The sequence below is a fragment of the Enterobacter sp. 296B2 genome (genome assembly GCF_034106185.1).
Lineage (GTDB): Bacteria > Pseudomonadota > Gammaproteobacteria > Enterobacterales > Enterobacteriaceae > Enterobacter > Enterobacter cloacae_N.
Window position 1 is genome coordinate 1 of the sequence record NZ_JAWNCA010000007.1, and the last position, 57,671, is coordinate 57,671.

Here is a 57,671-nt window from a genome sequence, read left to right on the forward strand (position 1 = left end):
CTATTTCTTTCGGACAGTATCTCTCATTTGCTGGAATAGTGGTGTTTATTGGACAGCAGTTTGCTTTCATATTTTAAATATACAGGTCAAGTTTTTTTATAAATTTTTTTGATGGTGGAAGATAAGGACGTCTCTTTGCGCTCAGTGTATCGTAAGGGATATAAGCTACACGGAATATGGGCTTGTATCTTTTTATGGAGGAATACAACGCAGCAAAACGTTTTTTGTCACGGTTTTCAGGTTGGTTAAATACGCATTACGCGAAACGCATCCATGTTCTCAAGGAAGGCATGGGTTATTAACGTTACGAATAAATTTATCAGGAAATAAAAATGAAATTTATGAAGCCTAAATATCTGGCGCTTTTTGTTGCAGCCGCAACAAGCTCAGTATTTGCAGCGGCACCCGGTACGCCTACTATTAGCAGCGGTAATGACAAATTTGCGCTGGTAGAAGTAGACCAGGCTGCACAGGACTATAACAGCCTTGTCAAAGTTCACCCTGACGGCGTGGACGTGAAGGTTGAGTGGAATGTCTGGAGTGGCGACGCGCCAACCTCAGCGAAAGTGCTGCTGGACGGCACCACGGTCTGGTCTGGCGCGGGCAGCGCGTCCGGCTCTGCCACCTTCAAGGTGAAAAAAGGTGGACGCTACCAGGAACAGGTTGAACTTTGTAATGCCAGCGGCTGCACCAAAAGCGCCAGCAAGCTGATTATCGTTGCGGACACCGACGGTAGCCACCTGCTGCCGCTGAACGCGCCGATGCTGGAGAACAACAAAACCTTCGCACAGCATACCGATAAAGTGGTCGGTGCCTACTTCCCCGAGTGGGGCGTGTATGGCCGTAACTTCCCGGTTGATAAAATCCCTGCGGCTAACCTGAACCACATTCTGTACGGCTTCATTCCAATCTGCGGCGGTGACGGCATCAACGACAGCCTGAAATCTATCGAAGGCGGTAATAGCTTTGAAGCCCTGAAGCGCGCCTGTAACGGCCGTCAGGACTACACCGTGGCGATCCACGATCCGTGGGCAGCCCTGCAAAAGCCACAGTCCGGCGTCTCTAACTGGGACGACCCGTACAAAGGCAACTTTGGTCAGCTGATGGCGCTGAAAAAAGCGCATCCAGGCCTGAAAGTTCTGCCATCTATCGGCGGCTGGACCCTGTCTGACCCGTTCTATCAGATGAACGATCCGACCATTCGCGCCCGCTTTGTCTCCTCAGTGAAAGAGTTCCTGCAGACCTGGAAATTCTTTGACGGTGTAGATATCGACTGGGAATTCCCGGGCGGCGGCGGTGAGAACGCGGCGCTGGGCAACCCGCAGCAGGATAAGGCAACCTACACCGCCCTGATGCACGACCTGCGCGCGATGATGGATGAACTGTCTGCGAAGACGGGCCGTACCTACGAACTGACCACCGCGATTGGTTCCGGTAAAGACAAGATTGAAGATGTGGATTACACCACCGCGCAGCAGTATCTCGATCATATCTTCCTGATGAGCTACGACTTCTACGGCGCGTGGAGCAACACGGTGCTGGGTCACCAGGCGGCGCTGCGTGCACCAGCATGGCGTCCAGATACCGACTACACCACCGAAAACGGCGTGAATGCGCTGCTCCAGCAGGGCGTACAGCCTGGCAAAATTGTGGTGGGTGCGGGCATGTACGGTCGCGGCTGGACCGGCGTTCACGGCCAGACAGGCGACAATCCGTTCACCGGTACCGCAACAGGACCTGTTAAAGGCACCTGGGAACCGGGCGTGGTGGATTATCGTCAGATTGTGAACGAGTACAAAGGTAAGCCAGGCTGGGAATACGGTTACGATGCTGACGCGGAAGCGCCTTATGTCTTCAACAAGTCAACCGGCGATCTGATCTCCTATGAAGATGCGCGCTCTGCCGCTGCGAAAGGTAAATACGTTCTGGCCAACAAACTGGGCGGTCTGTTCTCCTGGTCTATTGACTCTGACAACGGCGACATTCTGAACGCCATGAACGAAAGCCTGCTGGGCAGCTCTACGCCGGTTGAGCCTGTGGTGACCAACCACGCGCCAATCGCGTCATCGACAGACCAGACCATCTCCGGTCCGGCCACTGTTACGCTGGATGGCTCCGCCTCAACCGACCCGGATGGCGATGCCATTACCTACAAATGGACCCAGATTTCTGGCCCATCTGTGACCCTCACCAACAGCACCAAAGCGAAAGCGACCTTCAACGTTGCGGCTGCTACCAGCGATCAGACTCTGGCGTTCCGCCTGACGGTGACCGACGCGAAAGGCCTGAGCAACGCGATTGATGTGCAGGTTGTGAACAAAGCGCCAAAAGCGAACCAGGCACCCGTTGTCAATGCAATGGAAGCGGTAACGCTGCAGGCGGGTGAAACCTACGCTCTGCATGCGCAGGCTGCGGATCCAGACGGTGATGCACTGACCTACGCCTGGAGCGTTCCAGCGGATATGCACGCGACCGGTACCGACACGGCGAATGTGAACATCACCGCACCGGAAGTGAGCTCCGCCTCTTCCTACACCCTGAGTGTTGTGGTGAGCGACGGTAAAACCAGCGTGCAGTCTAACGTCCAGGTGACCGTGAATCCGAAACCGGCTGACGTTACGCCACCTGCTGATGATGTGACGCCTCCAGCGGACGACGTTACTCCTCCGGCTGATGACGTTACACCACCTTCTGACGAAGGATCTGCAACCGGCAGCTGCGACGCGCCTGTTGATGCTAACGCCAGCAAGTATGCCGCGTGGGATGCCAGCAAAATCTACAACAATGGCGATACCGTCAGCTTCGACCATCTGGTGTGGAAAGCGAAGTACTGGACGCAGGGCAACCAGCCTGGCTTCGGTGTGGACGCATGGGAACTGGTCAGCGACGTGAAGATGAACTGGCGTTCTGACCTGGTCTACAACGGCGGTGATACCACCACCTACGAGGGCAACGTTTACCGTGCCAAATGGTGGACTCGCGGTGATAACCCGGCTAACAGCGATGTATGGGTGAAAGAAGGTCCTTCAACAGACTGCAAATAATATAGCCCGATAAACACTCACCATCCCCGTGAGGGATGGTGAGTGATTCAAAATTCATTTTACAGGATGTTGCTAAGGAGAAATCACTGACGCTTACAGCAGGTAAAAATGAAAAAGGTAATATTGTTGTTATTAATAATAAGCCAAAGCGCACTGGCAAATTGTTGGGACAGAGCAGCGCACTATTATCATGTCGATCCGTATTTATTGTATGCCATAGCCAATGTTGAATCCGGTATGAATCCGTATGCGGTTGGGCAAAATCATGACGGCACGCGAGATGTCGGGCTGATGCAGATTAACAGTACACATTTTACGGAGCTGGAAAGCAGAGGCATTGACGAATATCGGCTGATGACCGAACCCTGTACCTCCATCATGGTCGGCGCCTCCATCCTTTCAGGGATGATCAAGGTGTACGGCTATAACTGGGAAGCGGTAGGTGCCTATAACGCCGGTTTAAAAAAAGAGAATTATCCGCAGCGAATGAAGTATGCGCACAAGGTCTGGAAAAAATATCAACAGTTGAAATTAGCGGCGCAATATTAAGGTTTTTTATTTTTGAAGAATTCCCGAGGGTGTTCTTCGAAAAGTGAAAACAGCTGTCTGTGGTTTATTTATTAACGGATTAATACATAAGCCGGGATTTAACTTTAACTTCAATTAACAGGAATACTGAAATGAATAAAAGGACGTTACTGAGTGTACTCGTTGCCGGCGCATGCGTAGCACCGTTTATGGCGCAGGCTGCCTCGCTGCAGGCGACCACCAGTGAACCATACACCATGAAAGCCAGCGATCTGGCGAAGAAAGAGAAGGAATTGACGGATTTCCCGCTGATGGCCTCCGTTAAAGAGACCATCAAGACTCTGGACAACGCTCAGGTTGAACTGATTGAACCAGGCCGCGCGGCGAACCCGGAAAACGTGAAGCGCGTAGAAGGGATTGTGAAAGCCAGCGACTGGGAATACCTGTTCCCGCTGCGTGCTCAGGCATACACCTACAGCAACTTCCTGAAAGCGGTAGGTAAATTCCCGGCGCTGTGTAAGACCTACAACGACGGCCGTGACAGCGACGCGATCTGCCGCAAAGAGCTGGCAACCATGTTTGCTCACTTTGCCCAGGAGACCGGCGGTCACGAAAGCTGGCGTCCTGAAGCCGAATGGCGTCAGGCGCTGGTGCACGTGCGTGAAATGGGCTGGAGCGAAGGCCAGAAGGGCGGCTATAACGGCGAATGTAACCCGGACGTCTGGCAGGGCCAGACCTGGCCGTGCGGTAAAGACAAAGACGGCGACTTCCTGAGCTACTTCGGCCGCGGTGCGAAGCAGCTGTCCTACAACTACAACTACGGTCCATTCTCTGAAGCGATGTACGGCGACGTGCGTACGCTGCTCGACAAACCTGAGCTGGTGGCGGACACCTGGCTGAACCTGGCGAGTGCGATCTTCTTCTTCGCCTACCCGCAGCCGCCTAAACCAAGCATGCTGCAGGTTATCGACGGCACGTGGCAGCCGAACGATCACGATAAAGCCAACGGTCTGGTCCCTGGCTTCGGCGTGACCACCCAGATCATCAACGGCGGCGTAGAGTGCGGCGGCCCGACTGAAATTGCCCAGTCGCAGAACCGTATCAAGTACTACAAAGAGTTCGCGAACTATCTGAAAGTGCCCGTTCCGGCCAATGAAGTGCTGGGCTGTGCCAACATGAAGCAGTTCGACGAATACGGTGCCGGTGCCCTGAAGATTTACTGGGAACAGGACTGGGGATGGAGCGCTGATACGCCGGACGGTAAGACCTACTCTTGCCAGCTGGTGGGCTACCAGACGCCGTTCAGCGCCTTTAAAGACGGTGACTACACCAAGTGCGTGCAGAAGTTCTATAACGTCAATATCGTAAACGATGACGGCTCTGCCGTAACGCCGGACGAAACCCCGGTAACGCCAACGCCTTCCGAAGATGAAACGCCGGCACCGGCACCAGCGCCGACGCCGGATGAAACCCCGGCAGAGCCTGTAGTGGCAAACCATGCACCGGTTGCGCATATTGCGGGTCCAATCGGGGCTGTTGACGCGGGCGCACAGGTCTCTCTGAGCGCCGAAGGTTCTACCGATGTCGACGGCAATAAGCTGACCTATACCTGGCGCTCTCAGGACGGCCAGACCGTGACCGGCGAAGACAAAGCGGTAGTGACCTTCACTGCACCTGAGTCCGCAACGGCGCAGCAGATTGAAGTGAGCCTGACCGTCAGCGATGGCGAGCTGAGCAGCACCACCTCATATCTGCTGAACGTGAAGGCGAAAGCGACCCCGTCTCAGGACGAAGGCACTTCCGGCTCTTACCCGGCGTGGAGCGCGAACAGCAAGTACAACGCAGGTGATATCGTGAACAACCACGGTAAACTGTTCCAGTGCAAACCGTTCCCGTACAGCGGCTGGTGTAACAACGCCCCGGCATACTATGAACCAGGCGCAGGTCTGGCATGGTCTGATGCCTGGACGGCTCTGTAAAAGCAAACGGCAACCGAAAGGTTGCCGTTTTTGTATTTGCACTTTCCCCTCACCCTAACCCTCTCCCCGGAGGGGCGAGGGGACGGTACGGTGCTGTTGCAGGCGGGCAAAACGCTAGCGATGAAGCTTCCCGTGATCCCGTAACCATGCCGCCGTGCGCATAATGCCTTCATCCAGCGTCACAATCGGTTTATACCCCAGCTCGTTCTCCGCCCGCGAAATATCCAGCGTAAAATCAAAGTTGAGCTTCGATACCCCATAGTGCGTCAGCGCAGGCTCTTTGGCGGATTTACTGCCAAAACGCTCCATGCTGCGGGCGATCATGTCCAGCATCGGGTAGGGCACGGAACGGATACGGCAGTCGATCTGCAGTTCATCAATCAGCCGCTGCACAATACTGCGCAGCGTACAGGGTTCGCCGTTGGTGATGTTATACGCGCGCCCGGAAATCAGCTTGTCGCAGTCCGGCTGGCTTGCCAGCCACATGGCGTGGACAGCATTTTCGTAATAGGTCATATCCACCAGCGCATCGCCGCCGCGCGGCAGCAGCACGCTGCCGTAGTGGTGCATCATCTGCGCCAGACGCGGAATAAACACCTTGTCATGCGGCCCGAACAGGCTCTGCGGACGCAGGACCGTAAAACGGGTGTGCGGGTTTGACTGGGCCAGCAGGTCGATCACCTCTTCGCTGGCCGCTTTACTGCGGGCAAACTCACAGGCAAAGCGAGCAGGACGGAAATCCTCCTGCACGTCGCGATGGTGGTGATAGTCGAAATAGAGCGACGGAGAGGAGATATGGATAAAGTTACGCACGCCCCAGGCGACGGCCCATTCGCCCAGACGACGCGTGGCGCGCACGTTGGCGAGATCGAAGGCTTCCTGGGTTCCCCACGGGGAGGTAAAACTGGAGCAGTGCCACAGCGTGTCGATACCGGCGAGCATCACCTTCGCCTGCGAGGAGACCAGCTCCGTCAGGTCGGCATGGACAAACTCCGCGCCCATTTTTTGCAGCAGTTTACCCATCGCTTCGTTGCGACCGGTGGCCCTGACGCTGATGCCCTTGTTGCGCAGAAATTCGACCGCATTTCGGCCTAAGCCGCTGGTCGCCCCGGTAACCAGTACCTTCATATCAATCCACTGTGTTGAAAAGAATTTCGTGCGCATTCTTTCGTGAATTACGATGTGTTGCAATGGGAAAGGTGAAAGAAAGAGGGTTTTATTGAGTTATTTTCGTCTTTTGTTCTGCCAGTTGCGCAATGCGTTTCGCCATCCCTCTGAAGATAAACAGGTGCGCGGGGATCATCAGTAGCCAATAGAACAGACCCGGCATCCCGTGCGGGTGCCACCAGGCGCGAACGTCCAGTTCCCGGTAGTCGCCTTTGTCCCTGAGCGTAAAGCAGAGCCGCCCCAGGCCCGGAGCCTTCATGCCGAACAGCAGCGCCAGCTGTTTTTCCGGTTCGACGATGATCACCTTCCAGCTGTCGACCGTATCGCCCACGTTGAGATATGGGGCGGCAGGACGACCTTTCGCCAGACGATGGCCTACCAGCAGATCCAGCGCGCCGCGCGTTTGCCAGAGGATATTGCCGAAGAAATAGCGCTCTTTGCCGCCGATCTGGTTCACTACCTCCCACAGCGCGTGGAGACTGGCAGAGGTTTTTACCGTGCAGCCCGCCTGCTTCGGGTAATAGCCGTATTCGGGCCGCCAGCGGGCAAAGGCCTGGGCGTCGTAACCCCAGTCGCTGGAGTTCACCAGCTTCTCTTCTTCCTTCAGCGTATGGCGCACCGCGTCGTCAAAGCGGATCAATTCCTGGGGGATCAACGCGCGCAGCGCGCGATCGTCCGCCAGCAGATCGTGCTTCAGCCCCTGGATCAGCGCCTTCGCGGTCGTCGGGGGAACCGAGGTGATCACATTCAAAAACCACACCGATATCCAGCGGGTCGGGAAGGGGATGGGGATAAGCCAGCGGCGGCGTCCGCTGACGCGCATAAAGTGTTCGAACTGTTCCTGATAGCTCAGCACCTCCGGGCCAGCGGCTTCCAGCACGCGGTGTTGCTCTGTCGGGTGATCCAGCAGGGCCACCAGATAATGCAGCAGGTTCTCCAGCGCAATCGGCGTGGTGCGCGAACGCACCCAGCGCGGCGGCGTGAGCACCGGCAGGTTGTAGACCATGTCGCGCATCACCTCGAAGGCGGCGGAACCCGCGCCGACGATGATCCCGGCGCGCAGCTCGGTTACGGGAATATTCGCCCCGCGAAGCGTGTCGGCCGTCAGCTGGCGGGCGCGCAGGTGATCGGACTGCTCGTGTTCGGGCGCCTGAAGCGAGCTTAAAAAAATCACCTGCTTCACCGGCGTTTGCAGCAGGGCATCGCGGACGTTCATCGCCACCTGCCGCTCGTGGGCGATGAAATCGCCGCCTTCGCCCATGCTGTGAACCAGGTAGTAAAGCGTGTCGACCCCTTCCAGCAGCGCGGGAAGCTCCTTCGGCCAGTTGAGATCGACGTTGTGACAGGTCACGCCTGGCAAAGTGAGTTTTTGCAGACGCTCGGTGTTGCGTGCCGCTGCCCGCACCTGATGCCCCTGCTGGCTTAACGCAGAGGTGAGATGCTGACCAATATATCCGCTGGCGCCAAGCACCAGAATGCGTTGCGGCACGTGATGCTCCTTAGCGCTGTAAAAACGCCTGCCAGTGTTTCACCACGTCCGCCAGCTGTTCGCGGCTCGCGTCGAGATGCATCACCAGACGCACGATCGGGGAGGCGTTGATCAGCACGCCACGCGCTTTCATAAATTCGCCCAGCGCAGCGGCGTGCTCTTCTCCCACGCGAACGAACAGCATGTTGGTGTCATGACGCATCACGTCTGCGCCGATCTCGCGCAACTGCGTCGCCATCCACGCGGCGTTGTCGTGATCGTCCTTAAGGCGCGCCACGTTATTTTTTAACGCGTACAGCCCCGCGGCCGCCAGAATGCCGGCCTGACGCATGCCGCCGCCGGTCATTTTACGCCAGCGGTTGGCGCGCTTGATGTAGTCCGCATTGCCGACCAGCAGGGAGCCCACCGGTGTACCCAGACCTTTTGAGAGGCAAATGGTGAACGAGTCGCAATACTGCGTTATCTCTTTCAGTTCGCAGCCGTACTCCACCACGGCGTTGAAGATACGCGCGCCGTCAACGTGCAGGCCGAGCCCTCGCTCGCGGGTAAATTCCCACGCCGCTTTCAGGTACTCGCGCGGCAGAACTTTGCCGTTGTGGGTGTTTTCGAGGCTGAGCAGCCTGGTGCGGGCGAAGTGAATATCGTCGGCTTTGATTTTCGCCGCCACTTTGTCGAGCGGCAGGGAGCCGTCCGGTGCGGCGTCAATCGGCTGCGGTTGAATGCTGCCGAGCACGGCAGCACCGCCAGCTTCGTAGAGATAGTTATGCGCGCCCTGGCCGACGATATACTCTTCACCGCGCTCGCAGTGGCTGAGCAGTGCCACCAGGTTCGCCTGCGTGCCGGTTGGCAGGAACAGTGCGGCTTCCTTGCCGCTCAGCTCTGCCGCATAGCGTTGCAGTTCGTTGACCGTCGGGTCATCGCCGTAGACGTCATCCCCGACCGAGGCGGCCATCATCTCTTCTAGCATGGCACGGCTCGGGCGGGTAACGGTATCACTACGCAAATCAATCATTTCACATCCCTTTAGTTTAAGAGGTCATGCGAAATGTTTTACCTGAGCCAGTTGGTTTTTGCCAGTTCGATCACTTCGTCACCGCGCCCGCTGATGATGGCGCGCAGCATGTAGAGGCTAAAACCTTTGGCCTGTTCCAGCTTGATCTGCGGCGGGATGGCCAGCTCTTCTTTGGCGACGACGACATCTACCAGTACCGGGCCGTCGATAGAGAAAGCGCGTTGCAGGGCTTCATCCACCTCGGAGGCTTTCTCTACCCGAATACCGGTGATGCCGCAGGCTTCGGCGATGCGCGCGAAGTTGGTGTCGTGCAGCTCGGTGCCGTCCGTGAGATAGCCTCCGGCCTTCATCTCCATCGCCACGAAGCCCAGCACGCTGTTGTTAAAGACCACGATTTTCAGCGGGAGCTTCATCTGCACCACCGACAGGAAATCCCCCATCAGCATGCTGAACCCGCCGTCACCGCACATCGCCACCACCTGGCGCTCCGGTGCCGTCGCTTTTGCGCCCAGCGCCTGCGGCATGGCGTTGGCCATCGAGCCGTGGTTGAACGAGCCGAGCAGTCGGCGCCTGCCGTTCATCTTCAGATAGCGCGCCGCCCAGACGGTTGGCGTGCCGACGTCGCAGGTAAAAATGGCGTCGTCGTCCGCAAAATGGCTGATCTGCTGCGCCAGATACTGCGGGTGAATGGCTTTGTCGCTCGGTTTGGCGAGGTCGTCCAGCCCCTTGCGCGCGTCGCGATAATCGCTCAGGGCTTTATCGAGGAACTTGCGATCGGTTTTCTCTTCGAGAAGCGGCAGCAGGGCGGCAAGGGTGGATTTGATATCGCCCACCAGCGCCATATCGACCTTACTGTGTGCGCCGATGCTGGCCGGGTTGATATCAATCTGAATAATTTTGGCATCCGTCGGGTAGAAGGCACGGTACGGGAACTGGGTGCCGAGCAAAATGAGCGTGTCGGCATTCATCATGGTATGGAAGCCGCTGGAGAAACCGATAAGCCCGGTCATGCCCACATCAAAGGGGTTGTCGTATTCCACGTGCTCTTTGCCGCGCAGGGCGTGGACGATAGGCGCTTTGAGCTTACCGGCGAACTCAAGTAATTCTTTATGCGCGCCCGCGCAGCCGCTGCCGCACATCAGGGCGATATTGCTGGAGTAACGGAGCAGCTGCGCCAGCTTTTTCAACTCTTCTTCCGCAGGCGTCACCACCGGCTGCGGGGCGTGGTACCAGTGGGTGCTGGCCCCTTCCGGCGCGGCCTTGAGCGCCACGTCGCCGGGGATGACGACAACTGACACACCACGGTTCAGCACGGCCTTGCGCATGGCGATCGCCAGCACCTGCGGGATCTGCTCCGGGGATGAAACCAGCTCGCAATAGTGGCTGCATTCACGGAACAGCTCCTGCGGATGCGTCTCCTGAAAATAGCCGCTGCCGATTTCGGAAGAGGGGATATGGGCGGCAATCGCCAGCACCGGCACGTGGTTACGGTGGCAGTCGAACAGGCCGTTGATCAGATGCAGGTTGCCCGGCCCGCACGAGCCCGCACACACGGCAAGCTCTCCGGTGAGCTGCGCTTCGGCACCCGCGGCGAAGGCGGCGACCTCTTCATGGCGGGTGGGCATCCACTCGATGGTCTTCATCTTGTTGAGGCTGTCGCTAAGCCCGTTCAGGGAATCGCCGGTTACGCCCCAGATACGTTTTACACCTGCCTGTTCAAGGGTCTTCGCTATGTATGCAGCCACGGTTTGTTTCATGGTTGTCCGTCTCCTTTTTGTGATATCGCTTACAAGCTTAGAAGAAAGTCACTGTATTGCCTGCTCTTTACCCCTCAATTAAAGGTGGTTTTCCTGTGCGATTATTCAGCATAATCTGGTCATCACTTGGATGGAAACAGGAATCATTTCAAATGGTTAAATCAATGTTAATTGCTGTTAATGAAAAGCTGTCTCACGACGATTTTGGCAAACTCTTGTTACGACTTACCGTCGGCGGGCTGATGCTGTTTCACGGTTTGCACAAGCTATTGGGCGGTGTGGGGTTCATCAGCGGCATGCTGGTGGAAAAAGGGTTGCCGGGGTTTATCGCTTACGGCGTGTTGGTTGGTGAAGTGGTGGCACCGATACTGATTATTGTCGGCCTCTTCACGCGCCCGGCCGCGCTGGTGCTGGCGTTTACCATGATCGTGGCGTGGCTGATGGTGGGAATGGATGAGACATTCGCGCTCGATAAGGTCGGTGCATGGGCGATTGAAAGCCTGGTGTACTTCTTTATTGGCTCGCTGACGGTGGCGTTTTTAGGGGCAGGGCGGTTTGCGCTGGGGAAAGGTCCGGCGTGGCGGTGAAAGTTGGGTGCTGGAATGAAGGAAGGGGTCTACGGACCATTTTTTATTGGTGGGTTTTAAGTGATTGATTTTATTAGGTTGAATTGTAAGTGGTAAAAAAAGGGTTTAAGGGGAATTTTTAGGGGAATTCTTTATCTTACAAGGTTATAGGTGTAGATTGTTCCAGTTCACTGCCGTACAGGCAGCTTAGAAAAGCCAGCCACTGAGTCCGTCCCACTCGCAGCACTTCACTGCCGTACAGGCAGCTTAGAAAGAGCGCCAGAGTAGGACAACCAGCACGCCGCCGTTCACTGCCGTACAGGCAGCTTAGAAAAAAAACAATCGTCGTAAACCCGCCCCAGCCAGGTTCACTGCCGTACAGGCAGCTTAGAAAATACAGATCAATGTTTGAGCCGTCATTAGCTTGTTCACTGCCGTACAGGCAGCTTAGAAAATCGTTACCGCTGCGGCGATTTTGCCATTCTCGTTCACTGCCGTACAAGCAGCCTGCACAATCCAGGTCGGGTATACGCAGTGTCATCCGACAAAAAGCCCGGTGGCGCTGACGCTTACCGGGCCTTCGACCGAACGTTTACCGTTTATGCGAGGATCAGGTCCCCCTGCGGGTGGCACGAGCACGCCAGCACGTAACCCTCGGCAATCTCCGCGTCGGACAGCGTCATGGTGCTGGTGACGGTGTACTCCCCGGAAACGACCTTCGTCTTACAGCAGCCGCACACGCCCGCACGGCAGGCCGCTACTACCGGTACCTTGTTGCTTTCCAGCGCTTCCAGCAGCGTGGTGCCCACGCGGCCAAAGAAGGTCTGCGCGGGCTGCAGCTTGGTGAACAGAATCCCGCTGCTTGCCGCTTCCGCCACCGGCGTGAAGAACTGCTCTTTAAAGAAGCGGGTTACGCCGAGCGCTTTCACCTCTTTCTCCACGATATCCATGTACGGCGCCGGGCCGCAGGTCATTACGGTACGGTTCGCAATGTCCGGCACGCTTTGCAGCAGCTCACGGCTCAGGCGGCCGGGCACAAAGCCGTGTGTCGCGTTGTGTTCCGCCACCAGCGTCACCGGATAATCACGCCACTCCTCGGCGAAAATAACGTCTTCCGGAGAGCGCACGCTGAAGATCGCCTGCACGTCGGCCTGCGGGCGGTTCTTCGCCAGCCAGCGGCGCATCGACATAATCGGCGTTACGCCGCAGCCCGCCGCCAGCAGCAGGAATTTATCGTCTGCCTTGTCGTCACAGGTGAAATCTCCCTGCGCGTCGGACAGCCAGATGTAATCTCCGCGCTTCACGTCACGGGTCAGCCACTGAGAGCCGGCACCGTCATCAATGCGGCGGACGGTGAGCGTGATGTACTCGCTCACGCCCGGTGTGGAGGAGATCGTGTAGGCGCGCAGGGTGTCCGCCGAATGGCGGACGCTGACCAGCGCATACTGGCCTGCACGGTACGGATAGTAGTCGTGACAGAGCAGCGAAAGCGTCCACACATCCGGCGTCTCCTGATGGATGTGATGAACCTGCATCCGCCACGGACATTGTGAGGTTGGCATGGTCATGAATAGCTCCTTACGCGCTCAGCAGTTGCTTCATATCATCTTCAACGTTGGTGACTGAACGCAGACCGAATTTCTCGTTCAGAACGGCCAGCAGGTCCGGCGTCAGGAAACCTGGCGCAGTCGGGCCGGTCACGATGTTGGTCACGCCCAGAGAGAGCAGGGTGAGCAGGATGACAATCGCTTTCTGCTCAAACCAGGAGAGCACCAGGGAGAGCGGCAGATCGTTGACGCCGCAGCCCAGTTTTTCCGCCAGCGTGACCGCCAGAATAATGGCCGAGTAGGCATCGTTACACTGGCCCGCATCAATCAGGCGCGGCAGACCTTCGATGTCGCCGAAGTCCAGCTTGTTGAAACGGTATTTACCGCACGCCAGGGTCAGGATCAGGCAGTCTTCCGGCACGCGGGTGGCGAAATCGGTGAAGTAGTTACGTTCGCCGCGCGCGCCGTCGCATCCGCCGACGAGGAAGATGTGGCGCAGCTTTTCACGGCTGACGAGATCGATCAGCGAGTCAGCGGCGCCGAGAAGCGTCTCGCGACCGAAGCCGACGGTGATCAGGTGCGGAATTTCGCTGTACGGGAAGCCCGCCATCTGCTGCGCCTGGGCGATAACCGGGCCAAAATCGTCGCCTTCGAGGTGGCTCACGCCCGGCCAGCCGACGATGCTGCGGGTCCAGATGCGGTCGTCATACGCGCCCACGGTCGGGTCGATGATGCAGTTAGAGGTCATCACGATAGGGCCCGGGAAACGGGCAAACTCCACCTGCTGGTTCTGCCAGCCGCTGCCGTAGTTACCGATCAGATGCCTGAATTTACGCAGCTCCGGGTAGCCGTGCGCCGGCAGCATTTCGCCGTGGGTATAGACGTTAACACCGGTGCCTTCGGTCTGCTTCAGCAGGTTGTAGAGATCTTTCAGATCATGACCCGAAATCAGGATGCACTTGCCTTCGGTCGCTTTCACGTTGACCTGTGTCGGCGTCGGGTGGCCGTAGGTGCTGGTTTCACCAGCATCCAGAATGCTCATCACGCGGAAGTTCATCTGGCCGATTTCCATTGAGCACTCAAGCAGGGCGTTCATATCGGCAGGCCAGGTACCCAGCCACGCCATGATCTTGTGGTACTGAGCGTAGATGTCATTGTCGTACTGACCGAGCACGTGCGCGTGCTCCATATAGGCCGCAGCGCCTTTCAGGCCGTACAGGCACAGCAGGCGCAGGCCGAGAATATTCTCGCCAATCGCCGCTTTGTCTTTATTCGGGGTAAAGTCTGCCGCCTGGCGCTGGAGGTCGCCCAGATCGTCGCTCACCAGCTGAAGCTCTGACATAGGATTGTCCACATGAGCGTTAGCATCCACCTTCAGGCACTGCGCCTTCAGCGCTTCGCGCAGGGCAATCGCTTCACGGGCATAGCCGACGATGCGCGGAGAGTCGAAGTTAACGTTGGTCAGCGTGGAGAAAAACGCGCGCGGGGCGAAGCTGTCGACGTAGTGGTCGACGATGCCGTATTCGCGGGCTTTGAACGCCCATGCGGAAAGGCCTTGCAGGGCAGCAATCAGCAGGTCCTGCAGGTCAGATGTTTCTGCGGTTTTGCCGCACATACCCTGTGCGTAAGAGCAGCCATTGCCTGCCGGGGTACGGATGGTTTGTTCACATTGCACACAAAACATAATCACACCTGTTAAAGTTATATTTGATATACATGTTTAAGATTATGCCTGTGCCTGAACGGTGAAAAGGGCTTTCTGCGACAAAATAGGGGGAGATTGATTTAGCGCAATTTTGGCGGCAGGAAACCTACCGCCAAAGAAGTATCAGGCGGAGAAGAAGGCCATCATAACCGGAACCAGCAGACTTAAAATAAAGCCGTGTACGATGGCGGCGGGCACCATCTCCAGCCCGCCTGAACGCTGAAGGACCGGCAGGGTAAAGTCCATCGACGTCGCGCCGCACAAGCCCAGCGCCGTTGAGCGGCTGCGGCGAACCAGACCCGGGATCAGCATGATGGCAATCAGCTCTCGCGCCAGATCGTTAAAGAAGGCGGCGCTGCCGATGACCGGGCCGAAGGATTCGGTCAGCAGAATACCGGAGAGGGAGTACCAGCCGAACCCGGAGGCCATCGCCAGGCCGGTCTTCAGAGGCAGATCGAGAATAAAGGCATTAATGACGCCCGCCACCATTGAGCTGGCGACAACCATAACGGCAACGATCATTCCCCGACGGTTCAGGACGATCTGTTTCAGCGTCATGCCGTTATTTCGCAGCTGAATGCCAATCAGGAACAGCAGGAAGATCAGGGTATATTCGCTGGCCTCTGTCGCGTGCTGTAAAAATGTCCATCCGGTAAGGCCCAGAAGAAATCCGAGCACCACGACGCCGCAGAGCTTTAATGATTCCAGCGCCATTGCAATTCGGGAGGGCAGCTTTTCCTGGTGGTGATTATTTTTCCACGGAATAGTGCGTTCCAGCCACAGCAGGGCGGCAATATTGCACAGCAAAATAACCACCACGGTGACCGCAGAATAATGCAGGATGGAAAGTAAATTCGTCGCCAGATTATCCAGGAAGGCCAGGCTGATCCCCATAAAGAACAGAATGACGTAAACAATCCAGCTGAGAAAACGGTTGATAAGCTTTAAGGCCGATTCATGACGCAGCGGAATAAGATAGCCCGCAATCAGGGGCAGCAGAATAATGAGGAGTCCTGAAAACATGAACAGCCGGTCCTTTTGAGTATTCGTTAAGCGCCAGAGACACTACCCAATAAAGGCTATTCAGTAAAGCGGCAAAAGAAAGCCGGGTGGCGGCTGCGCCTTACCCGGCTTGTATGTGCGGCCTGTTGCCCACACCCCGGCCCTCTCCCACGGGGAGAGGGAGGGATAGATTAATCGCGTTTTTCCAGCAGGGTGCGGTAAAGCACGCCGCCCAGAATACCGCCGACGATCGGCATCACCCAGAACAGCCACAGCTGCTCAAGCGCCCAGCCGCCCTGGAAAATGGCCACCGCGGTGCTGCGCGCCGGGTTCACGGAGGTGTTGGTGACCGGAATAGAAATCAGGTGGATAAGCGTCAACGCCAGACCGATGGCAATAGGCGCAAAACCTGCTGGCGCGTATTTGTCGGTTGCGCCGTGGATCACCAGCAGGAAGCCTGCGGTCAGCACAATTTCAATGACGATGGCAGACAGCATGGAATAACCGCCCGGAGAGTGTTCGCCGAAGCCGTTAGAGGCGAAGCCGCTGGCCGCTGCGTCAAAGCCCGCTTTACCGCTGGCAATGACGTACAGAACGCCCGCCGCAATAATACCGCCAACCACCTGCGCCACGATGTAGCCAATAACCTCTTTTGCCGGGAAACGGCCGCCCGCCCATAAACCTAATGTCACCGCCGGGTTAAAATGACCGCCGGAAATATGCCCTACGGCAAACGCCATGGTTAATACGGTTAAACCAAACGCCAGCGCGACGCCGACAAAACCAATGCCTAATTCAGGGAATGCTGCTGCCAGAACGGCGCTACCGCAACCACCAAATACCAGCCAGAATGTACCAAAGCACTCTGCTGCCAATTTTCTAAACATAACCACCTCAAAATTATTTTCCACGCGTTTTCCCGCGCGCGGGATATATCGCCATAAAGGGATGACGACTCAAAGAGCCCGTATTTTAAAAACCAACAACACCCCTTCGCCACTTAAATAAATTCGATTAATTTGATTTAAGGCAATGTGATGTCAATCCTTGTTCAAGTCAGCGGTAAATAGAGCATAGTTCAAATCTCGCAAGGATGAATGTTCTGCTGTCGTGCCAGGATTCCTGCCGCTATACTGCTGATAACTTAAAGGAAAAAGTGATCATTTCGCGGGGGATTTATGCTTCTCGAACGTGTGGAAATTGTCGGGTTTCGCGGTATTAACCGCCTGTCGCTTCAGCTGGAGCAGAACAACGTCCTGATCGGCGAGAACGCGTGGGGTAAGTCCAGCCTGCTGGATGCGCTGACGCTGCTGCTTTCACCCGAAGATGATTTGTACCACTTTGTTCACGATGATTTCTGGTTCCCGCCCGGCGACGTGACGGGCCGCGAGAAGCATCTGCATATCATCCTGACGTTCCGCGAATCCGAGCCCGGCCGTCACCGCGTGCGTCGCTTCCGTCCGCTGTCGCCCTGCTGGGTGCCCTGCGACGATGGTTTCCACCGGATTTTCTACCGTCTGGAAGGGGAGATGGCGGAAAACGAGGGGGTGCTGACCCTGCGTGAATTCCTCGACGAGAAAGCCAACCCGATCACGCTGGAGAATATCGACGATCTTGCGCGTCATCTGATCCGCCTGACGCCGGTGTTACGCCTGCGCGATGCGCGCTTTATGCGCCGTATTCGTAACGGCACCGTACCGAACATGCCGGAAGTGGAAGTCACCGCCCGCGAGCTGGATTTTCTGGCGCGAGAGCTGGTGTCGCGTCCGCAGAATCTTACCGATGGTCAAATTCGTCAGGGGCTGTCCGCGATGGTGCAGCTGCTGGAGCACTACTTTTCCGAGCAGGGCACGTCGGAGTCCCGCCATCGTTTGATGCGCCGCCGCTCTCATGATGAACAGCGCAGCTGGCGCTATCTCGACATCATCAACCGGATGATTGACCGGCCCGGCGGGCGTACCCATCGGGTGATTTTACTGGGGCTGTTTTCAACGCTTCTGCAGGCGAAGGGCACCGTGCGTCTTGACCGGGACGCCCGGCCGCTGCTGCTGGTGGAAGACCCGGAAACGCGCCTGCACCCCATCATGCTCTCCGTGGCATGGCACCTGCTCAATCTGCTGCCGCTCCAGCGGATTACCACCACCAATTCCGGTGAACTGCTATCGCTGACGCCGGTGGAGCACATCTGCCGTCTGGTGCGCGAGTCCTCCCGCGTATCCGCGTACCGCCTCGGACCCGGCGGGATGAATGCCGAAGACGGGCGGCGTATCGCGTTTCACATCCGCTTTAATCGCGCTTCGTCGCTCTTTGCCCGCTGCTGGCTGCTGGTTGAGGGGGAAACGGAAACCTGGGTCATCAACGAACTGGCGCGCCAGTGCGGCCATCATTTTGATGCAGAGGGCATTAAGGTCATCGAATTTGCCCAGTCGGGATTAAAACCGCTGATAAAATTTGCCCGCCGAATGGGAATTGAATGGCATGTGCTGGTGGACGGTGACGAGGCGGGGAAAAAATATGCCTCAACCGTGCGCAGCCTGCTGAACAACGAGCGCGAAGAAGAGCGCGACCACCTAACGATGCTGCCCGCGATGGACATGGAGCATTTTATGTACCGTCAGGGCTTTGACGACGTATTCCACCGCATTGCGATGGTGCCGATCGACGTACCAATGAACATGCGGCGCGTGATCGCCAAAGCTATTCACCGTTCGTCAAAACCGGATTTAGCCATTGAAGTGGCGACGGAAGCGGGAAGGCGGGGCGTGGAGGCCGTTCCGACGCTGCTGCGTAAAATGTTCTCCCGCGTGCTGTGGCTGGCACGCGGAAGGGCGGATTAACGCCGGGTTGCCTGTTCTACCTGCTGAATGAGGCTATCCAGCAGCGCGTAGCGGCGGCGATATTCAGAACGTTTTTTGCTCGCAATCTCGTCCATCGGTTTACGCGGCATGGCAAGCGGCAGCATAAAGTGGCCGCTATCCTGTTTTTCCCCACCGAGGGAACTCCAGAAGCTGTCGTAATCGGCCAGCAGTTTCCCCTCTTTTTTCTTGCGGTAGCGCCAGCTGCGATAAATATGGGTGGCGTTACTGACGGCAACGATCTGCGCGACCGGGAATGCGGCGCCGAACGTCATGGCGGCTTCAACCAGCAGGCGTTTCGGGAACAGGCCGTGGCAGGCCTTCGTCGCTTTCTGGATCTGCTCATGGGGAACATGCGCTTTCGCGCCCTGCAAACCGCCGATGAACAGCGTCGATTTTCCTTCAAACTGGCAGAGCGTAAAGGTTAGCTCCGCCAGCACCGTATTCTGACCGTCGCAGAAGGTGAGGGTGGCCTCGCCCTCTTTATCCAGGAACGCATCGGCACACAGGCGGACGGTAAATGGCTGGTCATCTTTCCCGGTTAAGGTCAGCAGCGTAGTCCCCTGCGTCGAAAGATAGCCCTTCAGGAGCGTGGCCGGAAGCTGGCGGCTCATGGCCTCATAGTGCCAGTTCAGGGATTCCAGCGCATGCTGGCGGTCCATTTTCACCGTCAGCCAGGGACGGTGAAGCCGACACGGCAGACCGGGCTGCACCTGCAACATCTGCATCAGACGAGGCTGCTTAGCGAGGTTCGTTAACAGGCGAGACGTGCTCACGGGCGTTGCCAGCGAACGCAGCATGAACTTACGGCGATAGGCGGGGTTCTGCCATGCAAGGCCGGGCGCGATCTTACCGAAGGCCAGGTTTTTGAAGAGCTGCCAGCCGGATGTCGGCTGCGTCAGGTCTGAAAGAGGTGTATCGACGATAGAAGACATGATAAATCCTGAGTCTTTTGGAATACCGCTATTTCAGCAGGGGAAATATCAACGTCTTGTAAACAAATTAAGGTGATTTCGGAGAACGGGGGTTTCGTTAAGGAGTCGTTTAGATAGAATCAACGTTTATTATTGCCAGAACATTTAGTTGGAATATTTATGAACCTCAAGGGAAAACGCAGAACGCTGTTTCTGCTGCTGGCGCTGGTGATTGTAGCCGGTGGATTCTGGTTATGGCAGGTGCTCAACGCGCCTGTGCCGCAGTACCAGACGCTAATCGTTCGTCCCGGTGAACTGCAGCAAAACGTCCTTGCGACGGGCAAACTTGATGCGCTGCGCAAAGTTGACGTCGGCGCGCAGGTCAGCGGCCAGCTGAAAACGCTGTCGGTAGAGATTGGCGACAAGGTGAAAAAAGGCCAGCTGCTTGGCGTTATCGATCCCGAGCAGGCTGAGAACCAGATCCGCGAAGTGGAAGCTACGCTGATGGAGCTGCGCGCGCAGCGTGCGCAGGCGCAGGCAGAGCGTAACCTGGCGCAGGTAACGCTGACCCGCCAGCAGGCCCTGGCGAAAACCCAGGCTATTTCAAAGCAGGATTTAGACACCGCCGCGACTGAACTGGCGGTGAAACAGGCGCAGATTGGTACGATTGACGCGCAAATCAAGCGTAATCAGGCCTCGCTGGATACGGCGAAAACCAACCTTGATTACACAAAGATCGTCGCGCCGATGGCCGGGGAAGTGACGCAAATTACCACGCTGCAGGGCCAGACGGTAATTGCCGCCCAGCAGGCGCCAAACATTCTGACGCTGGCGGACATGAGCACCATGCTGGTGAAGGCCCAGGTCTCCGAGGCGGATGTGATCCATCTTAAGCCGGGGCAGAACGCCTGGTTTACCGTACTCGGCGACCCGCAAACCCGCTACGAAGGCGTGCTGAAAGATATCCTGCCGACGCCGGAAAAGGTTAACGACGCCATATTCTACTATGCGCGTTTCGAAGTCCCGAACCCGAAGGGCGTGCTGCGTCTGGACATGACCGCCCAGGTGCATATCCAGCTGACCGGCGTGAAGAACGTGCTGACCGTTCCGCTCTCCGCGCTGGGTGAATCCGCCGGGGACAATCGCTATAAGGTGAAAGTGCTGCGCAACGGCGAGACGCGCGAGCGCGAGGTGGTGATTGGCGCGCGCAACGACACCGACGTGGTGGTGGTAAAAGGGCTGGAAGAGGGCGAGGAGGTTGTTGTCAGCGAAAGCCTGCCCGGAGCCGCTAAATGACCGCGCTGCTTGAGCTGAATGACATTCGTCGCAGCTATCCGTCGGGCGACGGCCCGGTGGAGGTGCTGAAGGGCATCTCCCTGCGGGTGGAGGCGGGCGAGATGGTGGCGATAGTAGGCGCCTCGGGTTCTGGTAAATCGACGCTGATGAACATTCTCGGCTGCCTGGATAAGCCCACCAGCGGTACCTACCGCGTGGCCGGGACGGACGTCTCAACGCTGGACGGCGACGCCCTGGCGAAGCTGCGCCGGGAACACTTTGGCTTTATCTTCCAGCGTTACCATCTGCTCTCTCACCTTAGCGCGGCGCAAAACGTAGAGGTGCCCGCGGTGTATGCGGGCGTTGAGCGGAAGAAACGCCTTGAGCGCGCGAAGGGGCTGTTAACGCGTCTGGGGTTGGCGGAGCGGGTGGATTACCAGCCGTCGCAGCTGTCCGGCGGCCAGCAGCAGCGCGTGAGTATTGCACGTGCGCTGATGAACGGCGGGCAGGTGATCCTCGCGGATGAACCGACCGGAGCGCTCGACAGCCATTCTGGCGAAGAGGTGATGGCGATCCTGCATCAGTTGCGCGATCAGGGCCACACGGTGATTATCGTTACCCACGATCCGCAGGTGGCGGCCCAGGCCGAACGCATTATCGAGATCCGCGACGGTGAGCTGGTGAGCAACCCGCCGCCGCGCGAGGCCAGAACGGCGGCACCGAAGGAAGCGCTGCCTGCTTCGACCGGTTGGGGACAGTTCTCCAGCGGCTTTCGTGAAGCGCTGACCATGGCCTGGCTGGCGATGGCGGCCAATAAAATGCGCACCCTGCTGACCATGCTCGGCATCATCATCGGTATTGCCTCGGTGGTGTCGATAGTGGTGGTGGGCGACGCGGCCAAGCAGCTGGTGCTGGCGGATATTCGCGCTATCGGCACCAACACCATCGACGTTTATCCCGGCAAAGACTTTGGCGACGACGAGCCGCAGTATCAGCAGGCGCTGAAGTATGACGATCTGGCGGCGATTCAGAAGCAGCCGTGGGTTAACTCCGCCACGCCTGCGGTCTCGCAAAACCTGCGTCTGCGCTACGGCAATATCGACGTGGCGGCCAGCGCTAACGGCGTGAGCGGCGATTACTTTAACGTCTACGGCATGACCTTCAGCGAAGGCGCCACCTTCAACGCCGAACAGCTGGCGGGCAGGGCGCAGGTGGTGGTGCTGGACGCGAACTCGCGCAGGCAGCTCTTCCCCAATAAAGCGAACGTGGTGGGCGAAGTGATCCTGGTCGGCAATATGCCTGCCACGGTCATTGGCGTGGCGGAAGAGAAACAGTCGATGTTCGGCAGCAGCAAGATCCTGCGCGTCTGGCTGCCGTATACCACCATCTCCGGGCGGATTATGGGCCAGTCCTGGCTCAATTCCATCACCGTGCGCGTGAAGGAGGGCTATGACAGCGCGCTGGCGGAACAGCAGCTGGAGCGGCTGTTGAAATTGCGCCACGGGAAGAAGGATTTCTTCACCTGGAATATGGACGGCCTCTTGAAAACGGCGGAAAAGACCACACGTACTCTTCAGCTGTTCCTGACGCTGGTGGCAGTGATCTCGCTGGTCGTCGGCGGTATCGGGGTGATGAATATCATGCTGGTGTCGGTGACCGAACGCACCCGGGAGATTGGCATCCGCATGGCGGTCGGGGCCAGAGCCAGCGACGTGCTCCAGCAGTTTCTGATTGAGGCGGTGCTGGTGTGCCTGGTGGGCGGTGCGATGGGCATTGCGCTCTCGATGATGATTGCCTTTGCGCTCCAGCTCTTTTTACCCGGCTGGGAGATTGGCTTCTCGCCGATGGCGATACTCACCGCATTTTTGTGTTCCACCTTTACCGGCATTTTGTTTGGCTGGCTGCCTGCGCGCAACGCGGCGCGGCTGGATCCGGTGGACGCGCTGGCTCGGGAATAACCCGAAAATAAAAATGCCAGCCGATCGGGCTGGCATTTTGACTGCGGGATGTACACAATAAAACAGAGAGCTATGCAACCGTTTCTGCTTCAACGGGTACGATAAGGCTTGCATGATTGCCTTTTGGCCCCTGGTGTACATCGAACCGGACGGATTGCCCGGCTTTGAGCGTCCTGTAACCATCCATCTGAATGGTGGAATAGTGAGCGAAGATATCTTCGCCGCCGCCTTCGGGGCAGATGAAGCCAAACCCCTTGGCGTTGTTGAACCACTTAACAGTACCCATTTCCATGCTTCGACATCCTTCGTAAATCTTATAAATTAAGATGGAATGAACCGGTGGTGGAGTGGGGGCTGTTCAAAACCTCGCCATCTCACGCTTGTACAATTTAGATAAACGAAAGACGTCGTCAAGCGTTTGGCGCTGGAGTTGGGACAATAATCAACCAAAGTTTGAAGCAGTTAACGCTATTGCAACAGTTTGTGACAGACATCGCGGATGACAGTAATAGATGATTGTTATCTAACATCTGAGGTAGATTCAAAGTGGTTATGCAAAATGGGTAAGACCAACGACTGGCTGGATTTTGACCAGCTGGCGGAAGACAAAGTGCGTGACGCGCTAAAACCGCCATCTATGTATAAAGTTATGTTAATGAACGATGATTACACGCCGATGGAATTTGTTATTGACGTGCTACAAAAGTTCTTTTCTTATGATGTAGAACGTGCAACGCAACTGATGCTTACCGTTCATTATCGTGGCAAAGCTATCTGCGGCATCTTTACCGCCGAGGTGGCGGAAACCAAAGTGGCGATGGTGAACGACTATGCGAGGGAGAACGAGCATCCGTTGCTGTGTACGCTGGAAAAGGCCTGATAAGGCATAAAATTGGGGGAGGTGCCTATGCTCAATCAAGAACTGGAACTCAGTTTAAACATGGCTTTCGCCAGAGCGCGTGAGCACCGACATGAGTTTATGACCGTCGAGCATTTACTGCTCGCACTGCTTAGCAACCCATCTGCCCGCGAAGCGCTGGAAGCCTGCTCCGTGGATCTGGTGGCGCTACGTCAGGAACTCGAAGCCTTCATCGAACAAACCACACCGGTGCTGCCAGCCAGTGAAGAGGAGCGCGATACGCAGCCGACGCTCAGCTTCCAGCGCGTGCTGCAGCGCGCGGTATTCCACGTCCAGTCTTCCGGACGTAGCGAAGTGACTGGCGCAAACGTCTTAGTCGCCATCTTCAGCGAGCAGGAGTCACAGGCTGCCTACCTGCTGCGCAAACACGAAGTCAGCCGCCTCGACGTGGTTAACTTTATCTCTCACGGAACGCGCAAAGACGAGCCTAACCAGGCATCGGACTCCAGCAATCAGGTCAATAACAATGAAGAGCAAGCAGGCGGGGAGGATCGTATGGAAAACTTCACCACCAACCTTAACCAGCTTGCTCGCGTTGGCGGTATCGACCCGCTGATTGGTCGCGATAAAGAGCTGGAGCGCGCGATCCAGGTGCTGTGCCGTCGCCGCAAGAACAACCCGCTGCTGGTGGGTGAGTCAGGCGTGGGTAAAACCGCGATTGCCGAAGGTCTTGCCTGGCGCATTGTGCAGGGCGACGTGCCGGAAGTGATTGCCGACTGCACCATCTACTCGCTGGATATCGGCTCGCTGCTGGCGGGCACCAAATACCGCGGTGATTTTGAAAAACGCTTCAAGGCGCTGTTAAAACAGCTGGAGCAGGATACCAACAGCATCCTGTTTATCGATGAGATCCACACCATCATCGGCGCAGGGGCGGCCTCCGGTGGCCAGGTGGATGCCGCGAACCTGATCAAACCGCTGCTCTCCAGCGGCAAGATCCGCGTGATTGGCTCCACCACCTACCAGGAGTTCAGCAACATCTTTGAGAAAGACCGTGCGCTGGCGCGCCGCTTCCAGAAAATCGACGTGACCGAACCGTCCGTCGAGGAAACGGTGCAGATCATCAACGGCCTGAAGCCGAAGTACGAAGCGCACCACGACGTGCGTTACACCGCGAAAGCGGTCCGTGCGGCGGTGGAGCTGGCGGTGAAATACATCAACGACCGTCATCTGCCGGATAAGGCGATTGACGTGATTGATGAGGCAGGGGCGCGTGCGCGTCTGATGCCGGCCAGCAAGCGTAAGAAAACCGTTAACGTGGCGGATATTGAGTCCGTGGTGGCCCGCATCGCGCGTATCCCTGAGAAGAGCGTTTCTCAGAGCGACCGCGACACGCTGCGCACCCTCGGCAATCGCCTGAAAATGCTGGTCTTTGGTCAGGATAAAGCCATTGAGGCCTTAACCGAAGCGATCAAGATGGCCCGTGCCGGACTGGGGCATGACCACAAGCCTGTCGGTTCCTTCCTGTTCGCCGGCCCGACCGGCGTGGGGAAAACCGAGGTGACGGTTCAGCTCTCCAAAGCGCTGGGCATTGAGCTGCTGCGTTTTGATATGTCCGAGTACATGGAGCGCCACACCGTCAGCCGTTTGATTGGTGCGCCTCCGGGCTACGTGGGCTTTGACCAGGGCGGCCTGCTCACCGACGCGGTGATCAAGCATCCGCACGCGGTTCTGCTGCTTGATGAAATCGAGAAAGCGCACCCGGACGTGTTCAATATCCTGCTGCAGGTAATGGACAACGGGACGCTGACCGACAACAACGGGCGCAAGGCGGACTTCCGCAACGTGGTGCTGGTGATGACCACCAACGCCGGGGTGCGTGAAACCGAGCGTAAATCCATCGGCCTGATCCACCAGGATAACAGCACCGATGCGATGGAGGAGATCAAGAAGATCTTCACGCCGGAGTTCCGTAACCGTCTGGACAACATTATCTGGTTCGATCACCTGTCTACCGAGGTGATCCATCAGGTGGTGGATAAGTTCATCGTCGAACTGCAGGTTCAGCTGGATCAGAAAGGCGTGTCGCTGGAAGTGAGCCAGGAGGCCCGCAACTGGCTGGCCGAGAAAGGCTACGACCGCGCGATGGGGGCCCGTCCGATGGCGCGCGTGATTCAGGACAACCTGAAGAAACCGCTGGCGAACGAGCTACTGTTTGGCTCGCTGGTGGATGGCGGCCAGGTGACCGTGGCGCTGGACCAGGCGAAGAACGAGCTGACGTACGATTTCCAGAGCGCGGCGAAGCACAAGCCGGAAGCGGCTCACTGAGTTGTTTTAGTTCAAAAGCCGGGTTTTTAACCCGGCTTTTTTGTGCCCGCTTTTCCTCCTCTCCCTGTGGGCTGAGGAATGTCCACAAATTAATGCGAGCAGTGAACAATCCCCTCGCCCCTTTGGGGAGAGGGTTAGGGTGAGGGGAACAGGCCGCCGAGGAATTTTGCGAGGCGCTTTCCAGTTTCCTTCGAAGTCAGTTGCTGGATAAAACCACAGTAATAAAATGGCGGCGCACCTGCAAAATCAGGTGCCGGGATTGGCGTCCTGATTGCACACATATGGAAAGATGTTGCTCGCAGCAACGTCACTGGTTTCGTTCACTCTTTTTTTAGCTGCGGTATAATCCGTACCTTCAAATATGGTGGGCTGAACCGGGGCTTCTTTTGAAGCGCCGATTTTCCATATGGTCGGTACGCCAAACCGGTTCAGTCTGCCACCCGAAGTTGGCGTTTCTGGTGGTAGTTTTCAGCATCTAATATGGAAATTATGAATATGGAAAACCAGTCTATCTCTCAACTCTACAGCGAACTCTCCCTCGACCCCGATCTCCCAACCCTTGCCGAGCGCTGCAAACTGCTCACCGAAATCCTCCTCGACTGCAAATCACTCCCGCAAACGCAGCCCGTTTGCCGTTGTCTCGGAGCTTACCTGGAAGAGGTGAAATCCGGCCTCACTGAATCAATGCGTGATTTTCAGGTGGTGGAATTTGAGGACGAAGCGGAACAACCGCGACAAAAAGAGTGGTTGCTGGAAGATACAGAAACGAAATGCGACTACTGCCGGGCGTTAAACCACGTACTGCTGGTGTCGCATTTTGACCGCGATATGTTGCCGCACCTGACGGGGCTCCTTCATGACATTACGCATTCGATGGCTGCTGATGTCGTTGCACCTCAACGTGCAGAAAGGTAATTCACATTATTTCCTGAGTGCAATCTGAGGCGTCGGGGGAGTTCCTCTGACGCTATTGGTTTAAACCCTTTTTTCTGATGCTTACGTAACATATTGATTTATATGGTGAGAATTTCTGTTCCAGAAAAAAGGGTTTTATGCGTAAAAGTTGATTATTTTGTTTGCTAACAATAAGATGGCGTTGTTTCCTTTCAGTTCACTGCCGTACAGGCAGCTTAGAAATAAGTGAGCCAGCGTAGGCCAGTAGAAGTCATGTTCACTGCCGTACAGGCAGCTTAGAAATCCGATGTTTACTGTATGCATATACAGTATTAGTTCACTGCCGTACAGGCAGCTTAGAAATGAGACATACGTGGGCGAGCTGGTTAATTCAAGTTCACTGCCGTACAGGCAGCTTAGAAATGTAAGGTACTGCGCGATCAGATTGGCAATCAGTTCACTGCCGTACAGGCAGCTTAGAAACACTCGATGCGATACCATGTCGGCCTGTTATCGTTCACTGCCGTACAGGCAGCTTAGAAACCCGTGCGTCCTCACGCGGAGGGCTGGTCGTAGTTCACTGCCGTACAGGCAGCTTAGAAAGCTCAGGTTCCACAATAACAGGCGCCTGACCTGTTCACTGCCGTACAGGCAGCTTAGAAAGTGGCCTCAAAAGGGGGATGGGGTTGAATTAGCGTTCACTGCCGTACAGGCAGCTTAGAAAACGCTGGGCGGCGGCAACCGGACCGACCGCAGGTTCACTGCCGTACAGGCAGCTTAGAAAACAACGCGCGGTTCACCCCCGCTAGAACCCCCGTTCACTGCCGTACAGGCAGCTGGGATGGTACTTAACCGTGTTTTTGTTCACTGCCGTACAGGCAGCTTAGAAAAATAACGAAAACGATCAGTGGAAAGGCTATGACGTTCACTGCCATACAGGCAGCTTAGAAAATCTTCAATTGCTAAACGAGTAGAACCGTTATGTTCACTGCCGCACAGGCAGAATAAAAACCATCGGCAATCATAACCGAGTCTACCAGGCGAATGCCCGTTTTAATGCTGAGCTAAACGTCACCTCTTCATTATGTTGACCCTGTATGGGGACTTGGCATTTTTAACCTGGAAATAAAATACCTTTGAGTTATTCTTTCCCCGTCAAAAACAAGGAGAAGTATATGAAATTCCAATGGGTTATTATGACAACAATTCTTTTTCTTCCATTAGCCAGTAATGCGGTTGTAATACCTCTCATGGGGGAACTTAAAGCCGAAAGTCATCAGGTTTGTGGGAAAAATATCGATGTGGAAGTTATTATGCTTGCAAATCACTCTACTTTGATTGGCCTGAAGAATAAACAAACACATAATCTGGATTTATTTCTCTCATCCGAGCAATCTTCCGAGGAGATGAATTATGCGAAATTCATTCCCGCCAAATATGATAACCTGTCAAAGAGTTTTGTTGCCCGCGAAGATAACGAAATTGATATAGTCTGGGGGAGCTCAAAAAATGATAAGGATGAGGTTTCTTATAGCCTTGCCCTTGGTCCTCAGACATATTCGTGTAGCCCGCTTCAGAAGTGGCCAAGTGAAAAAGCCAATGAAATTTATGGTGAGACCCCCTGACTCTTGTTATGCTTACAGGCGCTTTTTTAAGCGTCTGTATCAATGACACCTTTCTGAACCTGGCTGGGAAGAGAAGTTGCGTAATTTATTTCCTGACATTAAGATGAGCGACGTTCTTCCTGATTAACTGCTGTACAGGCAGTTTAGAAAAACTCGACTGCGAATTTTTCCGCAATAAAACGTTTACTGCCGTACAGGCAGCCCCCCTCTTTATAGTAAATATTCGTTATGTCAATTTTATAAGTGGAAGTATTCAAGCTCTCGCTTTTTTTCAAACGTATACACGTAAATATTCACGGGTGAATTATATTATTACGTATATATCATTGGTGAAAATAATGATTGAAGTAGGTAGAGTTATTTTTTATCTCAATTATAACTGTAATTAGTATTCATTTGATACCCGTCACATTTTTTTTCATCTTGTCTCCGATAACATGCAATGCATACAACACTTTGAAATAAAAGCCCTTGCTATGCCTACAAACAGCATTACCCCTACCGACTTAAAAACCATTCTGCATTCAAAGCGCGCCAACATTTATTACCTGGAGAAATGTCGCATCCAGGTAAATGGGGGACGCGTTGAATACGCCACTCAGGAAGGCAAGGAGTCATTTTACTGGAATATTCCCATCGCCAATACCACCGGGGTGATGCTGGGAATGGGAACATCCGTTACGCAAATGGCAATGCGGGAGTTTGCCCGGGCAGGGGTAATGGTCGGCTTTTGCGGAACGGACGGCACGCCGCTTTATTCCGCGAACGAGGTGGATATCGATGTCTCATGGCTCAGCCCGCAAAGCGAATACCGCCCGACCGCATATTTACAAAACTGGGTCTCATTCTGGTTTGATGAAGAAAAACGTCTGCAGGCGGCAAAGCAGTTTCAGTTTATCCGTTTACAGCAAATCGAAAAACAGTGGGCAGGGCTGCGGATGCAGCGGGAAACGTCTTTTCAGCCCGAACGGGATGCGCTGAATACTATTCTGTCGCGTGCGAAAGAGGGCATGGAAAACGCACAGGACCACACGTCGCTGATGCTCCAGGAAGCACAGCTCACAAAATCGCTCTACAAACTGGCCAGCCAGACGGTGGGCTACGGCAGCTTTACGCGAGCCAAACGGGGCGGCGGGGCGGATATAGCGAACCGTTTTCTCGATCAGGGCAACTATCTCGCCTACGGGCTGGCGGCTGTCGCGGCCTGGGTGACGGGCATTCCTCATGGTCTGGCTGTCATGCACGGCAAAACCCGACGCGGAGGGCTGGTTTTTGATATTGCCGATTTAATCAAAGACGCCCTCGTTATGCCGCAGGCATTTATTGCGGCGATGGAGGGTGAGGATAATCAACAGTTTCGTCAGCGCTGCATCAACGCGTTTCAACAGGCTGATGCGCTGGACGTGATGATTACTACCTTGCAGGAAACCTCGCACTCGCTGGCGGGGAGCACAAAATGAATGTGCTGATTATCTCTCGGTGTACCAAACGTGCGCGCGAGCAAAGCTGTCAGATTATTGATCAGTTCGCAGAGCGTACGGGTGACGCGGCATGGCAGACGACAATTACGATGGAAGGTGCCATCACGCTGCGCAAGCTGCTGCGTAAAACGGCACGTCGTAACACCGCCGTGGCCTGCCACTGGCTGAAAAAAAACGGTCAAACCGAACTGCTGTGGATAGTGGGCAACTTGCGTCGTTTTAACGCGCAGGGGCGCGTGCCAACAAATCGCACAACGCTGCAAATTATCCGCAATGACAGCGAACATCGCTGGCAAAGTGCGGAAAATATCGCCCTGCTGGCGGCGATTGCCGGGCTGTTTCATGATTTTGGTAAAGCAGGGATGTGCTTTCAGCAGACGCTTAAGGGTGAAAGTCAGCACCTTTGTCAGCCGTATCGCCATGAGTGGATCTCGGTTCGTCTGTTCGAGGCGTTTGTAGGTGAGCGAACCGATGAGCAGTGGCTGACATCCCTTACTCAGCTAAAAGCCGCTGACGAAAAGGCCATGCTGAAAGCGCTGAAGATGGACAGGGCAGAGTGGAGCAATAGCCCACTTGAAAGATTGCCACCTGTGGCAAGGGTAGTGGCGTGGCTAATGCTATCGCACCACCGTTTACCTCAACCGCACCCGGCAAAAACCTCATTACTGTACAGTGAAGGCTGGATTGAGAAACAGCTGAACGCGGACTGGAACTCGCTTAATCATAAATCCACCGAAAAACATCCATGGAAAGAGCGTGATTTTAAAAATGTCTGGAAATTCCCCCACGGTACGCCGCTAAAAAGTCAAACCTGGCGCGAGAAGGCCCGGCAGATTGGTAAACGCATCCGAAATCTTCCCGCGCTGCTTCATGCGGGATCGCTGGATAATCTCTTCACTCTACATCTCGCCCGCCTGGCGCTGATGCTGGCCGATCACGTTTACTCCTCTCAACCCGCGTATGCCGGATGGCAGGATGATGCCTTTCAGGCGTGGGCTAATAGCGACCGCCAGTCCGGGCAGCTCAAGCAAAAGCTGGATGAGCACAATGTCGGCGTGGCGCATCAGGCGCTATTGATGGGGCGTTCTCTTCCCGCGTTGCGCCGTTCGTTACCCGCCATCGCCCGGCATAAAACGTTTAGGGAAAGGGCGAAAGAAAAGCGCTTTCACTGGCAAAACGACGCGTGGAACGTGGCGTCGTCCCTGCGCGAGAAGAGTGCCGAGCAGGGCTTCTTCGGCATCAATATGGCCTCGACCGGATGTGGTAAAACCTTCGCCAATGCCCGAATTATGTACGCGCTGGCAGATGAGCAGGCGGGATGTCGTTTCAGCGTGGCGCTGGGGTTACGCACGTTGACGCTGCAAACGGGTCAGGCTCTGCAGTCGCGCCTGGGGCTTGATGACGACGCGCTGGCCGTCGTGACCGGTGCTGCAGCAGTAAAGGAGCTGTATCACGGTAATGATGCTGAAGATACCAGCAGCGCCAGCGATGAAGCGTTCTTCGCCAGCCATCATTATGTGCATTACGAAGGGGCGACCAGCAGCGGGATCGCCCAGCAGTGGCTGGCGAAAGAACCGGCGCTCAACCGTCTGGTCAGTGCCCCGGTCCTGGTGACAACTATCGATCATCTGATGCCTGCCACGGAAGGCGTGCGCGGCGGCAGGCAGATCCCCGCCATGCTGCGCCTGATGACCAGTGATCTGGTGCTTGATGAGCCTGATGATTTTGACGTTGATGATTTGCACGCCCTTTGTCGGTTGGTTAACTGGGCGGGCATGCTCGGCTCTCGCGTGCTGCTCTCCTCTGCAACGCTGCCCCCTGCATTAACCGAAGCGCTGTTTGAAGCCTATCGGGAAGGGCGCAAAGCCTGGCAGGCCGTGTGCGGTCAGTCGGACAGGCCGACGAGTATTTGTTGCGCCTGGTTTGATGAGTATGGCGCGCAGTCGCAGGACGTGGCTGACGACGCGAATTTTCGTCAGGTGCATGGCGATTTTGTCAGGCAGCGGATTAAACGTCTGCCAGACCAGCCCCGGCTTCGTCTGGGGAAACTTGCCGCCGTGGAGCCGCACGCTTCCCGCAATGCGGATGTTGTCTCGGCGTTAGCGCAGACGCTGTATCAGCAAACGATCGCGCTGCATGGCGAGCATCACAGCACGCATAAAAGTGGCAAAACCGTATCCTTTGGTCTGGTGCGGATGGCGAATATCAATCCGCTGGTTGCCGTCGCGCGGGCGCTGATGGCCTTACCTTCTCCGGACAATTACCGCATTCATTATTGCGTGTACCACAGCCAGCACCCGCTGGCGGTGCGTGCGGCGATTGAAAAACGACTTGATGCCGCGTTCACGCGGCACGAGCCGGAGCGGGTCTGGCAGTTGCCTGACGTTAAGCAGGCGCTGACGTCACCGGAACAGCACCATCTTTTTGTCGTGCTCGGAACATCCGTTCTCGAAGTCGGGCGCGATTTTGATGCCGACTGGGGAATTATCGAGCCCAGCTCGATGCGCTCGCTGATCCAGTTTGCGGGCCGTATTCAGCGCCACCGTCAGATCGTTCCTGAGCACGAAAATCTGGTGATTCTGGAACGCAACGTTCGCGCGCTTCGCGGGGAGACGGTGGCCTACTGCCGACCTGGTTTTGAAACCGAACATCATCTTCTGCCTCACCACAACCTCCATGAACTGCTCAGCGAAGAAGGCTACCGCACGCTGAATGCGATCCCGCGCATCGTTGAAAATCTGCCCGGCAATGCGCTGGCGGCGCTGGAGCATGCACGGTTGCGCGCTGCTCTGCTGGACGGAGAAGACAAGTCCGATGCGGTAGCCGCGTCGTGGTGGCGACTGCCGTTGACGTGGAACGGTGAATTGCAGCGGCGGACGCCGTTTCGCCGCGCTTCACCGCAGGAAACGTTCTTTTTGAGTATGGAAGAGGAAGGCGATGAACCTGAGTTTTGCCTGATGCAGGAAAACGGGGTGTTAAAACCTTCGGGAGGATTTTGCGAACAGGCGTTGTCCATGGCCGACGGCGTAGAGCCGTGGATTGCAATTGATTATGCCGAGGTATTACAGGCGCTGGCCGAAACGAAGCAAATGGAGCTGAACGCGGTGTCGCGACGGTATGGCGAAATTACATTGAGAGTGACCAGGGAGGAGGAAGCAGAGCAATGGCTGTATCACCCGGTGTTGGGTGTGTTCAGGGAATTTCTATAAAAAACCAGGAGACAGTATGTCAGTTGAAGCACTAAGCGCTTTCATCGCTGAGTACATCGCCGGACGACGACAAACAAAGCTGGAAGCATTTGATAAAGAGGCCGCAAAGCGCAGCGATACAGTTAGCGCAACGCTCGCGGCAGAACGCCGGGAACTGGAGCTTCGCTATGAGCCGAAAGCATGGCTGACGGATGCAGCGAAGCGAGCCGGACAAATTAACCTTGTGACCCACGCGGCGAAATTCACCCATGGGGATTCAAAAAGTAGCAGTATGTACAGCGAGGCAGTGGCGCAGGAAGGGTATCTCAGCACCGCTGCCTTGTCAGGTCTGGAACCGGATGCGGTGGGTAACGCAGCTGCGCTGGACGTCGCGAAACTGCTGCAAACGCGGGTAGAAGATGGCGATTCTCTACTCGCCAATCTGAAACGTGGCGAGCACGCTGCGCTGGCCGCTTTTACCGATGACGCAGGTCAACTGAGTGAATGGATAGCGGGATTTTCCCGCGCGTTTACGCCCGGCGAACCGGCTTCCCACAGGCTGGCGAAACAGGGGTATTTTCCGGCAGGAGAAGGTTACCATCTCTTAAGCCCGTTATTTGCCACCTCGCTTGTTCACGACGTGCACCAGAAAATGATCGCCTTTCGTTTTGGTGATGAGGTTAAAGCCATCTGGAAAGCTAGGCGCGAGAAAACCTGGCATCCCACTCCGCTGACGTTATTCCCGGATTCAGCGGAAATACACTTCGGTGGCACCAAACCGCAAAATATTTCCTATCTGAACAGCGTGCGGGGCGGGCGTAGCTGGCTACTATCCTGCCAGCCACCGCAGTGGAAAAGGGCAGACAAGCCGCCTGCGGGTTTACGTTCCGTTTTCGCTTCGGGTGGGCAATTTGACCGCCGTGCGAGGAGTCACATTCAGCTACTTGTCTCGTTACTAACAAAAACGGGAGATTACACCAATTTTCGTATCCGTGAAGCCCGCGATGGCTACATCAATATGATTATCGATCTGCTGTTCGAGATCGCATCTGAACTTCAGCGTGAACCTACGCAGAACTGGACACTTAACAGCCCCGATCTGAAACGCCATCAACAGCTCTGGCTCGATCCCTGGCGCACAAAAACGGACGAAGCCTTCCGTCTTGAACGAGAAAAAGATGACTGGCAGGACGCTGTGGCCGAAGATTTTGCCCTGTGGCTGAACGCCCGTCTGCGCAAGTCGATGCCGGATTTAGGTGCGGTGGAAAAACATGAATGGGAAACCCGCGAACGTTTACGTACTAACCTCCGCGAGATGGAAAAAATTATCCAAGAGGCACTTAAATGAGCTCACTGATCCTGCTTCGCCGTATCAGCGTCGAAAACGCCAACGCGATAGCCGGGCTGACGTATGGTTTTCCCGCGATTACTCATTTTCTGGGATTCTCTCATGCGCTGTCTCGCCGTCTGACCGAAACGCATGGGTTGTGCATTGATGGCTGTGCCGTTGTCAGCCACGAGCAGCAGATCCATGCCCATTCTTCTGGTCGTGACTATCAGTTTGCGCTGACCCGCAATCCTCTTACCCGTGAAGCGAAAACGGCCTCCTTTAATGAAGAGGGGCGCATGCATATGACCGTTTCATTGCTGCTGGAGTGTCGCGGGGAAATCCCTAACGGCGAATACGGGCAGCGCAATCTGGCGGAGCACCTCATGCAGCTGTGCCCAACGCTTAGGCTAGCGGGCGGTATCATTGTTGATATTGAGGCTGTTACCGTCATGGCGATGCCGTCCAGCAGTCGGGATATGTGTCGGTTGCAGTGGCAACTGATGCCCGGCTTTGCCCTGCGCGACCGCAGCAGTTGGCTGGGCGAACATCATCAAGCGCTTCTTGAAAACAAGCCTGATGCCACGCTGCTTGATGCCTGGCTCGATTTCGCTGCATTGAAAATGCAGGCCGAAACACCGGAAGACGGCAATATCCGTGAAGGCGATCCGGCAGACTGGCATTACGTCCCCAAACCTAACCCCGGTTATCTGGTGCCGTTGATGATCGGCTACCAGCGTATCTCTGAACTCTACGCGCCCGGCGTCGTAGCAAACGCGCGCGATGCAGAAACGCCCTTCGCGTTTACCGAAGCGGCGTATGGTGTGGGCGAATGGTGCGGTCTGCACCGGATTCGGTCATTAGACGATATTTTCTGGCGTTATCACACGACAGAAACAGGCTACTACTGTCAGGGCGCGGGCGCGCCGGCGACATCTGAACATCTCATTTAAAAAGGACTTATCTATGGCAAAGGCTCCAACCGCCGTTAAAACGGCATCTGTACTGGCATTTGAACGTAAACTGGCGACCTCGGATGCGGTGATGTATTCAGGAAGCTGGGAGGGAGAAAACTGGCAACCGATCCGCATCCAGGAAAAAGCGGTGCGCGGAACCATTTCCAACCGCCTTAAAAACGCGCTCACTAACGATCCGGCGAAACTGGATGCTGAGATCCAGAAAGCCAACCTCCAGCGGGTGGACGTGGCCGCTCTGCCCGCAGACTCAGACACCCTGCAGGTGAAATTTACCCTGCGCGTGCTGGGCAATTTGTCTACACCTTCCGTATGTAATGATCGCGCGTATCAGGATGAACTTCAGCAGGCCATTGATAGCTATATCAGTGAACACGGTTTTGCTGAACTGGCCCGCCGCTACGCAACCAATCTGGCGAACGGCCGCTTCTTATGGCGTAACCGCGTCGGCGCTGAAAAAATTGTCGTGAACGTGACGGGCAGTAAAACATGGACGTTTGATGCGTATCGTTATGCGCTGCGTGATTTTTCCGCGAGCGATGAGCAGCTCGATACGCTTGCGCGGGAAATCGAAAAAGGGCTTAGCGGCGAAGGATTTGTTCTCCTGAACGTCGAAGCGCAGGTGCTTCTTGGTGCCGGACAGGAAATTTTCCCGTCCCAGGAGCTGGTCCTGGACAGCAACAGCAGCAAGAGTCGTCTGTTGTATCAGGTGGATGATGTTGCCGGTATGCACTCGCAGAAAATTGGTAATGCGATTCGGACAATCGATACTTGGCATCCAAAAGTGGATGAGCTGGGCGCGATAGCCGTTGAACCGTATGGCTCAGTCACCAGCCGCGGTGTGGCTTGTCGTCAGCCGAAAGAGAAAATGGACTTCTACACGCTTCTCGATAACTGGGTGACGAAAGGGCAGAAACCCGAGGTTGAGCAGCAGCATTATGTGATGGCCGTACTGATCCGTGGCGGCGTCTTCGGTGAGAAGGGCGAGTAAGGAGTGGTTATGGATCACTATCTTGAGATCCGCGTCCTGCCCGACCCGGAGTTCAGCGAGGAGATGCTGATGGCCGCGCTGGTGGCTAAACTGCATCGTGCGCTGGGCCAGCGGGGGAAGGGGGATATTGGTGTTAGTTTCCCTGCGCACGGCATAAAGCCCGGCGCGGTGTTACGCCTGCACGGTACTCACCCGGCGTTAAGCGAGCTCGACTCGCTGGCATGGCGAAGGGGACTAAGCGATTACTGTCTGTGCACGGCGATACAACCCGTGCCAGAGGTAAAGCAATGGCGATGCGTGTCCCGTGTGCAGGTGAAAAGCAGCGCGCAGCGGCTTATGCGCCGTTCGGTAAAAAAAGGGTGGATCACTGAGGCAGAGGCGCAGCAGCGCCTGTTAAAAATGGAAGAAGCGCGGACTGATTTGCCCTGGCTTAATTTACGTAGCCTCTCTACAGGTCAGTCTTTCAAACTTTTTATTCGTCATGGTGAGTTGCTTCCCGCCCCCGTGGATGGATGCTTTTCAACCTACGGGCTGAGCGCGACAGCGACAGTTCCCTGGTTCTGAGAAAACACGGCCGCATCAGCGTTCAGGGTGCGGTTTTTTCTGCGAGGCGGGTATCAAAAATAAAGGGCAGTTGCTGAACAGAACTGAGCGCTGTATGGAATGCCGGATGTAAGGGGTTAAGGATGGCGTTGTTTTCATAGGGAATGATGCAGGAAGGCAGGATGAGGGCGAGGGCGCTGTTAGCCTGCAACCACCCGGTTCCCAGATCCATCGTCGATACCGGTGCCGGATTTTCCTGCCAGTCCTCGGGGAGCCAGGCTTTATCCAGGTAATCAATCTGGTCATCCGGGATATCAATGCTGAAAAGCTGGTACTGATTCAATACGGTATCTTTTCTGACGTGCACCAAAATCTCCAGTGATGCCAGCGAGATGGACGTGGACACATATACGGCGGGATGTCCTTTATGGTTCCAGCGACCGCCGTACTGATTTGCGCCGCTTCCACTCCACGCTTCGCTGGCATAGCGCCCCGTTACCAGCCGATAAAAAATCATGCAAACACTCCGTGTTCGAGTCGACCAATCAGGTCGGTGACTTCCAGCGCACCGGTTTCCGTAGCGATCAGGTCGACAGGCGCAACATTGCCAAGCCCGCGTACCGGCGCCTGCAGCCAGTTCCATGCCTCTTCTTTACTGCCGAAATAATCGACGGCAGCATCCAGCACCCGAACGAAACGGGCCACGCGTTCGCTCTCATCCGGTGTCAGCGTCCGTCCCGCGCTTTTACGGCGAGCCACGTTACGCTCATTAATCCCGGTGACGCGCAAAATGTCCGCTTTCGACATGGCCGTCCACTCATGGATATTGTCGAGGACGCTGACGGGCAATCCCTGATTGAGAAATTCAATCAGCCGCATACCTCTGTTCGCGGGTAAACCGGCGTAGCGCCAAAGTGCGTTATCAGCAGGTTTCTGCGCCGGGATCCAGGTTCTCATGTTACCTCCTGATTAATGTCATTTGTCATGGTTAAGTATAGTCATTTGTCAGAGGGTGTGGAATGGGTATTTTTTGTGCTGGGTGGTTTATGAGTAGAACGAAGTTTTGACCCTAATTTTTATCGTTCTTGTAATTGATTGATTCCAAATGAAAATTTTGAGAGGGTGAAAAAGAGGGTGAGAGAAAGGTTTTCAGCTTTTTTTGTATGAAAATCATGATGGTGTGTGGATATTATTCAAGTGCACTGCCGTACAGGCAGCTTAGAAAAGGGAAATGGACAACCATCACCACAGGATGAAGTGCACTGCCGCACACGTAGCTCAGCAAAATAGAAAATAAGGCCTCACACCCCTTACTTCCTACACTGTCGAACAGACAGCCACGATGCTCAAACGGACCGTCAAATAATTGTTCAAATTATCGACTGCGCCACAAAAAAATAAGGCCGGGAATATCCCGGCCTTATTTAATATTCATCTGCCATTACAGGCGAAAACAATTAGCGACTACGGAAGACAATGCGGCCTTTGCTCAGGTCGTACGGGGTCAGTTCAACAGTCACTTTGTCGCCCGTCAAAATGCGGATGTAGTTTTTGCGCATTTTACCGGAGATGTGCGCAGTTACCACGTGACCGTTTTCCAGCTCTACGCGAAACATGGTATTAGGCAACGTATCAAGTACGGTACCCTGCATTTCAATATTGTCTTCTTTGGCCATCTAATCCTCTGGGGTATCACTACCAAGTTTTGAACCGGCAAGATAATGCCGAAATTCATCAATTAAGTAAAGAATTGCGCGTTTAAAACGCAGCAAAACAGTTTCGGCGCATTGCCCAAGCGTCACGGTACAACCGAACGGAAAGCGCATTCGTAAAGGGGATACAACAGGATAAACGTCAGGACGTTATCTGAAGCGAAGGTCCCAAACGGCGGCGGGGCAACAGGCAGAAGCTACTCTGCGGCATAATTATAACACCCTCACAAAAAATATGCGGAAAACATTTAGGCATTGGGCATAAAGAGCGTTCTGGGGATCCAGAAGTCGCGCGGGAGCTTCTCCTGACGGCAGGCGTCCAGATGCTCAATATACTGTCGTCGCGGGATGTCAACGGCACCGAGGGAGGCGGTGTGCTCATTGAGCACCTGACAATCGATCAGACGCCCGCCGCGTTGGGCAAAGGCCTGGCTGAAGACCAGCAGCGCGGTTTTCGAGGCGTTGACCGCACGGGAGAACATCGACTCGCCGCAAAATAGCGTCCCTTGCGCCACGCCGTACATGCCGCCAACCAGTTCCCCGTTTTCCCAAACCTCAATGGAGTGGGCGTAGCCAAGCTCATGGAGTTGATGATAGGCGTTGACGATATCGCGGGTGATCCACGTCCCTTCATGGCGATCTTCGGCACAGCCTTCGATCACCTGTCCAAAGGCGTGATTCAGCGTTACGCGGTAGGGGGATTTTGCATGGAATCGCTTCATGCTGCGGCTTACGTGAAACTGCGCTGGCCACAGCACGGCGCGCGGGTCGGGAGACCACCATAAAATCGGGTCGCCCGGAGAAAACCACGGGAAGATGCCGCGCTGGTACGCCATTAATAGCCGCGCAGGGCTAAGGTCACCGCCAAGGGCCAGCAGCCCGTTGGGCTCACGCAGCGCTCCCTCCGGCGAAGGGAACGCGATGTTATGACGAGAAAGCTGGACCAGGCGCATGACAGCAAAACTCCAGTACGCGAGTGAGGACGCTACAAATATAGTCTACAGACGCTGTTTGAACTGATAGTAGCGACCCTGTTTCGCCAACAGCTCTGCGTGACTACCTTGCTCAATAATGTGCCCGTTGTCCATCACAATTATCCGATCAAAACTTGCCAGCCCGCGCAGGCGGTGCGTCACCATCAGGACGGTTTTTCCTGCCATCACGTTCGCCAGCAAATCAAGGATTTGACTCTCGGTTGTCGCATCAAGCCCTTCTGTCGGTTCGTCGAGCAGCATCAGCGGCGCATCATGCAGCAGCGCGCGCGCAATGGCCAGACGGCGTAGCTCTCCGCCGGAAAGCTGACGACCGCCTTCGCCCAGCCAACTGTTGAGACCTTCGTCCTCAAGCAGCTTTTGCAGTCCGACCTGCTCCAGTACGGCGCGAAGATCATCGTCCGAAGCCTCTGGCGCGGCCAACAGCAGGTTATCGCGCAGGGTGGCGCTAAACAGATGCACGCGCTGTGGAACGACGCTCACGGTCTTGCGCAGGGCCTGCTCGCTGAAATCGGTCAGCAACGTAGTATTAAAACGAATCTGACCGCGCTGCGGATCCCAGGCGCGCGTCAGCAACTGCAGCAGCGTCGACTTACCGCAGCCGGTACGGCCGAGGATCGCCATCCGCTGCCCTGCATTAACAGAAAGGTTAATACCGTCCAGCGCGTTCTGGGCCTGCTTGTCATAGGCGAAGGCCACGTTATCAAGCTTCAGCGCCACCTGCTCAGGCACGGCGGTTTGTGCTGCGCTGAACCTGACTTCAGGCTCCTGCTCGGCAATCTGGGTGATGCGCAGGGCAGAGGCGATCACCTGTCCAAGATGCTGGAAGGCGCCCGTCACCGGGGCCAGTGCCTCAAAAGCGGCCAGCGCGCAGAAAACGAAGAGCGCAATTAGAGGGCCTGGCTGGGTATTACCGCCAATCCCGCCGGAAGCCAGCCACAGCATGGCGATCACCGCCACGCCGCCGATTAACACCATCAGCGCCTGCGAGAAGGCCGTCAGTTCAGATTGACGGCGCTGGGCGTCATGCCAGTTCAGCTCCGTATTTTCCAGTCGGGCGCGGTAGCGCTTGCTGGCACCAAAAATAGTCAGCTCTGCCTGCCCCTGAAGCCAGGAGGTCAGCTGCTGGCGATAATCCCCGCGCAGACGCGTCAGGTTTTCCCCGGTGGATTTCCCGGCGCGATAAAACAGCGGCGGCAGAATAAGGAGCGTCAGCAGCATAATTCCACCCAGCGTCAGCGCAACGGGAACATCCAGAACGGACAGCCCCAGCGTGACCACTACAATCACCACAAACGCGCCCACTATCGGGGAGATCACCCGCAGGTAAAGGTGGTCCAGTGTGTCGACATCCGCAACGACACGGTTAAGTAACTCACCCTGACGAAAACGCGCCAGCCCGGCAGGGGAGAGGGGCAGCAGTTTGCTGAAGGTGTAAATGCGCAGGTGCTGCAGAACACGGAACGTCGCGTCGTGGCTGACCAGCCGCTCGAAATAGCGTCCGGCAGTTCGGGTAATGGCGGTACCCCGCACGCCTGCCGCCGGCAGCATATAGTTGAAGCTGTATAATCCGGCGAACCCTGCGACGGCGGAGGCCGACAGGAACCAGCCTGAAAGCGTGAGCAGGCCGATGCTGGCGAGCAGCGTCACAATCGCCAGCACGATCCCCAGCGTCAGCATCCATTTGTGGCGTTTATAGAGCGCAAGATAAGGCAGCAGAGCACGCATCAGATGTCCTCCTGACGGTTCGCCAGCAGGGCGGCGAACGGGCCCTGCGCGGCAACGAGAGCGGCGTAATCGCCTTGCTCAACAATTCGGCCGTTCTCCATCACCCAGATCTGGTCCCAGTCGGCAATGCCTTCCAGCTGATGGGTGACCATCAGGGTGGTTTGCTGCCGGGATGCGGCGTTCAGGGCCGCCATGACGCGCTGTTCGCTGTGGGCATCCAGGCTGGCGGCGGGCTCATCCAGCAGCATCAGTTGGCACGGGTTAAGCAGCGCGCGGGCAACGGCCACACGCTGCGCCTGTCCTACTGACAGCCCGGCGGACTGGTCGCCGACCACGGTATCAACTCCTTGCGGGAGCAGCGGCAGAAACTCGCTGACCCAGGCGCGGTCGAGAACGGACTGTAGTTCATCTTCACGGGCATCCGGGCGCGCCAGGAGCACGTTTTCGCGCAGCGTGGAGGCAGGAAGCTGCGGGTTTTGTCCGACCCAGCTGAGTTGCTTACGCCAGGCGTCGGGATCGAGATTACGCAGTTCAGCTTTGTTTATCCGCAGCGAACCGGTGTAGGCCATAAAACCGGATAACGCATTCAGCAGAGAGCTTTTCCCGGAACCGCTGGTGCCGACCAGCACCACACGTTTTCCGGCTGGCAGGGTAAAGTTCAGCGGACCCGCGAGCACTTTGCCTTCAGGTGACAGAATGGAAAAATCCTGCGCTTCAATGGTCACGGGGTCTTTAGCATTCAGCGTCACGTCACCGCGCTCCGGGTGCGCCAGCGGCGTCTCCAGGAAGGTTTTCAGACTGTCGGCCGCGCCAACGGCCTGCGCTTTGGCATGATAGAAGGTCCCCAGGTCGCGAAGCGGCTGGAAAAACTCCGGGGCCAGGATGAGCGCCAGGAAACCGGCAGAGAGGGTGACTGCCGTGCCGTAGTGGCCGAAATCCAGCGCGCCGAGATAGGAGAAACCGAAATAAACCGCCACGAGGGCAATCGACAGCGAGGTAAAGAATTCCAGCACGCCGGAAGACAGGAACGCCAGGCGTAACACCTCCATCGTGCGCTGGCGGAAATCCTGTGATGCCAGGCGAATATTCTCGGTTTCCGCTTCACCGCGACCAAAAATACGCAGGGTTTCCATCCCGCGCAGGCGATCGAGGAAATGTCCGCTCAGCCTGCCCAATGCCAGGAAGTTGCGGCGGTTGGCATCAGCGGCCCCCATGCCGACCATCGCCATAAACAGCGGGATCAGCGGGGCGGTGCCCAGCAGGATCACTGCCGCCACCCAGTTGACGGGGAAAATGGCGATAACAATCAGCAGCGGAACAAAAACCGCCAGCGCCATCTGCGGAAGATAGCGCGCGTAGTAATCGTGCATATCGTCGATCTGCTCAAGGATCAGCGTCGCCCAGCTTCCGGCCGGTTTACCCTGGATCCACGCGGGCCCGGCTTCCTGAAGGCGATCCAGCACCTGACGGCGGATCTCGTAGCGGATATGCTGTCCGGCGTGGAAGCCGACGCGCTCACGCAGCCACACCACCCAGGCGCGCAGGACAAAAACCAGGATCAGAACAATAAAGGGCAGCAGGAGCGCTTCGCGGGGAATGTTCTCCATGATCATGTGATTAAGAATGCGGGCCAGCAGCCATGCCTGGGCAACAATCAACAGGCCGCTAACGAACCCCAAAAGACGGGAGATCGTAAGCCAGCGGCGGGAAATAACGCTTTGCTGTTTCAGCCAGCGTGTTAACTCTTGTTGACGGGTTTTTTCCATTGCGTATTTTGCAGGTGACGTTATAAGAAATTAGACATCTGCATGTTACACGCGAGCAAAAATAAAGGCGACCTGTGGCCGCCTTTATTTACGTTTGTTACTGACTTGTAAAGATTATTTACCTTGTTCAGCCAGTCCATCGAGATAGCGTTCAGCGTCCAGCGCGGCCATACAGCCGGTGCCCGCAGAGGTGATCGCCTGACGGTAAATATGGTCCATTACGTCACCGGCAGCGAACACGCCCGGGATGCTTGTCTGGGTCGCGTTACCGTGGCTGCCGGACTGCACTTTGATGTACCCGTTTTCCAGCTCCAGCTGGCCTTCGAAGATCGCGGTATTCGGGCTGTGGCCGATAGCCACAAACAGACCCGCCACCTCCAGCGTTTCGACGTTATCGGTGTTCTGGGTATCACGAATGCGCAGACCCGCAACGCCCATCTGATCGCCCGTGACTTCTTCCAGGGTACGGTTGGTGTGCAGCACGATGTTGCCGCTCGCCACTTTATCCATCAGGCGCTTAATCAGGATCTTCTCGGCGCGGAAGGTGTCACGACGGTGGATCAGATGCACTTCAGAGGCAATGTTCGCCAGGTAAAGCGCTTCTTCCACCGCGGTGTTGCCGCCGCCGATAACCGCGACTTTCTGGTTACGATAGAAGAAACCGTCGCAGGTGGCGCAGGCAGAGACGCCGCGGCCTTTGAACGCTTCTTCAGACGGCAGGCCGAGGTAGCGGGCAGAGGCCCCGGTAGCGACGATCAGCGCGTCGCAGGTGTATTCGCCGCTGTCGCCCGTCAGGCGGAACGGACGGTTCTGCAGGTCAACCTTGTTGATGTGGTCGAACAGGATTTCGGTTTCGAACTTAGCAGCATGCTCGTGCATGCGTTCCATCAGCAGCGGCCCGGTCAGGTCGTTCGGGTCGCCCGGCCAGTTTTCCACTTCCGTGGTGGTGGTCAACTGACCGCCTTTTTCCATGCCAGTGATCAGTACCGGCTGCAGGTTTGCGCGTGCAGCATAGACCGCCGCGGTATATCCCGCAGGTCCAGAACCAAGGATTAGCAACTTACTGTGTTTGGTCGTGCCCATGAGATCCCCATTGTTGTTGGCAGGCAATGGGCTGGATTGTAGGGAATTTGTTGCCGTAAAAAAAGAGCGCTGGGATTTTGCTTTCGATATATGCAATAGCTGCGCCCGATGAATCTTGCGCCGTTACATCACGTTTTCTACTTAAAACCGCTCGTTTATAAGGCAGTAAAATGAGGATTAATACCCCCCCGTAATGAATATCCGGCATCTTGTACTAAAAAACGATGTTTTGCTTTGACAATCCCCTGCGCATTTGCGAAAACATTCAAGGAAGAAAAAAAACCGCGTTAACCGTATGCCGCATAGGCATGCACGTAAATGCCATTTTTACCGTGTCAGTGAAATCTACGCATGGCGTGGACAGACGCCATACGTGATGTCGGTGACAGCCTTCGGGCAGCGGTCTTCTTACCAACAGAACCCGAATCCGCATCGCGTCTAATACATAACCAGGCGATGTGATGACTAACGGGTACAGGCTCTGAACAGTGATGTGCACAGGGTCCAGGCAGGAGTAGGGAAGGAATACAGAGAGACAATAATAATGGTAGATAGCAAGAAGCGCCCTGGCAAAGATCTCGACCGTATCGATCGTAACATTCTTAATGAATTGCAAAAGGATGGGCGTATTTCCAACGTCGAGCTTTCAAAACGTGTGGGACTTTCCCCGACGCCGTGCCTTGAGCGTGTGCGCCGACTGGAAAGACAGGGTTTTATTCAGGGCTATACGGCTCTGCTGAACCCGCATTATCTGGATGCCTCACTTCTGGTATTTGTTGAGATTACTCTGAATCGTGGTGCGCCGGATGTGTTTGAGCAATTTAACGCCGCTGTACAAAAACTTGAAGAAATTCAAGAATGTCATCTGGTGTCCGGTGATTTCGACTACCTGTTGAAAACCCGTGTGCCTGATATGTCCGCCTATCGTAAGCTGCTGGGGGAAACCCTGCTGCGTCTGCCAGGCGTGAACGACACCCGTACCTATGTGGTAATGGAAGAGGTCAAACAGAGCAATCGTCTGGTTATTAAGACGCGCTAACACGGAACAGGTGCAAAATCAGCGTAGTTTGATTACACTCCTGTTAATCCATACAGCAACAGTGCCGGGGAGCCCCGGCGCTGTTGTCCGTTTTAGCAAACAGGCAGGATATGCCTGATACCTGGAGAGCCTTTCTTGAGCCAGGAATACACTGAAGACAAAGAAGTCACACTATCGAAGCTAAGCAGCGGACGTCGTCTTCTCGAGGCTTTGCTGATCGTTATTGCCCTTTTTGCCGTCTGGCTGATGGCAGCCTTACTCAGTTTCAACCCTTCCGATCCCAGCTGGTCGCAAACCGCGTGGCATGAGCCTATCCATAATTTAGGCGGCGTACCCGGAGCCTGGCTTGCGGACACGCTCTTTTTCATTTTCGGTGTAATGGCCTACACCATTCCCGTCATTATTATTGGCGGATGCTGGTTTGCATGGCGTCATCGTCAGAACGATGATTACATCGATTATTTCGCGGTTTCCCTGCGCCTGATTGGCGCGCTGGCGCTGATCCTCACCTCCTGCGGGCTGGCGGCGATTAACGCCGATGATATCTGGTACTTCGCCTCCGGCGGGGTAATTGGCAGCCTGCTGAGCTCTGCGCTACAGCCGATGCTTCACAGTAGCGGCGGCACGCTGGCGCTGCTCTGCATCTGGGCGGCAGGGCTGACGCTGTTTACCGGCTGGTCATGGGTGAGCATTGCCGAGAAGATCGGCAGCTTTATTCTTACGATCCTGACCTTCGCCAGCAACCGTACCCGCCGCGACGACACGTGGGTCGATGAAGAAGAATATGAAGATGAGTACGAAGAGGAAGACGATGTTCCGGTGCAGCGTCGTGAATCTCGTCGTGCTCGTATTCTGCGCGGTGCCCTGGCGCGTCGCCAGCGCGTTGCTGAAAAATTTGCTAACCCGCTTGGACGCAAAACCGATGCGGCGCTCTTCTCCGGTAAGCGTATGGATGAAGATGAGCAGGTTGAGTACCGCGCAGCGGGTAGCGCAGTAGATCCAGATGATGTGCTTTTCTCCGGCAACCGTGCGATGCCGGGTGATTTCGATGAATACGATCCGCTGCTTAACGGGCATACCGTTACCGCGCCGGTTGCCGCAGCCGCAGCAGCAACGACCGCAGCACAGGCGTATGCCGCCCCTGTCGAAGCCGTGATGCCATCCGCGCCGGTTCCACCACCGGAATCCGTTATCCAGCAGCCTCAGGTTGCCTGGCAGACCGCACCGGGTGTCCACACGCCGGAGCCCGTTATCGCGCCTGAACCAGAGAGCTATGTCCCTGTGCAGCAGGAGCAGTGGCAGCAGCCTTATCAGCCGCCGCAACCTGAGTATGAACCGCAGCACTATGAGCAGCCTGCGGCCCAGCCTTATCAGGCGCATGCCCCTGAACCGGTTGAACCCACGCAGCCTTATGTGGAGCCTCAGCCTGAACCTGAGGTGGTGGAAGAGGTGAAACCGTCTCGTCCGCCAATGTACTATTTTGAAGAAGTTGAAGAACGCCGGGCTCGTGAACGCGAACAGCTGGCGGCATGGTATCAGCCTGTGCCTGAACCGGTGCAGGAGCCGGTTACAAAGGCACCTTCAGTTTCGGTTCCGCCGGTCGACCCGACGCCTGCTGTTGCCCCCGTAGCGGAAAGCGTGAAGCAGGCTTCTGCGGCCTCAGCGGCGGCAGCACCGGTATTTAGCCTGGCAACGGGCGGTGCGCCGCGTCCGCAGGTGAAAGAGGGAATTGGTCCCCAACTGCCTCGCCCTAACCGCGTCCGCGTTCCAACCCGACGTGAGCTTGCCTCCTATGGTATCAAGCTGCCTTCCCAGCGGATGGCCGAAGAAAAAGCGCGTGAGACGGACTATGAAGATGATGCCGATGAAATGCAGCAGGACGAACTGGCCCGCCAGTTCGCCGCGCAGCAGAATCAGCGCTACGGTGAAGCCTATCAGCACGATGAACCGATGCTGGAAGACGAAGATGACGCGGCTGAAGCCGAATTAGCGCGTCAGTTTGCGGCAACCCAGCAGCAACGTTACTCCGGTGAACAGCCTGCTGGCGCGAACCCGTTCTCATTATCGGATTTCGAGTTCTCACCAATGAAAGATCTGGTGGATGATGGTCCGAGCGAGCCTCTGTTCACCCCGAGCGTGATGCCTGAAGCAGAGCCTGTGCGCCAGCAGCCGGCGCCGCAGGCACAGACATACGCGCAGCCGCAGCAACCTGTTCAGCAGCCGTATGCGCAACCGCAGCAGCCGCAACAACAGCCGCCGCAGTTCCAGCAGCCAGCGCCACAGCCTCAGGAGAGCCTGATTCACCCGCTGCTGATGCGTAACGGTGACAGCCGTCCGCTGCAGCGTCCGAGCACGCCGCTGCCGTCGCTGGATCTGCTGACGCCGCCGCCGGCTGAAGTCGAGCCGGTTGATACGTTTGCTCTGGAGCAGATGGCCCGTCTGGTGGAAGCCCGTCTGGCAGACTTCCGCATCAAGGCGGACGTGGTGAATTACTCACCGGGCCCGGTTATTACCCGTTTCGAACTTAACCTGGCGCCGGGCGTCAAAGCCGCGCGCATTTCTAACCTGTCCCGCGATCTGGCGCGTTCTCTGTCGACCGTTGCGGTACGTGTGGTGGAAGTGATTCCGGGTAAACCGTACGTTGGCCTTGAGCTGCCGAATAAGAAACGTCAGACCGTTTACCTGCGCGAAGTGCTGGATAACACCAAGTTCCGCGATAACCCATCCCCGCTGACCGTAGTGTTGGGTAAAGATATCGCCGGCGACCCGGTGGTGGCTGACCTCGCGAAAATGCCTCACCTGCTGGTAGCGGGTACCACCGGTTCCGGTAAGTCCGTCGGTGTGAACGCCATGATCCTCAGCATGCTCTACAAAGCGCAGCCGGAAGATGTGCGTTTCATCATGATCGACCCGAAAATGCTCGAACTGTCGGTCTACGAAGGCATTCCGCATCTGCTGACGGAAGTGGTCACCGACATGAAAGACGCCGCCAACGCCCTGCGCTGGAGCGTCAACGAGATGGAGCGCCGCTACAAGCTGATGTCTGCGCTGGGCGTGCGTAACCTGGCCGGCTATAACGAGAAAATCGCCGAGGCGGCGCGCATGGGCCGTCCAATCCCGGATCCTTACTGGAAACCGGGTGACAGTATGGATGCACAGCATCCGGTGCTGGAGAAACTGCCTTATATCGTCGTGCTGGTGGATGAATTCGCCGACCTGATGATGACCGTCGGTAAGAAAGTGGAAGAGCTGATCGCGCGTCTGGCACAGAAAGCGCGTGCGGCAGGTATTCACCTGGTGCTGGCGACCCAGCGTCCGTCCGTGGATGTTATCACCGGCCTGATTAAGGCGAACATACCGACTCGTATCGCGTTTACCGTTTCGAGCAAAATTGACTCCCGTACCATTCTCGACCAGGGCGGCGCTGAGTCTCTGCTGGGAATGGGGGACATGCTGTACTCCGGCCCGAACTCCACCTCACCGGTGCGCGTACACGGTGCGTTCGTTCGCGACCAGGAAGTACACGCGGTGGTGCAGGACTGGAAAGCGCGCGGACGTCCGCAGTACGTTGACGGTATTACCTCCGACAGCGAAAGCGAAGGTGGCGGCGGTGGCTTTGACGGCGGTGAAGAGCTGGATCCGTTATTCGATCAGGCGGTTAACTTCGTCACTGAAAAACGTAAAGCCTCCATCTCTGGCGTGCAGCGTCAGTTCCGCATCGGCTATAACCGCGCGGCACGTATCATCGAGCAGATGGAAGCGCAGGGCATCGTGAGCGAGCAGGGGCACAACGGTAACCGTGAGGTGCTGGCTCCGCCGCCGTTTGATTAACCCTCAACATTTGCAAAGAAGGGTAAATCAGCAAAAATTAAGCATTTTCTTCTGTCGCCTGCCTGCGGGCAGGTCCAGAATAGATGACGGAACCCCCATTTCGGGAAGACGTATTTTAAGGAATAACAATGAAAAAAATCGCCATCGCCTGTGCATTACTCACCAGTTTTGTTGCCAGCAGCGTCTGGGCTGATGCAGCCAGCGACCTTAAAAGCCGACTGGACAAAGTCAGCAGCTTCCACGCCAGCTTCACGCAAAAAGTGACAGACGGCAGCGGCAACGCGGTGCAGGAAGGACAGGGGGATTTGTGGGTGAAACGCCCTAATCTGTTTAACTGGCATATGACCCAGCCTGATGAAAGTATTTTGGTGTCAGATGGTAAAACCCTGTGGTTCTTCAACCCGTTCGTTGAGCAGGCCACGGCGACCTGGCTGAAGGACGCGACCAGCAACACGCCGTTTATGCTGATTGCCCGCAACCAGGCCAGCGACTGGCAGCAGTACAATATTAAACAGAAGGGTGACGAATTTGTCCTGACGCCGAAAGGCAGTAACGGCAACCTGAAGCAGTTCACCATCAACGTAAGCACCAACGGTACCATTAACCAGTTCGGCGCGGTTGAGCAAGACGATCAGCGCAGCAGCTACCAGCTTAAATCTCAGCAGAACGGCGCTGTTGACGCATCGAAATTCACCTTTACCCCGCCGCAGGGCGTAACGGTGGACGACCAACGCAATAAGTAAGAGGCATGAGTGGGCAATCTGTCGCTCGATTTTTCAGATAACGCGTTTCAACCTCTGGCCGCCCGTATGCGGCCAGAAAATTTAGCGCAGTATATTGGTCAGCAGCATCTGCTGGCTGCGGGGAAACCCTTGCCGCGCGCCATTGAGGCCGGGCATTTACACTCGATGATCCTCTGGGGACCTCCGGGCACCGGCAAAACCACGCTTGCAGAAGTGATCGCCCGGTATGCTAACGCGGACGTTGAGCGTATCTCTGCGGTGACGTCGGGGGTGAAGGAGATCCGCGAGGCGATCGAGCGAGCGCGGCAGAACCGCAATGCCGGACGCCGCACTATTCTCTTTGTCGACGAAGTCCACCGCTTCAACAAGAGCCAGCAGGATGCCTTCCTGCCGCATATTGAAGACGGCACAATCTTCTTCATCGGGGCGACCACCGAAAATCCATCGTTTGAACTGAACTCGGCGCTGCTGTCCCGCGCGCGCGTTTATTTGCTTAAATCCCTGACCACCGAGGATATCGAAAAGGTCCTCACGCAGGCGATGGAGGATAAGGCGCGGGGCTACGGCGGGCAGGATATCGTGCTGCCTGACGACACGCGACGTGCGATTGCGGAGCTGGTCAACGGCGATGCGCGTCGGGCGCTAAACACGCTGGAAATGATGGCCGATATGGCCGAAGTGGATGATGCCGGGAAGCGGGTGCTGAAGCAGGAGCTGCTGACCGAAATTGCCGGGGAGCGCAGCGCGCGTTTCGATAATAAAGGCGACCGTTTCTACGACCTGATTTCGGCGCTGCATAAGTCCGTGCGCGGCAGCGCTCCGGATGCAGCGCTGTACTGGTACGCGCGTATCATCACCGCGGGTGGCGATCCGCTATATGTTGCGCGCCGCTGCCTGGCAATTGCGTCAGAAGATGTTGGCAATGCCGACCCGCGCGCCATGCAGGTTGCGATCTCGGCCTGGGACTGCTTTACCCGCGTAGGCCCGGCGGAAGGCGAGCGTGCCATTGCCCAGGCGATTGTCTATCTGGCCTGTGCACCGAAAAGCAACGCCGTCTATACCGCATTTAAAGCCGCGATGTCGGATGCGCGCGAACGCCCTGACTACGATGTGCCGGTCCACCTGCGCAATGCGCCAACCAAACTGATGAAAGAGATGGGTTACGGGCAGGAGTATCGTTACGCCCATGATGAACCCAACGCCTACGCCGCTGGCGAGGAATATTTCCCGCAGGAAATGGCACAAACCCGCTATTATCACCCCACAAACAGAGGTCTTGAGGGCAAGATTGGCGAAAAGCTCGCCTGGCTTGCCGGACAGGATCAAAATAGCCCTATAAAACGCTACCGTTAGCGCTATCGTTGCGGTAATGTTGGCGTAGTATCCCTGTGGCCGCAGGCTGTGGTCACATTTTCCTATTTTAATTCGATAAGCACAGGATAAGCATGCTCGATCCCAATCTGCTGCGTAATGAGCCAGACGCAGTCGCTGAAAAACTGGCACGCCGGGGCTTTAAGCTGGATGTAGATAAGCTGCGCGCTCTTGAAGAGCGTCGTAAAGTTCTGCAGGTACAAACTGAAAATCTGCAGGCAGAGCGTAACTCTCGATCGAAATCCATTGGCCAGGCGAAAGCGCGCGGGGAAGATATTGAGCCATTACGCCTGGAAGTGAACAAACTGGGTGAAGAGCTGGATCAGGCGAAAGCGGAGCTGGACGTTCTTCAGGCCGAAATTCGTGATATCGCCCTGGCGATCCCGAACATTCCTGACGACAGCGTGCCTGTCGGCAAAGACGAGAACGACAACGTTGAAGTGAAACGCTGGGGCACGCCTCGCGAGTTCGACTTCGAGGTGCGCGATCACGTGACGCTGGGCGAAATGCACGCGGGCCTGGACTTTGCGGCAGCGGTTAAGCTGACCGGTTCTCGCTTCGTGGTGATGAAAGGCCAGATTGCCCATCTGCACCGCGCGCTGGCGCAGTTCATGCTGGATCTGCACACCGAACAGCATGGCTACAGCGAAACCTACGTTCCGTATCTGGTTAACCACGATACGCTGTACGGCACGGGCCAACTGCCGAAATTTGCCGGCGATCTGTTCCATACCCGCCCGCTGGACGAAGAGGCAGACAGCAGCAACTACGCGCTGATCCCAACCGCGGAAGTACCGCTGACCAACCTCGTACGTGATGAGATCATCGACGAAGATGACCTGCCAATTAAGCTGACAGCACATTCTCCGTGCTTCCGTTCTGAAGCGGGCTCTTACGGTCGTGACACGCGCGGTCTGATCCGTATGCACCAGTTCGACAAAGTTGAGATGGTGCAGATCGTTCGTCCGGAAGAGTCCATGGACGCGCTGGAAGAGATGACCGTCCACGCTGAGAAAGTGCTGGAGCTGCTGGGTCTGCCGTACCGTCGTATGGCGCTGTGCACTGGTGACATGGGCTTTGGTGCCTGCAAAACCTTCGACCTGGAAGTCTGGGTACCTGCGCAGAATACCTACCGTGAGATCTCCTCCTGCTCTAACGTCTGGGATTTCCAGGCGCGCCGCATGCAGGCACGCTGCCGCAGCAAGTCTGACAAGAAAACCCGTCTGGTGCATACCCTGAACGGCTCTGGTCTGGCCGTTGGCCGTACGCTGGTTGCCGTGCTGGAAAACTACCAGCAGGCAGATGGCCGCATCGAGATCCCTGAAGTGCTGCGTCCATACATGAAAGGCCAGCAGTACATCGGCTGATAATTTGTCTTAAAACAAAAAAGCGCCTCAGGGCGCTTTTTTTATGCCTTTGATTTGATACGAAGCAATAACCTCTCCCTCTAAAGTAGTAATACTCTTCCGAATGAAAGTCAGCATAAAAAGCTGATAACGAAGAAATTCGTTATAAATAAAACTATATAGCGGTCTATGCCGCCTCTCATTTCTTTGTGAGCAACCAAAGTGAGTCTTTATGAAAATCAACGCGCCTGAAGCGTTAATGGCTGCCGAGGTCACTCGCCGTGGGTTGATGAAAACCACGGCAATTGGCGGCCTGGCCGTAGCCAGTAGTGCCTTCACGCTCCCTTTCACCCGACTGGCGTCGGCGGCAGATGCACTGTCCCCAGCCTCAGCTCCGGAAAAAGTGGTGTGGAGTGCCTGTACCGTAAACTGCGGTAGCCGTTGTCCGCTGCGTATGCATGTAGTGGATGGTGAAATTAAATATGTCGAAACCGACAATACCGGGGACGATAACTACGAAGGGTTACATCAGGTTCGCGCCTGTCTGCGCGGTCGCTCCATGCGTCGTCGCGTGTATAATCCGGACCGCCTGAAGTATCCGATGAAGCGCGTCGGTAAGCGTGGGGAAGGGAAGTTCGAGCGTATTAGCTGGGATGAAGCCTACGACATCATCGCCACCAATATGCAGCGCCTTATCAAAGAGTACGGCAACGAATCCATCTACCTGAACTACGGCACCGGGACGCTCGGCGGCACGCTGACCCGCTCCTGGCCGCCGGGTAAAACGCTGGTGGCGCGCCTGATGAACTGCTGCGGCGGTTATCTCAACCACTACGGCGACTACTCTTCCGCGCAGATTGCAGCGGGTCTCAACTATACCTACGGCGGCTGGGCGGACGGCAACAGCCCGTCTGATATCGAAAACAGTAAGCTGGTCGTGCTGTTTGGCAATAACCCGGGCGAAACCCGCATGAGCGGCGGCGGGGTAACCTACTACCTGGAACAGGCCCGCGCAAAATCCAATGCTCGCATGATCATCATCGATCCGCGCTATACCGACACCGGTGCCGGACGTGAAGACGAGTGGGTCCCAATCCGTCCGGGTACCGATGCGGCGCTGGTTTCCGCGCTGGCGTGGGTGATGATCACCGAAAACCTCGTCGATCAGCCTTTCCTGGATAAATACTGCGTCGGTTATGACGAGAAAACCCTGCCCGCCAGCGCGCCGGCTAACGGTCACTACAAGGCGTATATTCTCGGTCAGGGCAGCGATGGCGTGGCGAAAACGCCCGAGTGGGCCTCCACCATCACCGGTATTCCGGTGGAGCGTATTGTTCAGCTGGCGCGTGAGATTGGCTCAGCCAAACCGGCCTATATCAGCCAGGGCTGGGGACCGCAGCGTCATGCGAACGGCGAAATCGCGACCCGTGCCATCTCAATGCTTTCTATTCTGACGGGTAACGTGGGCGTTCACGGCGGAAACACCGGCGCGCGTGAAGGCTCTTATGAAGTGCCGTTTGAACGTATGCCGACGCTGGATAACCCTGTTCAGACCAGCATCTCCATGTTTATGTGGACCGATGCGATCGAACGCGGCCCGGAAATGACCGCCCTGCGCGATGGCGTGCGCGGCAAGGACAAGCTGGACGTGCCGATCAAGATGATCTGGAACTATGCCGGTAACTGTCTCATCAACCAGCACTCTGAAATCAACCGCACCCATAAAATCCTGCAGGATGACAAGAAGTGCGAGATGATTGTGGTGATTGACTGCCACATGACCTCCTCGGCGAAATATGCCGATATCCTGCTGCCGGACTGCACCGCCTCTGAGCAGATGGATTTCGCGCTGGACGCCTCCTGCGGCAACATGTCCTACGTGATCTTTACCGACCAGGCGATTAAACCGCGCTTCGAGTGTAAAACCATCTATGAGATGACCTCTGAGCTGGCGAAACGTCTTGGCGTTGAGCCGCAGTTTACCGAGGGACGTACTCAGGAAGGGTGGATGCGCCATCTACATGAACTTTCCCGTAAAGCGATCCCTGACCTGCCGGATTTCGATACCTTCCGCAAGCAGGGTATGTACAAAAAGCGCGATCCGGAAGGGCACCACGTGGCGTACAAAGCGTTCCGTGAAGATCCGCAGGCGAATCCGCTGACCACGCCATCGGGCAAAATCGAGATCTACTCCGAAGAGCTGGCAAAAATCGCGTCGACCTGGGAACTGCCGGAAGGGGACGTTATCGATCCGCTGCCGATCTACACGCCTGGTTTTGAAAACTATAACGATCCGCTGACGGCGAAATTCCCGCTGCAGCTGACCGGTTTCCACTACAAAGCGCGAGTGCACTCCACCTACGGCAACGTCGACGTACTGAAAGCCGCCTGCCGTCAGGAGATGTGGATCAACCCGATGGATGCCAAAGCTCGCGGCATCGGCAATGGCGATCGCGTGCGTATCTTCAACGGTCGCGGCGAGGTACACATTGAGGCCAAAGTGACGCCGCGCATGATGCCAGGCGTGGTGGCGCTGGGGGAAGGGGCCTGGTACAGCCCCGATGCCAACCGCATCGACCAGGCGGGCAGTATTAACGTGCTGACCACGCAACGTCCGTCGCCGCTGGCGAAGGGCAACCCATCCCACACAAACCTTGTCCAGGTTGAAAAGGTTTAAGGAGTAACCGATGACAACCCAGTATGGATTTTTCATTGATTCCAGCCGTTGCACCGGGTGCAAAACCTGCGAGCTGGCCTGTAAAGATTACAAAGATCTTACTCCGGATGTGAGCTTCCGCCGCATCTACGAATACGCCGGGGGCGACTGGCAGGAAGATAACGGCGTCTGGCATCAGAACGTCTTTGCATATTACCTGTCGATTGCCTGTAACCACTGTGAAGATCCGGCCTGCACCAAGGTCTGCCCGAGCGGGGCGATGCACAAGCGGGAAGACGGTTTTGTGGTGGTGGATGAAGATGTCTGCATCGGCTGCCGCTACTGCCATATGGCGTGCCCGTACGGCGCGCCGCAGTACAACGCCGCCAAAGGGCATATGACCAAGTGCGACGGCTGCCACAGCCGCGTAGCGGATGGTAAGAAACCCATCTGCGTCGAGTCCTGTCCACTCCGCGCGCTGGACTTTGGTCCTGTTGAAGAGCTGCGACAAAAACACGGTCAGCTTGCCGCAGTGGCACCGCTGCCGTCAGCGCACTTCACGAAGCCGAGTATTGTCATTAAACCTAACGCCAACAGCCGTCCGACGGGTGACACCACCGGCTACCTGGCAAATCCGAAGGAGGTGTAAGATGGGAAGTGGATGGCATGAATGGCCGCTGATGATCTTCACTGTCTTTGGTCAGTGCGTGGCGGGCGGCTTCATCGTACTCGCGCTGGCGCTGTTGAAAGGCGATCTCAACGCTGAACAGCAGCAGCGTCTGGTGTTGAGCATGTTTGGCCTGTGGGTGCTGATGGGAATTGGCTTTATCGCCTCCACGCTGCACCTGGGTTCGCCGATGCGCGCGTTTAACTCTCTGAACCGCGTAGGAGCGTCGTCCCTCAGTAACGAGATTGCGAGCGGGGCAATTTTCTTTGCCGTCGGCGGGCTGGGCTGGCTGCTGGCCGCGATGAAGAAATTGCCTGCGGGTCTGCGAAGCCTGTGGCTGATCGTCACCATGGTGCTGGGAGTAGTGTTCGTGTGGATGATGGTGCGCGTCTATAACACCATCGATACCGTCCCAACCTGGTACAGCGTCTGGACGCCGATGAGCTTCTTCCTGACGATGTTTATCGGCGGGCCGTTGCTGGGCTACCTGCTGCTGCGCGTGGCGGGTATCGACGGGTGGGCAATGCGTCTTCTGCCCGCCGTTTCGCTGCTGGCGCTGGTGGTGAGTGCGATGGTTGCTCTGATGCAGGGGGCTGAGCTGGCAACTATTCACAGCTCCATTCAGCAGGCGTCCGCCCTGGTTCCTGATTACGGTTCTCTGATGGCCTGGCGCATCGTTCTGCTGGTCGCGGCGTTGGTATTCTGGATCGCTCCTCAGCTTAAAGGTTATCAGCCCGCGCTGCCGCTGCTGTCACTGGCCTTTGTGCTGGTACTGGCAGGGGAGTTGATTGGTCGCGGCATTTTCTACGAGTTGCATATGACCGTTGGTATGGCTATCGCCAGTTAACGTTGCATTTAGTTATATCAAGCCGGGCCTGAGTGCCCGGCTTTTTCTTTTTCGATCATGAAATTTTTCGACTGTCGTTTTGTTTTAATTTCGGTCATTAATAAATAAAAACAGACACATAATTAATATCTATAGCAGGCGCTGCATTAGCAGGATAAGTTTTTTAAATCGACAGGGAACATATTGTGCGAGCCAGCTAAATCAGTGGATTGACTTTGTTTTTGCCAGTGGCATGATGCGCACGAAATCTGAACTTCCTCACGGTTTTTAATCCATGACCACCTATACCCGGCCAGTGCTCCTGTTGCTCTGTGGCCTGCTTCTGTTGACCCTGGCGATCGCAGTGTTAAACACGCTCGTCCCGTTGTGGCTCGCCCATGAAAACTTACCGACCTGGCAGGTGGGTATGGTCAGCTCGTCCTTTTTCACCGGGAACCTGCTGGGCACGTTATTAACCGGGAGCCTGATTAAGCGCTTCGGCTTTAATCGCAGCTATTATCTGGCCTCGCTGATTTTTGCTGCCGGGTGCGCCGGGTTGGGCCTGATGGTCGGCTTCTGGAGCTGGATGGCGTGGCGCTTTATCGCCGGTATCGGCTGCGCGATGATTTGGGTGGTGGTTGAAAGTGCGCTGATGTGCAGCGGCACCTCCCGCAACCGCGGACGTCTGCTGGCGGCCTACATGATGGTTTACTACGTCGGCACCGTGCTGGGTCAACTGATGGTCAGCAAGCTGCCAACCGACCTGATGAGTGTGCTGCCGTGGGTGACTGGCATGGTGCTGGCGGCGATCCTGCCGCTGCTCTTTACGCGCATTGTGAACCAAAACAGCGAACATCAGGAAGCGACCCACGTCTGGCAAATGCTGAGACTCCGTCAGGCGCG

At 56.2% G+C, this 57,671-nt stretch carries 43 protein-coding genes, 1 pseudogene and 2 CRISPR repeat arrays (1 of these 46 running past the window's edge); of the genes and pseudogenes, 26 read left to right on the forward strand and 18 right to left on the reverse strand.

What is annotated here, in order from left to right:
* Positions 1–332 precede the first annotated feature (332 nt).
* The 3 genes from URZ40_RS07170 to URZ40_RS07180 all read left to right on the forward strand — a co-directional run bounded on the left by URZ40_RS07170 (position 333) and on the right by URZ40_RS07180 (position 5,551).
* Positions 333–3,044, forward strand: a complete 2,712-nt coding sequence (locus URZ40_RS07170; RefSeq protein WP_320720154.1) for a glycosyl hydrolase family 18 protein — start codon at positions 333–335, stop codon at positions 3,042–3,044.
* Positions 3,045–3,152: 108 nt separating this feature from the next.
* Entirely contained in the window at positions 3,153–3,593 is a 441-nt protein-coding gene (gene iagB / locus URZ40_RS07175) for a type III secretion system invasion protein IagB (protein ID WP_116341012.1), read from the forward strand.
* A gap of 131 nt (positions 3,594–3,724) precedes the next feature.
* Positions 3,725–5,551, forward strand: a complete 1,827-nt coding sequence (locus URZ40_RS07180) for a glycoside hydrolase family 19 protein (protein ID WP_320720157.1) — start codon at positions 3,725–3,727, stop codon at positions 5,549–5,551.
* A 114-nt stretch (positions 5,552–5,665) separates the two neighbouring features.
* Here URZ40_RS07180 and URZ40_RS07185 read toward each other — a convergent pair whose 3' ends face one another.
* The 4 genes from URZ40_RS07185 to poxB form a co-directional block, all read right to left on the reverse strand.
* The gene (locus tag URZ40_RS07185; protein ID WP_116341168.1) at positions 5,666–6,679 is read right to left on the reverse strand and encodes an NAD(P)-dependent oxidoreductase; all 1,014 of its coding nucleotides are present in this window, start codon (positions 6,677–6,679) and stop codon (positions 5,666–5,668) included.
* An 88-nt stretch (positions 6,680–6,767) separates the two neighbouring features.
* Positions 6,768–8,207 carry a DUF2867 domain-containing protein gene (locus tag URZ40_RS07190; RefSeq protein WP_320720161.1) on the reverse strand — a complete coding sequence of 480 codons (1,440 nt, stop codon included), beginning with the start codon at positions 8,205–8,207 and terminating at the stop codon, positions 6,768–6,770.
* Positions 8,208–8,217: 10 nt separating this feature from the next.
* Complete coding sequence (gene ltaE, locus URZ40_RS07195) at positions 8,218–9,219, reverse strand: low-specificity L-threonine aldolase (protein ID WP_316380027.1); 1,002 nt, start codon at positions 9,217–9,219, stop codon at positions 8,218–8,220.
* A 38-nt stretch (positions 9,220–9,257) separates the two neighbouring features.
* Positions 9,258–10,976 carry a ubiquinone-dependent pyruvate dehydrogenase gene (gene poxB / locus URZ40_RS07200; RefSeq protein ID WP_116341004.1) on the reverse strand — a complete coding sequence of 573 codons (1,719 nt, stop codon included), beginning with the start codon at positions 10,974–10,976 and terminating at the stop codon, positions 9,258–9,260.
* Between the two features lie 152 nt (positions 10,977–11,128).
* Between poxB and URZ40_RS07205 the strand changes: the two genes are divergently transcribed.
* A complete protein-coding gene (locus tag URZ40_RS07205) occupies positions 11,129–11,563 on the forward strand; it encodes a DoxX family protein (RefSeq protein ID WP_320720166.1) in 435 nt (144 codons plus the stop codon).
* A 166-nt stretch (positions 11,564–11,729) separates the two neighbouring features.
* A CRISPR array of direct repeats spans positions 11,730–12,056; the repeat unit is 27 nt; unit sequence TTCACTGCCGTACAGGCAGCTTAGAAA.
* Positions 12,057–12,141: 85 nt separating this feature from the next.
* Here URZ40_RS07205 and hcr read toward each other — a convergent pair.
* The 4 genes from hcr to aqpZ form a co-directional block, all read right to left on the reverse strand.
* Positions 12,142–13,110, reverse strand: coding sequence for an NADH oxidoreductase (gene hcr, locus URZ40_RS07210; RefSeq protein WP_320720169.1), 969 nt, complete (start codon positions 13,108–13,110; stop codon positions 12,142–12,144).
* Positions 13,111–13,120: 10 nt separating this feature from the next.
* Positions 13,121–14,773 carry a hydroxylamine reductase gene (gene hcp / locus URZ40_RS07215; RefSeq protein WP_316380030.1) on the reverse strand — a complete coding sequence of 551 codons (1,653 nt, stop codon included), beginning with the start codon at positions 14,771–14,773 and terminating at the stop codon, positions 13,121–13,123.
* 144 nt (positions 14,774–14,917) lie between these two features.
* Complete coding sequence (locus URZ40_RS07220; protein WP_116340996.1) at positions 14,918–15,817, reverse strand: lysine exporter LysO family protein; 900 nt, start codon at positions 15,815–15,817, stop codon at positions 14,918–14,920.
* Positions 15,818–15,987: 170 nt separating this feature from the next.
* Entirely contained in the window at positions 15,988–16,683 is a 696-nt protein-coding gene (aqpZ, locus tag URZ40_RS07225) for an aquaporin Z (RefSeq protein WP_014831264.1), read from the reverse strand.
* 291 nt (positions 16,684–16,974) lie between these two features.
* Between aqpZ and URZ40_RS07230 the strand changes: the two genes are divergently transcribed.
* The gene (locus tag URZ40_RS07230; RefSeq protein WP_320720172.1) at positions 16,975–18,633 is read left to right on the forward strand and encodes an ATP-dependent endonuclease; all 1,659 of its coding nucleotides are present in this window, start codon (positions 16,975–16,977) and stop codon (positions 18,631–18,633) included.
* Here URZ40_RS07230 and URZ40_RS07235 read toward each other — a convergent pair.
* The gene (locus URZ40_RS07235) at positions 18,630–19,586 is read right to left on the reverse strand and encodes a VirK/YbjX family protein (RefSeq protein WP_316380031.1); all 957 of its coding nucleotides are present in this window, start codon (positions 19,584–19,586) and stop codon (positions 18,630–18,632) included. The genes URZ40_RS07230 and URZ40_RS07235 overlap by 4 nt on opposite strands.
* Before the next feature lie 159 nt (positions 19,587–19,745).
* Here URZ40_RS07235 and macA point away from each other — a divergent pair, with 159 nt between their 5' ends.
* The gene (macA, locus tag URZ40_RS07240; RefSeq protein ID WP_061098716.1) at positions 19,746–20,861 is read left to right on the forward strand and encodes a macrolide transporter subunit MacA; all 1,116 of its coding nucleotides are present in this window, start codon (positions 19,746–19,748) and stop codon (positions 20,859–20,861) included.
* Positions 20,858–22,798 (forward strand): macrolide ABC transporter ATP-binding protein/permease MacB, encoded by a 1,941-nt coding sequence (macB, locus tag URZ40_RS07245; RefSeq protein ID WP_316380032.1) that lies wholly within the window; start codon positions 20,858–20,860, stop codon positions 22,796–22,798. Before macA ends, macB begins: the two co-directional genes overlap by 4 nt.
* A 70-nt stretch (positions 22,799–22,868) precedes the next feature.
* On the opposite strand, the gene cspD is transcribed toward macB, so the two are convergent.
* Complete coding sequence (gene cspD / locus URZ40_RS07250; protein ID WP_006809408.1) at positions 22,869–23,090, reverse strand: cold shock-like protein CspD; 222 nt, start codon at positions 23,088–23,090, stop codon at positions 22,869–22,871.
* A gap of 267 nt (positions 23,091–23,357) precedes the next feature.
* On the opposite strand from cspD, the gene clpS reads away from it, so the two are divergent.
* The 10 genes from clpS (at position 23,358) to cas6f (ending at position 37,029) form a co-directional block, all read left to right on the forward strand.
* Complete coding sequence (gene clpS, locus URZ40_RS07255) at positions 23,358–23,678, forward strand: ATP-dependent Clp protease adapter ClpS (RefSeq protein ID WP_006174393.1); 321 nt, start codon at positions 23,358–23,360, stop codon at positions 23,676–23,678.
* Positions 23,679–23,705: 27 nt separating this feature from the next.
* The gene (clpA, locus tag URZ40_RS07260; protein ID WP_008499992.1) at positions 23,706–25,985 is read left to right on the forward strand and encodes an ATP-dependent Clp protease ATP-binding subunit ClpA; all 2,280 of its coding nucleotides are present in this window, start codon (positions 23,706–23,708) and stop codon (positions 25,983–25,985) included.
* Positions 25,986–26,465: 480 nt separating this feature from the next.
* A complete protein-coding gene (locus tag URZ40_RS07265; protein WP_407065509.1) occupies positions 26,466–26,900 on the forward strand; it encodes a hypothetical protein in 435 nt (144 codons plus the stop codon).
* Positions 26,901–27,094: 194 nt separating this feature from the next.
* Positions 27,095–27,890: direct repeats of the CRISPR family, unit length 28 nt; unit sequence GTTCACTGCCGTACAGGCAGCTTAGAAA.
* A 164-nt stretch (positions 27,891–28,054) separates the two neighbouring features.
* Entirely contained in the window at positions 28,055–28,504 is a 450-nt protein-coding gene (locus URZ40_RS07270; RefSeq protein ID WP_320720173.1) for a hypothetical protein, read from the forward strand.
* 476 nt (positions 28,505–28,980) lie between these two features.
* Positions 28,981–29,964, forward strand: a complete 984-nt coding sequence (gene cas1f / locus URZ40_RS07275; RefSeq protein ID WP_320720175.1) for a type I-F CRISPR-associated endonuclease Cas1f — start codon at positions 28,981–28,983, stop codon at positions 29,962–29,964.
* A complete protein-coding gene (gene cas3f, locus URZ40_RS07280) occupies positions 29,961–33,194 on the forward strand; it encodes a type I-F CRISPR-associated helicase Cas3f (protein WP_320720176.1) in 3,234 nt (1,077 codons plus the stop codon). Before cas1f ends, cas3f begins: the two co-directional genes overlap by 4 nt.
* A gap of 16 nt (positions 33,195–33,210) precedes the next feature.
* The gene (gene csy1 / locus URZ40_RS07285) at positions 33,211–34,521 is read left to right on the forward strand and encodes a type I-F CRISPR-associated protein Csy1 (protein ID WP_320720179.1); all 1,311 of its coding nucleotides are present in this window, start codon (positions 33,211–33,213) and stop codon (positions 34,519–34,521) included.
* Positions 34,518–35,453, forward strand: coding sequence for a type I-F CRISPR-associated protein Csy2 (gene csy2, locus URZ40_RS07290; protein WP_316380037.1), 936 nt, complete (start codon positions 34,518–34,520; stop codon positions 35,451–35,453). Before csy1 ends, csy2 begins: the two co-directional genes overlap by 4 nt.
* Before the next feature lie 13 nt (positions 35,454–35,466).
* The gene (gene csy3 / locus URZ40_RS07295) at positions 35,467–36,465 is read left to right on the forward strand and encodes a type I-F CRISPR-associated protein Csy3 (protein WP_320720182.1); all 999 of its coding nucleotides are present in this window, start codon (positions 35,467–35,469) and stop codon (positions 36,463–36,465) included.
* Between the two features lie 9 nt (positions 36,466–36,474).
* Complete coding sequence (cas6f, locus tag URZ40_RS07300; protein ID WP_320720183.1) at positions 36,475–37,029, forward strand: type I-F CRISPR-associated endoribonuclease Cas6/Csy4; 555 nt, start codon at positions 36,475–36,477, stop codon at positions 37,027–37,029.
* A gap of 22 nt (positions 37,030–37,051) precedes the next feature.
* Here the strand turns inward: cas6f and URZ40_RS07305 are convergent, their stop codons facing one another.
* The 8 genes and pseudogenes from URZ40_RS07305 to trxB form a co-directional block, all read right to left on the reverse strand.
* Entirely contained in the window at positions 37,052–37,525 is a 474-nt protein-coding gene (locus URZ40_RS07305; protein WP_320720184.1) for an RES domain-containing protein, read from the reverse strand.
* Positions 37,522–37,965, reverse strand: a complete 444-nt coding sequence (locus tag URZ40_RS07310) for an antitoxin Xre/MbcA/ParS toxin-binding domain-containing protein (RefSeq protein WP_023337017.1) — start codon at positions 37,963–37,965, stop codon at positions 37,522–37,524. The genes URZ40_RS07305 and URZ40_RS07310 overlap by 4 nt, the downstream gene beginning before the upstream one ends.
* Before the next feature lie 500 nt (positions 37,966–38,465).
* Positions 38,466–38,684 carry a translation initiation factor IF-1 gene (infA, locus tag URZ40_RS07315; RefSeq protein ID WP_002211347.1) on the reverse strand — a complete coding sequence of 73 codons (219 nt, stop codon included), beginning with the start codon at positions 38,682–38,684 and terminating at the stop codon, positions 38,466–38,468.
* Positions 38,612–38,785 (reverse strand): annotated as a pseudogene (locus tag URZ40_RS23170) (hypothetical protein); the annotation flags it as partial. The pseudogene URZ40_RS23170 and the gene infA, both read right to left, overlap by 73 nt.
* Positions 38,786–38,968: 183 nt before the next feature.
* Positions 38,969–39,673: a leucyl/phenylalanyl-tRNA--protein transferase gene (aat, locus tag URZ40_RS07320; RefSeq protein ID WP_320720185.1), complete on the reverse strand. Its 705-nt coding sequence runs from the start codon at positions 39,671–39,673 to the stop codon at positions 38,969–38,971.
* A gap of 45 nt (positions 39,674–39,718) precedes the next feature.
* Positions 39,719–41,440, reverse strand: a complete 1,722-nt coding sequence (gene cydC, locus URZ40_RS07325) for a heme ABC transporter ATP-binding protein/permease CydC (protein ID WP_116340986.1) — start codon at positions 41,438–41,440, stop codon at positions 39,719–39,721.
* Positions 41,440–43,206, reverse strand: a complete 1,767-nt coding sequence (gene cydD / locus URZ40_RS07330) for a heme ABC transporter permease/ATP-binding protein CydD (RefSeq protein WP_116340984.1) — start codon at positions 43,204–43,206, stop codon at positions 41,440–41,442. Before cydD ends, cydC begins: the two co-directional genes overlap by 1 nt.
* A gap of 114 nt (positions 43,207–43,320) precedes the next feature.
* Positions 43,321–44,289 carry a thioredoxin-disulfide reductase gene (gene trxB, locus URZ40_RS07335; protein ID WP_116340982.1) on the reverse strand — a complete coding sequence of 323 codons (969 nt, stop codon included), beginning with the start codon at positions 44,287–44,289 and terminating at the stop codon, positions 43,321–43,323.
* 544 nt (positions 44,290–44,833) lie between these two features.
* Between trxB and lrp the strand changes: the two genes are divergently transcribed.
* The 9 genes from lrp to URZ40_RS07380 all read left to right on the forward strand — a co-directional run.
* Positions 44,834–45,328 carry a leucine-responsive transcriptional regulator Lrp gene (gene lrp / locus URZ40_RS07340; protein WP_000228469.1) on the forward strand — a complete coding sequence of 165 codons (495 nt, stop codon included), beginning with the start codon at positions 44,834–44,836 and terminating at the stop codon, positions 45,326–45,328.
* A 135-nt stretch (positions 45,329–45,463) separates the two neighbouring features.
* A complete protein-coding gene (locus tag URZ40_RS07345; RefSeq protein ID WP_320720187.1) occupies positions 45,464–49,159 on the forward strand; it encodes a DNA translocase FtsK 4TM domain-containing protein in 3,696 nt (1,231 codons plus the stop codon).
* A gap of 128 nt (positions 49,160–49,287) precedes the next feature.
* On the forward strand, positions 49,288–49,902 hold the full coding sequence (gene lolA, locus URZ40_RS07350) for an outer membrane lipoprotein chaperone LolA (RefSeq protein ID WP_116340976.1): 615 nt from the start codon (positions 49,288–49,290) through the stop codon (positions 49,900–49,902).
* A 9-nt stretch (positions 49,903–49,911) separates the two neighbouring features.
* Positions 49,912–51,255: a replication-associated recombination protein RarA gene (rarA, locus tag URZ40_RS07355; RefSeq protein ID WP_163328579.1), complete on the forward strand. Its 1,344-nt coding sequence runs from the start codon at positions 49,912–49,914 to the stop codon at positions 51,253–51,255.
* 92 nt (positions 51,256–51,347) lie between these two features.
* Positions 51,348–52,640 (forward strand): serine--tRNA ligase, encoded by a 1,293-nt coding sequence (serS, locus tag URZ40_RS07360; RefSeq protein WP_320720191.1) that lies wholly within the window; start codon positions 51,348–51,350, stop codon positions 52,638–52,640.
* Positions 52,641–52,851: 211 nt separating this feature from the next.
* Positions 52,852–55,296 carry a dimethylsulfoxide reductase subunit A gene (dmsA, locus tag URZ40_RS07365; protein WP_320720192.1) on the forward strand — a complete coding sequence of 815 codons (2,445 nt, stop codon included), beginning with the start codon at positions 52,852–52,854 and terminating at the stop codon, positions 55,294–55,296.
* 10 nt (positions 55,297–55,306) lie between these two features.
* Entirely contained in the window at positions 55,307–55,924 is a 618-nt protein-coding gene (locus URZ40_RS07370; RefSeq protein WP_116340970.1) for a DMSO/selenate family reductase complex B subunit, read from the forward strand.
* 1 nt (position 55,925) lies between these two features.
* Complete coding sequence (locus tag URZ40_RS07375) at positions 55,926–56,789, forward strand: dimethyl sulfoxide reductase anchor subunit family protein (RefSeq protein WP_316380044.1); 864 nt, start codon at positions 55,926–55,928, stop codon at positions 56,787–56,789.
* A gap of 274 nt (positions 56,790–57,063) precedes the next feature.
* Positions 57,064–57,671, forward strand: partial view of an MFS transporter gene (locus URZ40_RS07380; RefSeq protein ID WP_320720194.1) — the 5' portion only. The gene runs 541 nt beyond the window's last position; the window shows 608 of its 1,149 coding nt (coding positions 1–608); it begins with the start codon at positions 57,064–57,066; the stop codon falls past the right edge of the window.

What these genes read in the sequence shown, in the direction of transcription:
- infA (WP_002211347.1), bottom strand. Translation starts at nt 38,684, where the DNA reads ATGGCCAAAGAAGACAATATTGAAATGCAGGGTACCGTACTTGATACG.
- cas1f (WP_320720175.1), top strand. Translation starts at nt 28,981, where the DNA reads ATGCCTACAAACAGCATTACCCCTACCGACTTAAAAACCATTCTGCAT.
- ltaE (WP_316380027.1), bottom strand. Translation starts at nt 9,219, where the DNA reads ATGATTGATTTGCGTAGTGATACCGTTACCCGCCCGAGCCGTGCCATG.
- macA (WP_061098716.1), top strand. Translation starts at nt 19,746, where the DNA reads ATGAACCTCAAGGGAAAACGCAGAACGCTGTTTCTGCTGCTGGCGCTG.
- macB (WP_316380032.1), top strand. Translation starts at nt 20,858, where the DNA reads ATGACCGCGCTGCTTGAGCTGAATGACATTCGTCGCAGCTATCCGTCG.
- URZ40_RS07220 (WP_116340996.1), bottom strand. Translation starts at nt 15,817, where the DNA reads ATGTTTTCAGGACTCCTCATTATTCTGCTGCCCCTGATTGCGGGCTAT.
- dmsA (WP_320720192.1), top strand. Translation starts at nt 52,852, where the DNA reads ATGAAAATCAACGCGCCTGAAGCGTTAATGGCTGCCGAGGTCACTCGC.
- URZ40_RS07265 (WP_407065509.1), top strand. Translation starts at nt 26,466, where the DNA reads ATGGAAATTATGAATATGGAAAACCAGTCTATCTCTCAACTCTACAGC.
- cydD (WP_116340984.1), bottom strand. Translation starts at nt 43,206, where the DNA reads ATGGAAAAAACCCGTCAACAAGAGTTAACACGCTGGCTGAAACAGCAA.
- URZ40_RS07170 (WP_320720154.1), top strand. Translation starts at nt 333, where the DNA reads ATGAAATTTATGAAGCCTAAATATCTGGCGCTTTTTGTTGCAGCCGCA.
- URZ40_RS07180 (WP_320720157.1), top strand. Translation starts at nt 3,725, where the DNA reads ATGAATAAAAGGACGTTACTGAGTGTACTCGTTGCCGGCGCATGCGTA.
- csy2 (WP_316380037.1), top strand. Translation starts at nt 34,518, where the DNA reads ATGAGCTCACTGATCCTGCTTCGCCGTATCAGCGTCGAAAACGCCAAC.
- aqpZ (WP_014831264.1), bottom strand. Translation starts at nt 16,683, where the DNA reads ATGTTTAGAAAATTGGCAGCAGAGTGCTTTGGTACATTCTGGCTGGTA.
- lolA (WP_116340976.1), top strand. Translation starts at nt 49,288, where the DNA reads ATGAAAAAAATCGCCATCGCCTGTGCATTACTCACCAGTTTTGTTGCC.
- clpA (WP_008499992.1), top strand. Translation starts at nt 23,706, where the DNA reads ATGCTCAATCAAGAACTGGAACTCAGTTTAAACATGGCTTTCGCCAGA.
- cspD (WP_006809408.1), bottom strand. Translation starts at nt 23,090, where the DNA reads ATGGAAATGGGTACTGTTAAGTGGTTCAACAACGCCAAGGGGTTTGGC.
- trxB (WP_116340982.1), bottom strand. Translation starts at nt 44,289, where the DNA reads ATGGGCACGACCAAACACAGTAAGTTGCTAATCCTTGGTTCTGGACCT.
- hcp (WP_316380030.1), bottom strand. Translation starts at nt 14,773, where the DNA reads ATGTTTTGTGTGCAATGTGAACAAACCATCCGTACCCCGGCAGGCAAT.
- serS (WP_320720191.1), top strand. Translation starts at nt 51,348, where the DNA reads ATGCTCGATCCCAATCTGCTGCGTAATGAGCCAGACGCAGTCGCTGAA.
- URZ40_RS07310 (WP_023337017.1), bottom strand. Translation starts at nt 37,965, where the DNA reads ATGAGAACCTGGATCCCGGCGCAGAAACCTGCTGATAACGCACTTTGG.
- URZ40_RS07375 (WP_316380044.1), top strand. Translation starts at nt 55,926, where the DNA reads ATGGGAAGTGGATGGCATGAATGGCCGCTGATGATCTTCACTGTCTTT.
- URZ40_RS07185 (WP_116341168.1), bottom strand. Translation starts at nt 6,679, where the DNA reads ATGAAGGTACTGGTTACCGGGGCGACCAGCGGCTTAGGCCGAAATGCG.
- URZ40_RS07270 (WP_320720173.1), top strand. Translation starts at nt 28,055, where the DNA reads ATGAAATTCCAATGGGTTATTATGACAACAATTCTTTTTCTTCCATTA.
- aat (WP_320720185.1), bottom strand. Translation starts at nt 39,673, where the DNA reads ATGCGCCTGGTCCAGCTTTCTCGTCATAACATCGCGTTCCCTTCGCCG.
- clpS (WP_006174393.1), top strand. Translation starts at nt 23,358, where the DNA reads ATGGGTAAGACCAACGACTGGCTGGATTTTGACCAGCTGGCGGAAGAC.
- poxB (WP_116341004.1), bottom strand. Translation starts at nt 10,976, where the DNA reads ATGAAACAAACCGTGGCTGCATACATAGCGAAGACCCTTGAACAGGCA.
- cas6f (WP_320720183.1), top strand. Translation starts at nt 36,475, where the DNA reads ATGGATCACTATCTTGAGATCCGCGTCCTGCCCGACCCGGAGTTCAGC.
- csy3 (WP_320720182.1), top strand. Translation starts at nt 35,467, where the DNA reads ATGGCAAAGGCTCCAACCGCCGTTAAAACGGCATCTGTACTGGCATTT.
- URZ40_RS07230 (WP_320720172.1), top strand. Translation starts at nt 16,975, where the DNA reads ATGCTTCTCGAACGTGTGGAAATTGTCGGGTTTCGCGGTATTAACCGC.
- csy1 (WP_320720179.1), top strand. Translation starts at nt 33,211, where the DNA reads ATGTCAGTTGAAGCACTAAGCGCTTTCATCGCTGAGTACATCGCCGGA.
- URZ40_RS07370 (WP_116340970.1), top strand. Translation starts at nt 55,307, where the DNA reads ATGACAACCCAGTATGGATTTTTCATTGATTCCAGCCGTTGCACCGGG.
- hcr (WP_320720169.1), bottom strand. Translation starts at nt 13,110, where the DNA reads ATGACCATGCCAACCTCACAATGTCCGTGGCGGATGCAGGTTCATCAC.
- lrp (WP_000228469.1), top strand. Translation starts at nt 44,834, where the DNA reads ATGGTAGATAGCAAGAAGCGCCCTGGCAAAGATCTCGACCGTATCGAT.
- cas3f (WP_320720176.1), top strand. Translation starts at nt 29,961, where the DNA reads ATGAATGTGCTGATTATCTCTCGGTGTACCAAACGTGCGCGCGAGCAA.
- cydC (WP_116340986.1), bottom strand. Translation starts at nt 41,440, where the DNA reads ATGCGTGCTCTGCTGCCTTATCTTGCGCTCTATAAACGCCACAAATGG.
- URZ40_RS07235 (WP_316380031.1), bottom strand. Translation starts at nt 19,586, where the DNA reads ATGTCTTCTATCGTCGATACACCTCTTTCAGACCTGACGCAGCCGACA.
- iagB (WP_116341012.1), top strand. Translation starts at nt 3,153, where the DNA reads ATGAAAAAGGTAATATTGTTGTTATTAATAATAAGCCAAAGCGCACTG.
- URZ40_RS07205 (WP_320720166.1), top strand. Translation starts at nt 11,129, where the DNA reads ATGGTTAAATCAATGTTAATTGCTGTTAATGAAAAGCTGTCTCACGAC.
- URZ40_RS07305 (WP_320720184.1), bottom strand. Translation starts at nt 37,525, where the DNA reads ATGATTTTTTATCGGCTGGTAACGGGGCGCTATGCCAGCGAAGCGTGG.